General features: G+C 69.7%; 54 protein-coding genes and 1 tRNA gene (2 of these 55 running past the window's edge). 20 read left to right on the top strand and 35 right to left on the bottom strand.

The genetic code is table 11. From position 1 onward, the window contains the following. Together AC1DG4_RS03400 and AC1DG4_RS03395 are read left to right on the top strand one after the other, a co-directional pair. Window positions 1–665, top strand: partial view of a flavin monoamine oxidase family protein gene (locus tag AC1DG4_RS03400; protein ID WP_477380578.1) — the 3' portion only. The gene continues 655 nt to the left of window position 1, outside the view; the window shows 665 of its 1320 coding nt (coding positions 656–1320); the start codon falls outside the window, past its left edge; it ends in the stop codon at window positions 663–665. A gap of 33 nt (window positions 666–698) precedes the next feature. Next, on the top strand, window positions 699–2105 hold the full coding sequence (locus AC1DG4_RS03395) for an aldehyde dehydrogenase family protein (protein ID WP_477380580.1): 1407 nt from the start codon (window positions 699–701) through the stop codon (window positions 2103–2105). Between the two features lie 39 nt (window positions 2106–2144). Here the strand turns inward: AC1DG4_RS03395 and AC1DG4_RS03390 are convergent, their stop codons facing one another. Continuing rightward, a complete protein-coding gene (locus tag AC1DG4_RS03390; protein ID WP_477380582.1) occupies window positions 2145–3101 on the bottom strand; it encodes a LysR family transcriptional regulator in 957 nt (318 codons plus the stop codon). A gap of 147 nt (window positions 3102–3248) precedes the next feature. On the opposite strand from AC1DG4_RS03390, the gene AC1DG4_RS03385 reads away from it, so the two are divergent. From AC1DG4_RS03385 to AC1DG4_RS03360, 6 genes are all read left to right on the top strand, one after another. Beyond that, window positions 3249–4403, top strand: a complete 1155-nt coding sequence (locus tag AC1DG4_RS03385) for a tyramine oxidase subunit B (protein ID WP_477380584.1) — start codon at window positions 3249–3251, stop codon at window positions 4401–4403. Between the two features lie 19 nt (window positions 4404–4422). After that, entirely contained in the window at window positions 4423–5637 is a 1215-nt protein-coding gene (locus tag AC1DG4_RS03380; RefSeq protein ID WP_477380586.1) for an FAD-dependent oxidoreductase, read from the top strand. Continuing rightward, window positions 5634–6875 (top strand): allantoate amidohydrolase, encoded by a 1242-nt coding sequence (locus AC1DG4_RS03375; RefSeq protein WP_477380588.1) that lies wholly within the window; start codon window positions 5634–5636, stop codon window positions 6873–6875. Before AC1DG4_RS03380 ends, AC1DG4_RS03375 begins: the two co-directional genes overlap by 4 nt. A gap of 102 nt (window positions 6876–6977) precedes the next feature. Next, window positions 6978–8216 carry an ammonium transporter gene (locus AC1DG4_RS03370; RefSeq protein ID WP_477380590.1) on the top strand — a complete coding sequence of 413 codons (1239 nt, stop codon included), beginning with the start codon at window positions 6978–6980 and terminating at the stop codon, window positions 8214–8216. Between the two features lie 24 nt (window positions 8217–8240). Then, on the top strand, window positions 8241–8594 hold the full coding sequence (locus AC1DG4_RS03365) for a P-II family nitrogen regulator (RefSeq protein WP_477380592.1): 354 nt from the start codon (window positions 8241–8243) through the stop codon (window positions 8592–8594). Further along, the gene (locus tag AC1DG4_RS03360; RefSeq protein WP_477380594.1) at window positions 8591–9205 is read left to right on the top strand and encodes a HutD/Ves family protein; all 615 of its coding nucleotides are present in this window, start codon (window positions 8591–8593) and stop codon (window positions 9203–9205) included. Before AC1DG4_RS03365 ends, AC1DG4_RS03360 begins: the two co-directional genes overlap by 4 nt. 112 nt (window positions 9206–9317) lie before the next feature. On the opposite strand, the gene AC1DG4_RS03355 is transcribed toward AC1DG4_RS03360, so the two are convergent. Beyond that, window positions 9318–9389, bottom strand: a tRNA-Gln gene (locus AC1DG4_RS03355). 97 nt (window positions 9390–9486) lie between these two features. Then, a complete protein-coding gene (locus AC1DG4_RS03350; protein ID WP_477380596.1) occupies window positions 9487–9663 on the bottom strand; it encodes a CGNR zinc finger domain-containing protein in 177 nt (58 codons plus the stop codon). Window positions 9664–9717: 54 nt separating this feature from the next. Here AC1DG4_RS03350 and AC1DG4_RS03345 point away from each other — a divergent pair, with 54 nt between their 5' ends. Continuing rightward, the gene (locus AC1DG4_RS03345) at window positions 9718–9864 is read left to right on the top strand and encodes a hypothetical protein (protein ID WP_477380598.1); all 147 of its coding nucleotides are present in this window, start codon (window positions 9718–9720) and stop codon (window positions 9862–9864) included. Between the two features lie 155 nt (window positions 9865–10019). Here AC1DG4_RS03345 and gltX read toward each other — a convergent pair whose 3' ends face one another. The 9 genes from gltX to AC1DG4_RS03300 all read right to left on the bottom strand — a co-directional run bounded on the left by gltX (window position 10020) and on the right by AC1DG4_RS03300 (window position 21381). After that, window positions 10020–11525 (bottom strand): glutamate--tRNA ligase, encoded by a 1506-nt coding sequence (gene gltX / locus AC1DG4_RS03340; protein WP_477380600.1) that lies wholly within the window; start codon window positions 11523–11525, stop codon window positions 10020–10022. Window positions 11526–11614: 89 nt separating this feature from the next. Then, on the bottom strand, window positions 11615–13168 hold the full coding sequence (locus AC1DG4_RS03335; RefSeq protein ID WP_477380602.1) for a S53 family peptidase: 1554 nt from the start codon (window positions 13166–13168) through the stop codon (window positions 11615–11617). Window positions 13169–13274: 106 nt separating this feature from the next. Further along, window positions 13275–14060, bottom strand: a complete 786-nt coding sequence (locus AC1DG4_RS03330) for a class I SAM-dependent methyltransferase (protein WP_477421072.1) — start codon at window positions 14058–14060, stop codon at window positions 13275–13277. Beyond that, on the bottom strand, window positions 14057–15322 hold the full coding sequence (locus tag AC1DG4_RS03325; RefSeq protein ID WP_477380606.1) for an MFS transporter: 1266 nt from the start codon (window positions 15320–15322) through the stop codon (window positions 14057–14059). The genes AC1DG4_RS03330 and AC1DG4_RS03325 overlap by 4 nt, the downstream gene beginning before the upstream one ends. Then, window positions 15319–16098: a fumarylacetoacetate hydrolase family protein gene (locus AC1DG4_RS03320; protein WP_477380607.1), complete on the bottom strand. Its 780-nt coding sequence runs from the start codon at window positions 16096–16098 to the stop codon at window positions 15319–15321. Before AC1DG4_RS03320 ends, AC1DG4_RS03325 begins: the two co-directional genes overlap by 4 nt. Window positions 16099–16337: 239 nt before the next feature. Next, window positions 16338–17393 carry a phosphogluconate dehydrogenase (NAD(+)-dependent, decarboxylating) gene (gene gnd, locus AC1DG4_RS03315; protein ID WP_477380609.1) on the bottom strand — a complete coding sequence of 352 codons (1056 nt, stop codon included), beginning with the start codon at window positions 17391–17393 and terminating at the stop codon, window positions 16338–16340. Between the two features lie 74 nt (window positions 17394–17467). Beyond that, entirely contained in the window at window positions 17468–18580 is a 1113-nt protein-coding gene (locus AC1DG4_RS03310) for a branched-chain amino acid aminotransferase (protein ID WP_477380611.1), read from the bottom strand. A 50-nt stretch (window positions 18581–18630) separates the two neighbouring features. Further along, window positions 18631–19692 (bottom strand): 3-isopropylmalate dehydrogenase, encoded by a 1062-nt coding sequence (locus AC1DG4_RS03305; protein WP_477421071.1) that lies wholly within the window; start codon window positions 19690–19692, stop codon window positions 18631–18633. 150 nt (window positions 19693–19842) lie between these two features. Further along, a complete protein-coding gene (locus tag AC1DG4_RS03300) occupies window positions 19843–21381 on the bottom strand; it encodes an MFS transporter (protein WP_477380615.1) in 1539 nt (512 codons plus the stop codon). Window positions 21382–21448: 67 nt separating this feature from the next. Between AC1DG4_RS03300 and AC1DG4_RS03295 the strand changes: the two genes are divergently transcribed. Beyond that, window positions 21449–22006, top strand: coding sequence for a TetR/AcrR family transcriptional regulator (locus AC1DG4_RS03295; protein ID WP_477380617.1), 558 nt, complete (start codon window positions 21449–21451; stop codon window positions 22004–22006). A 72-nt stretch (window positions 22007–22078) separates the two neighbouring features. On the opposite strand, the gene serA is transcribed toward AC1DG4_RS03295, so the two are convergent. From serA to AC1DG4_RS03280, 3 genes are all read right to left on the bottom strand, one after another. Then, entirely contained in the window at window positions 22079–23710 is a 1632-nt protein-coding gene (gene serA / locus AC1DG4_RS03290; protein WP_477380619.1) for a phosphoglycerate dehydrogenase, read from the bottom strand. 123 nt (window positions 23711–23833) lie between these two features. Further along, complete coding sequence (locus AC1DG4_RS03285; protein ID WP_477380621.1) at window positions 23834–24172, bottom strand: hypothetical protein; 339 nt, start codon at window positions 24170–24172, stop codon at window positions 23834–23836. After that, entirely contained in the window at window positions 24169–24729 is a 561-nt protein-coding gene (locus tag AC1DG4_RS03280; RefSeq protein WP_477380623.1) for a hypothetical protein, read from the bottom strand. Before AC1DG4_RS03280 ends, AC1DG4_RS03285 begins: the two co-directional genes overlap by 4 nt. A gap of 84 nt (window positions 24730–24813) precedes the next feature. Between AC1DG4_RS03280 and AC1DG4_RS03275 the strand changes: the two genes are divergently transcribed. Further along, on the top strand, window positions 24814–25818 hold the full coding sequence (locus AC1DG4_RS03275) for a hypothetical protein (RefSeq protein ID WP_477380625.1): 1005 nt from the start codon (window positions 24814–24816) through the stop codon (window positions 25816–25818). Between the two features lie 103 nt (window positions 25819–25921). On the opposite strand, the gene AC1DG4_RS03270 is transcribed toward AC1DG4_RS03275, so the two are convergent. From AC1DG4_RS03270 to AC1DG4_RS03240, 7 genes are all read right to left on the bottom strand, one after another. Beyond that, window positions 25922–26653 carry a copper homeostasis protein CutC gene (locus tag AC1DG4_RS03270; RefSeq protein ID WP_477421070.1) on the bottom strand — a complete coding sequence of 244 codons (732 nt, stop codon included), beginning with the start codon at window positions 26651–26653 and terminating at the stop codon, window positions 25922–25924. Continuing rightward, a complete protein-coding gene (locus AC1DG4_RS03265; protein ID WP_477380629.1) occupies window positions 26650–27999 on the bottom strand; it encodes an alpha-L-fucosidase in 1350 nt (449 codons plus the stop codon). The genes AC1DG4_RS03270 and AC1DG4_RS03265 overlap by 4 nt, the downstream gene beginning before the upstream one ends. Continuing rightward, on the bottom strand, window positions 27996–29546 hold the full coding sequence (locus tag AC1DG4_RS03260; RefSeq protein ID WP_477421084.1) for a M81 family metallopeptidase: 1551 nt from the start codon (window positions 29544–29546) through the stop codon (window positions 27996–27998). Before AC1DG4_RS03260 ends, AC1DG4_RS03265 begins: the two co-directional genes overlap by 4 nt. Before the next feature lie 84 nt (window positions 29547–29630). Then, window positions 29631–30605: an ROK family protein gene (locus tag AC1DG4_RS03255; RefSeq protein WP_477380631.1), complete on the bottom strand. Its 975-nt coding sequence runs from the start codon at window positions 30603–30605 to the stop codon at window positions 29631–29633. Next, window positions 30602–31528, bottom strand: a complete 927-nt coding sequence (locus AC1DG4_RS03250) for a carbohydrate ABC transporter permease (protein WP_477380633.1) — start codon at window positions 31526–31528, stop codon at window positions 30602–30604. The genes AC1DG4_RS03255 and AC1DG4_RS03250 overlap by 4 nt, the downstream gene beginning before the upstream one ends. Next, window positions 31518–32462, bottom strand: a complete 945-nt coding sequence (locus tag AC1DG4_RS03245) for a carbohydrate ABC transporter permease (protein WP_477380635.1) — start codon at window positions 32460–32462, stop codon at window positions 31518–31520. Before AC1DG4_RS03245 ends, AC1DG4_RS03250 begins: the two co-directional genes overlap by 11 nt. A gap of 64 nt (window positions 32463–32526) precedes the next feature. Then, a complete protein-coding gene (locus AC1DG4_RS03240; RefSeq protein WP_477380637.1) occupies window positions 32527–33786 on the bottom strand; it encodes an ABC transporter substrate-binding protein in 1260 nt (419 codons plus the stop codon). Between the two features lie 211 nt (window positions 33787–33997). Between AC1DG4_RS03240 and AC1DG4_RS03235 the strand changes: the two genes are divergently transcribed. After that, on the top strand, window positions 33998–35161 hold the full coding sequence (locus tag AC1DG4_RS03235) for an ROK family protein (RefSeq protein ID WP_477380639.1): 1164 nt from the start codon (window positions 33998–34000) through the stop codon (window positions 35159–35161). Between the two features lie 18 nt (window positions 35162–35179). On the opposite strand, the gene AC1DG4_RS03230 is transcribed toward AC1DG4_RS03235, so the two are convergent. From AC1DG4_RS03230 to AC1DG4_RS03215, 4 genes are all read right to left on the bottom strand, one after another. Then, window positions 35180–36448 carry an alpha-L-fucosidase gene (locus AC1DG4_RS03230; RefSeq protein WP_477380641.1) on the bottom strand — a complete coding sequence of 423 codons (1269 nt, stop codon included), beginning with the start codon at window positions 36446–36448 and terminating at the stop codon, window positions 35180–35182. Between the two features lie 36 nt (window positions 36449–36484). Further along, a complete protein-coding gene (locus AC1DG4_RS03225) occupies window positions 36485–36904 on the bottom strand; it encodes an RbsD/FucU family protein (RefSeq protein WP_477380643.1) in 420 nt (139 codons plus the stop codon). Window positions 36905–37017: 113 nt separating this feature from the next. Beyond that, complete coding sequence (locus tag AC1DG4_RS03220; RefSeq protein ID WP_477380644.1) at window positions 37018–37998, bottom strand: aldo/keto reductase; 981 nt, start codon at window positions 37996–37998, stop codon at window positions 37018–37020. Then, window positions 37991–39298 carry an L-fuconate dehydratase gene (locus tag AC1DG4_RS03215; protein ID WP_477380646.1) on the bottom strand — a complete coding sequence of 436 codons (1308 nt, stop codon included), beginning with the start codon at window positions 39296–39298 and terminating at the stop codon, window positions 37991–37993. Before AC1DG4_RS03215 ends, AC1DG4_RS03220 begins: the two co-directional genes overlap by 8 nt. Before the next feature lie 168 nt (window positions 39299–39466). Here AC1DG4_RS03215 and AC1DG4_RS03210 point away from each other — a divergent pair, with 168 nt between their 5' ends. From AC1DG4_RS03210 to AC1DG4_RS03200, 3 genes are all read left to right on the top strand, one after another. Continuing rightward, window positions 39467–40327, top strand: coding sequence for a fumarylacetoacetate hydrolase family protein (locus AC1DG4_RS03210; protein ID WP_477421069.1), 861 nt, complete (start codon window positions 39467–39469; stop codon window positions 40325–40327). Next, on the top strand, window positions 40324–41094 hold the full coding sequence (locus AC1DG4_RS03205; RefSeq protein WP_477380650.1) for an SDR family NAD(P)-dependent oxidoreductase: 771 nt from the start codon (window positions 40324–40326) through the stop codon (window positions 41092–41094). The genes AC1DG4_RS03210 and AC1DG4_RS03205 overlap by 4 nt, the downstream gene beginning before the upstream one ends. Before the next feature lie 188 nt (window positions 41095–41282). After that, window positions 41283–42254, top strand: coding sequence for a hypothetical protein (locus tag AC1DG4_RS03200; protein WP_477380652.1), 972 nt, complete (start codon window positions 41283–41285; stop codon window positions 42252–42254). A gap of 168 nt (window positions 42255–42422) precedes the next feature. On the opposite strand, the gene AC1DG4_RS03195 is transcribed toward AC1DG4_RS03200, so the two are convergent. Continuing rightward, window positions 42423–43100 (bottom strand): FadR/GntR family transcriptional regulator, encoded by a 678-nt coding sequence (locus AC1DG4_RS03195; RefSeq protein ID WP_477421068.1) that lies wholly within the window; start codon window positions 43098–43100, stop codon window positions 42423–42425. A gap of 75 nt (window positions 43101–43175) precedes the next feature. Between AC1DG4_RS03195 and AC1DG4_RS03190 the strand changes: the two genes are divergently transcribed. The 4 genes from AC1DG4_RS03190 (at window position 43176) to AC1DG4_RS03175 (ending at window position 48010) form a co-directional block, all read left to right on the top strand. Continuing rightward, entirely contained in the window at window positions 43176–44045 is an 870-nt protein-coding gene (locus AC1DG4_RS03190) for an amidohydrolase family protein (RefSeq protein WP_477380656.1), read from the top strand. A 135-nt stretch (window positions 44046–44180) separates the two neighbouring features. After that, window positions 44181–45233, top strand: coding sequence for an iron ABC transporter substrate-binding protein (locus AC1DG4_RS03185; RefSeq protein WP_477380658.1), 1053 nt, complete (start codon window positions 44181–44183; stop codon window positions 45231–45233). A gap of 9 nt (window positions 45234–45242) precedes the next feature. After that, complete coding sequence (locus tag AC1DG4_RS03180; RefSeq protein WP_477380973.1) at window positions 45243–46889, top strand: ABC transporter permease; 1647 nt, start codon at window positions 45243–45245, stop codon at window positions 46887–46889. Then, a complete protein-coding gene (locus AC1DG4_RS03175) occupies window positions 46886–48010 on the top strand; it encodes an ABC transporter ATP-binding protein (protein WP_477380660.1) in 1125 nt (374 codons plus the stop codon). The genes AC1DG4_RS03180 and AC1DG4_RS03175 overlap by 4 nt, the downstream gene beginning before the upstream one ends. A 57-nt stretch (window positions 48011–48067) precedes the next feature. On the opposite strand, the gene ilvC is transcribed toward AC1DG4_RS03175, so the two are convergent. From ilvC to AC1DG4_RS03145, 6 genes are all read right to left on the bottom strand, one after another. Then, on the bottom strand, window positions 48068–49096 hold the full coding sequence (gene ilvC / locus AC1DG4_RS03170; RefSeq protein WP_477380662.1) for a ketol-acid reductoisomerase: 1029 nt from the start codon (window positions 49094–49096) through the stop codon (window positions 48068–48070). A gap of 78 nt (window positions 49097–49174) precedes the next feature. Then, on the bottom strand, window positions 49175–49684 hold the full coding sequence (gene ilvN / locus AC1DG4_RS03165; protein ID WP_292722118.1) for an acetolactate synthase small subunit: 510 nt from the start codon (window positions 49682–49684) through the stop codon (window positions 49175–49177). Window positions 49685–49687: 3 nt separating this feature from the next. Further along, window positions 49688–51490, bottom strand: coding sequence for an acetolactate synthase large subunit (locus tag AC1DG4_RS03160; RefSeq protein WP_477421066.1), 1803 nt, complete (start codon window positions 51488–51490; stop codon window positions 49688–49690). A 421-nt stretch (window positions 51491–51911) separates the two neighbouring features. Next, the gene (otsB, locus tag AC1DG4_RS03155) at window positions 51912–52703 is read right to left on the bottom strand and encodes a trehalose-phosphatase (RefSeq protein WP_477380666.1); all 792 of its coding nucleotides are present in this window, start codon (window positions 52701–52703) and stop codon (window positions 51912–51914) included. Next, the gene (locus AC1DG4_RS03150; protein ID WP_477380668.1) at window positions 52700–54118 is read right to left on the bottom strand and encodes an alpha,alpha-trehalose-phosphate synthase (UDP-forming); all 1419 of its coding nucleotides are present in this window, start codon (window positions 54116–54118) and stop codon (window positions 52700–52702) included. The genes otsB and AC1DG4_RS03150 overlap by 4 nt, the downstream gene beginning before the upstream one ends. 73 nt (window positions 54119–54191) lie before the next feature. Beyond that, window positions 54192–55436: an MFS transporter gene (locus tag AC1DG4_RS03145; RefSeq protein WP_477380670.1), complete on the bottom strand. Its 1245-nt coding sequence runs from the start codon at window positions 55434–55436 to the stop codon at window positions 54192–54194. Window positions 55437–55615: 179 nt separating this feature from the next. Between AC1DG4_RS03145 and AC1DG4_RS03140 the strand changes: the two genes are divergently transcribed. After that, window positions 55616–55900 (top strand): hypothetical protein, encoded by a 285-nt coding sequence (locus AC1DG4_RS03140; RefSeq protein ID WP_477380672.1) that lies wholly within the window; start codon window positions 55616–55618, stop codon window positions 55898–55900. Window positions 55901–55973: 73 nt separating this feature from the next. On the opposite strand, the gene AC1DG4_RS03135 is transcribed toward AC1DG4_RS03140, so the two are convergent. Both AC1DG4_RS03135 and AC1DG4_RS03130 read right to left on the bottom strand, forming a co-directional pair. Then, complete coding sequence (locus tag AC1DG4_RS03135) at window positions 55974–56420, bottom strand: N-acetyltransferase family protein (RefSeq protein ID WP_477380674.1); 447 nt, start codon at window positions 56418–56420, stop codon at window positions 55974–55976. Between the two features lie 124 nt (window positions 56421–56544). Then, on the bottom strand, window positions 56545–56962 hold the 3' portion of the coding sequence (locus tag AC1DG4_RS03130; RefSeq protein WP_477380676.1) for an acetyl-CoA C-acetyltransferase. 767 nt of this gene lie beyond the right edge of the window; 418 of the gene's 1185 nt are visible here — the last part of the coding sequence; the start codon falls outside the window, past its right edge — the gene reads right to left on this strand; the stop codon is at window positions 56545–56547.

Raw genomic sequence — 56962 nt, 5'->3', positions numbered from 1 at the left:
CGGACTTCTTCCTCGGCACGGATGTGCAGCGCATCGACTCCGATCCGCACGGGGCGACCGTGCGGACCGCCGACGGTGACACCTTCACGGCCGAGCACGTCGTCGTCACCGTCCCCCTGCACGCGATGCGCAGGATCGAGTTCGCTCCGCCGCTCAGCACGGAGGCGCAGACGGGGATCGACCGCGGGCAGCTGGGGCTCGGAACGAAGATCTGGCTGACCGTCGAGGGAGAGCACCCGGCGTTCGTCGCGCTCGGCGACGCGGAGTGGCCGATCAACTTCTTCCAGTCCGAGTACACGCAGGACGGCAAGACGTACGTCATCGGTTTCGGCGCTGATGCGGCCGCGATCGATGCGGAGGACACCGCCGCTGTTCAGGAGCTCCTCACCCGCCTGGTCCCCGACCTGCGTGTGCTCGAAAGCACGGGACAGAACTGGGTCGACGACCCGTTCGCGGGCGAGACGTGGCCGATGCATCGGACCGGCTATCTCTCCCATGTGCTGCCTGCGCTGCAGAAGCCCCACGGGCGGATCCGCTTCGCCGGGTCGGATGTGGCGGATGGCTGGGGCGGATTCATCGACGGCGCGATCGAGAGCGGCCTCACCGCCGCGCGACAGATCCTCTCCCAGGCTGCAGCGAACCGCGTCTTCAGCCGCACGACCTGAACACACATCCGCCCTTCACAGAGGAAGAAGATCATGAGTACCACCACCCTTCTCGAGACCGTGACGGTCTCCCCCGACCTCGGTCGGGCCATTCCGGACGCTGCGACACGCGAAACCATCGGTTACGCCCCCGTGCATACTGTCGACGACTTGGAAGCCGCGATCGCAGCCGCCCGCGCGGCGCAGCCCGAGTGGAACGCGCTCGGTCACGTTGAGCGCTCTCGGGTCCTCAACGCCATCGCGGACGACCTCGAGGCGAACGCCGAGGAACTCGCCACGATCCTGTCGCGGGAACAGGGCAAACCCCTCAACGGTCCGAACGCCCGGTTCGAGGTAGGCGCGTGCGCCGTCTGGACCCGCAGTGCCGCCGATACCCCGCTCGAGCCCGAGACGGTGTTCGAGGCCGGAGGCTCCAAGGCCGTCGTGCACTACGACGCGCTCGGCGTCGTCGGCGCGATCGGTCCATGGAACTGGCCGATGATGATCACGGTCTGGCAGATTGCGCCTTCCCTGCGTATGGGGAACACCGTCATCGCCAAGCCCAGCGGGTTCACCCCGCTTTCGGTGCTCGCACTGATCGAGATCTTCAACCGGCATCTTCCGGTCGGCGTGCTCACGGCGATCTCCGGCAATCGCGAGGTAGGTGCTGCGATCGCTGGGCATCCTGGTCTCGACAAGATCATGTTCACCGGATCGACCCCGACCGGTCGCAAGATCGTCGAATCCTCCGCACAGAACCTCGCCAGACTCACGCTCGAGCTCGGCGGCAACGACCCCGGGATCGTCCTCCCCGGCACTGATATCGGCGCGATCGCGGAGAACCTCTTCTGGGGTTGCTTCATCAACACCGGACAGACCTGTGCCGCATTGAAGCGCCTGTACGTCCACGACTCCCTCTACGACGAGGTGGTCGACACCCTCGCCACCATGGCGAACTCGATGCCGATGGGCCGCGGGCTCGAGGAGCAGAACGTGCTCGGCCCGCTGCAGAACCAGAACCAGTTCGACATCGTCCGGGATCTCGTCGACGACGCTCGCTCCCGCGGTGCACGCATCGTCGCCGGGGGCGAGCCGGCGACCGACCTCGGCCCGTTGTTCTATCGCGCCACCGTCGTGGCCGACATCGACGACGGAGCCGCACTCGTCGACGAGGAGCAATTCGGACCGGCTATCCCCGTCATCCGGTACACCGATATCGACGACGCGATCCGCCGGGCCAATGCCTCGGAGCAGGGACTGGGCGCCTCCGTCTGGTCGGCCGACATCGACGCCGCCGTCGAGGTCGCGTCCCGCATCCAGGCCGGCACCGTCTGGATCAACCAGCACGGCGCCCTCAACCCTGCTGTGCCGTTCGGCGGCACCAAGGCCTCCGGCTACGGGCAGGAATTCGGCAGCGCCGGGCTCAAAGCCGTCGCTGCGCCGAAGGTCATCAGCATCTGATCTCGGGGCGCCCTCGAAAGCCGACGAGGGCGCCTCTTCTCACGTTGCGGAAATATCATGCGAACGCTCGAGGGAGGCGGGCCGAGCCCCTCTGTTCTCCCTCACCGCCGCTGCAGCGTCACGCAGGCACTCCACGAATGCCCTGCGGATCGGCGCCCGATCGGGTCTGTTCCTCCACATCACGAGGAGCCGCGTCGTGGGCGAACCGGCGAGGGGGACGATCGCGATCGATGGCGGGACGAGCTGCCGGACCGACTCGGGCAGAATGCTCATGCCGACGCCGGCGGCCACGAAGCCCAGAGCCGTCTCTTGATGCACGACCTCTTCGGCGATGGGCGCAACCCCTCCCGCGGACGTCAGCACATCGGTCACTCGATCGACGTAGCCGCGCATGAGCGAACGCGGGTAGGAGATCATCGGAATGTCGAGGATTTCGCCGGCGGCCACCTGCGTGCGTGCGGCGAGGGGGTGGCCCACCGGCAGACACACGACCAGCCTCTCCTCGAACACCACCTCCGCGACGATGTCCTCTTCCTCGACGGTCGGGAGCTCATCGCGCACGATGCCGACATCGAGCGTCCCCGCTCTGAGCCGCTCCAGCTGCTCCCCGGACGTGAGGGGCAGCAGGTCGAGGGCCACACCCGGCCTGCGTCCCCGGAACAGCTGCACGACGCCAGGGAGCACGGTGTAGTTGGCGGAGCTGACGAACCCTGCGCTGAGCTGGCCGGCCAGTCCATCGGCGAACTCGCGCATCTCATCCCGGACAGCATCCGCTTCCTCGAGCAGCAGCCTGGCCCTGGCCTGGAGATGCCGGCCCGCCGGAGTGAGCGTCACGCGCCGCGTGCTGCGCTCGAAGAGCGGAACGCCGACCTCGCGCTCCAGGCGCCCCACCTGCACGCTCAGCGGCGGCTGCGACATGTGCAGGCGCTGCGCCGCACGACCGAAGTGCAACTCGTCGGCGACGGCGATGAAGTAGCGCAGCTGACGGAGGTCCATGTCGGCACGATACGGGTCTCGTATTACCTCGCTGTTACGGGGAGATTGCGAGCGATGCACTATCAATCGCCAACGAAAAGGGTATTTGACCTGGAGTTGTCTCAGTCTGTTTCCTGGACGGGAAGCAACGCTGATCTTGGAGGATCCATGACCGCCGACACCCCGCCCCGTACCCGCATCGACATGCTCTACCTGAGCGAGCCCGAGGTCATCGCCGCCGGGATGAAAGACATGGACCGCTGCATCGAAGTCATGGAGGAGGTGCTGGTGCTCGTCGCCAAGGGCGATTACAGGATGGCAGGGAACTCCGCCAACTCGCATGGCGCCCAGATCGGGTTCCCGGCGACGTCTCCGTTCCCGACCATGCCGCTCGACGCCGCCGACCGCCGGTTCATGGCGATGCCCGCGTACCTCGGCGGACGCTTCGACACGGCCGGGGTGAAGTGGTACGGCTCCAACATCGACAATCGCGAGCAGGGCCTCCCGCGTTCGATCCATCTGATCGTCCTGAACGACAAGGAGACCGGCGCTCCCTTCGCGATCATGTCCGGCAATCTGGAGAGCGCCTACCGCACCGCCGCGGTGCCCGGCGCCGCTGCGAAGAAGCTCGCCCCGGTGAACGCGAAGTCCCTCGGCATCATCGGCCCCGGCGCGATGAACAAGAGCGCGCTGCATGCGATGACCGTCGCGCGTCCGACACTCGACACGCTCCGGATCAACGGCCGGCGACGCTCGACGTCCGAGGCGTTCGCCGCCTACGCGAAGGAGCACTATCCGCAGTTCACCACGATCGAGATCGCCGATACGGTCGAGGCGGCCGTGCGCGACTCCGACATCGTGTCCGAAGCGGTCACCGGCCTCGTCGGATCGGAGAATTACCCGTACATCGACGGCGACTGGATCAAGCCGGGCGCGTTCCTGAGCCTGCCCGCGAACCTCCGCATGGACAAGGACTATACGGTCTCCGGCAGGGCACGGCTCATCGCCGACGCGAAGAAGATCTACGAGGCCTGGGCCGAGGAGTACCCCGCCCCATCCCACGAGACCGCGTTCGGGATGATCGGCCTGTACTGGCAGGACCTCATCGAGGCCGGCGAGCTCGACGAGACCCGCGTCGTCAACATCGGCGACGTGTTCGACGGCACCGCAGTCGGCCGCGAGTTCGACGAGCAGCCGGTCCTGTTCAGCGTCGGCGGTATGGGCGTGGAGGACGTGGCCTGGGCGAAGACCGTGTACGAGAATGCCGTGGCACGAGGGATCGGCACGACGCTGAACCTCTGGGACGCCCCGGATCTGGCCTGACCCGGACGGAGAAGCAGACATGCCCCCCACCTCTCTGCACGCTTCCGGCACCGAGTCCGCGACCTTCGCGATCATCGGCGCCGGCCTCACCGGTGCCGCCGCGGCGTGGCGGCTCGCACAATCCGGCGCGGAGGTCATCGTGCTCGAGCGCGATGTGCCCGCATCCCATCTGGGCAGCTCGCACGGCTCCGCGCGCATCTTCCGCTACGCATACGCCGACCCGTTCTACACGGACCTGGTGGTGCGGGCCCGTCGCAGCTGGGATGAGCTGGAGTCATCCAGCGGCACCCGACTGATCGCCCCGAGCGGCGCCCTCGACTTCGGGGCCGTACGCGATCCGCGCGGCCTCGCCGCGATCCTGGAGGCCTCCGAGGTCGACCACGAGCTGCTCGACGCCGGCGCGGCCGGCTCGCGCTGGCCGCAGCTCTCCTTCGACACCGAGGCCCTCTGGCATCCCGGGGCCGGCGTGATCGACGCAGAGCGGGCTGTGCACGAGATGCTCGCACTCGCCATGGCGGAAGGGGCCGAGGTCCGCCTCGGCTGGGAGGCCGTGAGAGTGCGACGCGCGTCCTCCGGCTACACGATCACCTCGATCGGTGGCGAAGAGGTGCACGCTTCGCAGGTGATCGTAGCTGCCGGAGGCTGGCTGCCAGCACTGCTCAGCGACCTCGCACTGCCGTCCGGTTTCGCCGCCGCGATGCCCGAGTTCGAGGTCCGTCAGGAGAACGCGTTCCATTTCCCCTATCTCGACCCGGCGGACAAGGGCGAACCGGCCCCTGATGAGGCGCTGTCCTGGCCCACGTTCATCTACAAGAGCGACGGTCTCCAGACCTACGGTCTGCCCGGCGGGAGAGACGCTCACTTCGTCGGCCAGAAGATCGCCGAGTACAACGGCGGGAGGGTGATCCGATCCGCCCGTGCTCAGGACGGTCGGATCGACCCGCGCAACAGAGAGCGCGTGGTCCGATTCGTCGAGAGATTCGGACCCGGCCTCATTCCCGTCCCCTACGCCGAGACCACCTGCCTGTTCACGAACGTGCCTCGCGACGACATGATCATCGACCGGGCCGAAGGCATCACGATCGTCTCGCCCTGTTCCGGGCAGGGGGCGAAGTTCGCGCCCCTGCTCGGCGAGTTCGTCGCAGACCTGGTGTCGGGAGCGACACCCGTGGAGCGGTTCCGAGCCACCGGGCAGCGCTTCGCACCGCTGAGCATGGAAGGGGCGTCGCTATGAGCGCGGCCATCGGAGGCGATGCCAACCTGCTGCTCGCCGAGATCGAGGCGATCGGAGCGGATCCGGACCGCGGCGGCTACTCCCGGCCGGTCTTCTCCCCCGCCGAGCTGCGGCTGCGCGAGTGGTTCGAGAGGCATGCGCGCGCTCGCGACCTGGACGTCGAGACCGACCGGAACGGCATCATCTGGGCCTGGTGGGATGTTCCTGCCGCACCCGGCAGCATCGGCCGCTCCGGAGCGATCGCCACCGGGTCGCACCTGGATTCAGTGCCCGGCGGAGGCAATTTCGACGGGCCGCTCGGCGTCGTGAGCGCTCTCGTCGCGATCGATCTGCTGCGCCGGCGCGGAGTTCGCCCCGCACGACCGCTCGCCATCGCAGTCTTCCCTGAGGAGGAGGGCTCCCGCTTCGGCGTGGCCTGCCTCGGCTCCCGGCTGATCACCGGAGCTGCAGAGCCTTCCCATGTGCGCGGCCTCGTGGACGAGGCGGGAAAGACCTTCGCCGACGTCGCCACCGAAGCAGGACTGGACCCCGCAGGGATCGGCCCGGATCCCGAGCGTCTGTCCCGCATCGCCGCATTCGTGGAGCTGCACGTGGAACAGGGGCGAGGTCTGGTCGATCTGGACAAGCCGGTCGCACTCGCGGGCTCGATCATCGCTCATGGGCGCTGGCACCTGCGCATCGACGGACACGGCGATCACGCCGGGGCGACTCGGATGACGGACCGTCAGGATCCTGTGGTCGTCGCCGCGGAGGCGATCCGCTCCCTCCGCGCCCAGACGCTCGCCGTGGACGACGCCCGCGGCACCGTCGGCCGGATCAAGGTCACCCCCGGCGGCACGAACGTGATCGCCTCCGCCGTCGACCTCTGGATCGACGTCCGGCACCGCTCGGCCGACGCCGCGCGCACCATCGTGGCCGCGGTGACCGCGGCGACGGAGAGAGCGGCAGACGCCGAGGGATGCACCGTCACCATGACCGAGCAGTCGTTCTCCCCGACCGTGTCGTTCGATGCGGAGCTGCGCGCCGCGCTGCAGACCGTGCTGCCGGATGCCCCGGTGCTGGACACCGGTGCCGGCCACGACGCCGGTGTGCTCGCCGCGGAGATCCCGACCGCGATGCTGTTCGTTCGCAACCCCACCGGTTCCTCGCACACTCCCGAGGAGACCGCGGAACCCGCTGATGTCGCCGCCGGGGCTGCCGCGCTCGCCGATGTCCTCGCCCACCTGCTCACCCGCTGACCCCGGCCCCCTGCCCCTCGCATCGCCGCGCGCTCGCACCCGACGAGCGCCCCTCGAAAGGAGATCGACATCGACATCACATCCCAGGTGAACACCGGCTGGATGCTCACCGCCACCGTCGCCGTTTCCCTGATGCTGCCAGGGCTCGCGCTCTACTACGGCGGCCTTTCGCGCACGAAGAACATCCTCAACACGATGATGATCGTGCTCGCCGGATTCGCCGTGACCGCCGTGCTCTGGGTGCTCTTCGGATACGGCCTCACGCTCGGCGACTCCGTCGGCGGAGCCGGAATCATCGGCAACCCTGCCGGCCTGTTAGGCCTCCAGTCCCTGCTGGGCGAGAAGACCCCGACGGGCGCGGTTCCCGCGATCCTGATCGCCGTGTTCCAGCTCATCTTCGCGGGACTCACCGTGGGGATCATCGGCGGCGCCGTCGAGGGCCGGATGAAGTTCTCGAGCTGGCTCATCTTCAGCGGCCTGTGGGCCACGCTCGTCTACTTCCCCGTCGCGCACTGGGTGTTCGCTTTCGACAGCGCGGACGGATCCACGGTCGGCGGCTGGATCGCCAACAAGCTGCACGCCATCGACTTCGCCGGGGGCACAGCCGTGCACATGAACGCCGGGATCGCGGCCCTCGTGCTCGCGATCTTCCTCGGCCGACGACGTGATTTCCCCCACGTCGGACGCCCCGGCAACCTTCCGATCGCGCTCGTCGGAGGCGGCCTGCTGCTGGTCGGCTGGTACGGCTTCAACGGCGGATCCTCCGGCGGCATCAACGTCAGCGCCGGGGTCGCCGTCACCAACACCCTGATCGCCGCATGCGCGGGACTACTGGGCTGGCTCGTGATCGAGCGGATCGTGCGGAAGGCAGCCACCTCGCTCGGAGCGATCTCCGGAGTACTGGCCGGACTCGTGGCCATCACCCCGGCCGCGAACTCGGTCTCGCCGGTCGGCTCCCTCATCATCGGCGCTCTGGCCGGCGTCGTCGCGTTCGCAACCCTCGGCCTCAAGGAGAAGCTCCGCTACGACGACGCGCTGGACGCCGTCGCGATCCATATGTTCCCCGGAATCTTCGGCACCCTTGCGATCGGGCTCCTCGCGGATCCGTCCTCCCCGGCCGGCGCACGCGGCCTGTTCTTCGGCGGCGGCTGGGGCCTGCTCGGCACCCAGACCATCGCCGTGCTCGCGGTCTTCGTCTACACCTTCGCCGTCACCGCACTGATCTCCTGGATCATGAAGGTCACCGTCGGCCTGCGCGTGACCGACCGGCTCGAGGTCACCGGTCTCGACACCGGCGTGCACGCCGAGACCGCCTACGACCTCGACGACCTGCGCTCCTGAGCGCCCCCTAGAGAGGACAACGACATGAAGCTCATCACCGCCGTCCTGCAGCCCCGCGCGCTGGAGCCCGTGAAGACCGCACTCGCCGAGATCGGCGTCACCGGAATGACCATCAGCGACGCGAAGGGCCACGGCATCCAGACCGGGAAGGTCGAGGTCTACCGCGCACAGAAGGTGAAGGTCGACTTCCTGCCCAAGATCCGGATCGAGACCCTCGTCACGGACGAGGTCCTCGCATCCGCACTCGAAGCGATCCAGGATGCGGCGCGCACCGGAGCGATCGGCGACGGCAAGATCTGGGTGACGGACGCGCTGCAGGTGATACGGGTGCGCACCGGTGAAACCGGGCCCGCCGCGATCCGCTCGGACAACGGGTGACCCGCATCCCGACGGCGCAGAGCGGGGCCGGCCCCGATGCCGGCCCCGCCCTGCTTCCCCCGCACGCGCCGGGGATCATCCGCCCGACCGACGTCCGCCCCGAACTCTGGGCCAACGGGCACGGAATGACGCGGGTCCTGTACGAGCGACCTGCATGGCGGTTGAGCCTGGCCGAGATCGAGGGCCAGGTACCGTTCTCCGCCTTCCCCGGACGGGATCGCATCCTCCTGCCGCTGGACGGGCGCCTTGTGCTGAACGCCCACGGCCGGCGCCGCACCGTGCACCCCGGGGAGGCCTTCGCGTTCCGCGGCGAGGATCCCGTCATCGCGGAGAGCAGGGAACAGCGGACGGTGGTCAACGTCATGGTCGCGCGCGACCATGCCAGGGTCGTCGTCGATATCCGCGGTCATGCGGGACCGCTTCCGACGGAACGGGCCCCCGATTCCGCCAACACCGCCGATGCCGCGGTGCTGCTCTCCGGCAGCATGATCGTCGACGGCGCGGTATTGCAGCCCGGAAGCGTTCTGCTGCCCGCTCATCGATCCCACGAGGTCGAATGCCCCTACGCGCTCCTGGCCTGGATCCGCGTGATTCCGGATCGGACGGCATAAGGGCGTCCACCGTCTGCCGGGCGACATCCGCCGACCGGCGCATCGCTTCCGGCGTCGGATCGGCAAACACGAAAACCCTCTGATCTCCTTAGAGACAGAGGGTTTCTCAATGCTGGGGTACCTGGACTCGAACCAAGAACAACGGTACCAGAAACCGCCGTGTTGCCAATTACACCATACCCCAAGGGCGAAACCTGAGCCTCGCACCGAGAGTCAAGCCTACCCGAGCGGGCACCCGAAGCGCAAAACGGCAGAATCACCGCCACTCCCGGGCGCGTCGCTCACTCATCCCCCTGCTCGTCGCCCTCGTGCTCCGCGCGGTGGCGCGCACGGAACTTGGACGCCTTCACGCGGTTTCCGCACGTCTTCATCGCACACCACTCCCGACGCCCGCCTCGCGACCGATCCAGGTACACCTGGGTACGCTCCGGGCGCGCGCACTCGCACCGCGACGGCACGCGCCGGCTCTGCAGAGCGCTGCGCGCCAGACGTTCGCATGGTTCGGCCTGTCGGTGCTCGCCACCGTCGTCGCCTACGGCATCGCGGTGAGCGTGGACGGCCTCAGCATGCCGGCTCCCGGTGCGGGCCCCGCGGCCGACCCCGCGATCATCTCCGCGCCCTCGGACGCCTGGGAGTACGGCCTCGGCCTCGATGAATGACGGAGGCGGTCCAGCTCCAACCCCGTTTCGGGGCGTGATCCCACGTTTTGGGGCCCGCCAAGCCCGAAAATCCGGGCATAGCGCGCCCCAAAACGATCACATGCGCCCCAAAACCAAGGGGGTGCAGCCGCAACGCGAGCCCCGAGCGTGTCGGATCAGCCGAGGAACTCCGCCAGCGCACGCAGGCGGCGCAGCGTCTCGTCCTTGCCCAGCAGCTCCATCGACTCGAACAGCGGCGGGGACACCCGGCGGCCGGTCAGGGCGACCCGCGGCGGACCGTAGGCAACACGGGGCTTGAGACCGAGTCCGTCGACCAGCGCGGCCGCGAGGGCATCCTGGATCGCCTCGGGCGTGAACGTCTCGAGCGGCTCGAGTGCGGCGGCGGACGCCGACAGCACCTGCGCGGCGTTCGCCGGGAGGCCCTTCAGCGCATCCTCGTCGTACGACACCTGGTCCGAGAAGAGGAAGCCGAGCAGACCAGGCACCTCGCCGAGCAGCTGCACACGCTCCTGCACGAGCGGCGCGGCGCGGAACGCGAGCACGAGCTGCTCGTGCGTCGGCTCCCCCTCGAACACGTCGGCGGCGGCGAGATACGGCAGGATCCGCTCGGCGAAGTCCTTCGCCTCGAGCATGCGGATGTGGTCGCCGTTGATCGACTCGGCCTTCTTCTGATCGAAGCGCGCCGGGTTCGGGTTCACGTTCACGATGTCGAACGCCGCGGTGAACTCCTCGAGCGAGAACACGTCGCGGTCCGGTCCGATGGACCAGCCCAGCAGTGCGAGGTAGTTCAGGAGCCCCTCGTGGATGAAGCCGCGGTCGCGGTGCAGGAACAGGTCGGCCTGCGGGTCGCGCTTGGAGAGCTTCTTGTTGCCGGTCTCCCCCAGCACGAGCGGCATGTGCGCGAAGCGCGGGACGAACGTCGTCACGCCGGCGTCGATGAGCGCGCCGTAGAGCGCCAGCTGGCGCGCGGTGGAGGGCATCAGGTCCTCGCCCCGCAGCACGTGGGTGATACCCATGAGTGCATCGTCGACCGGGTTCACGAGCGTGTACAGCGGAGCGCCGTTCGGGCGCACGACGACAAAGTCGGGGAAGGACCCGGCGGGGAACGTCACTTCGCCGCGGATGAGGTCGACGTAGGTGAGATCCTCGTCGGGCACGCGCAGACGCAGCGCCGGCTGCCGGCCCTCGGCGCGGAACGCGGCCCGCTGCTCCTCGGTGAGCTCGCGGTCGAAGTTGTCGTAGCCGAGCTGCTTCGCGCGGCCGTTCGCCTCGTTGCGGGCGTCGATCTCCTCCGCGCTCGAGTAGCTCTCGTACACGGCGCCGGACTCGACGAGCTTGGCGATCACGCCCTGGTAGAGGTCACCGCGCTGCGACTGGCGATACGGCTCGTGCGGGCCGCCGACCTCGACGCCCTCATCCCAGTCGATCTTGAGCCAGGTCAGCGCGTCGACGAGCTGGCGGAAGCTCTCCTCGCTGTCCCGCGCCGCATCGGTGTCCTCGATGCGGAAAATGAGCTTGCCGCCGGTGTGCCGGGCGTACGCCCAGTTGTATAGCGCGGTACGGACCATGCCGACGTGCGGCAGGCCGGTCGGCGAGGGACAGAACCGCACGCGGACGTCGGATCCGGAGGCGGTCGTGGTGCGGGGATCGGGAGTAGCCATAGCCCTTCGATTCTAGGTGCGGACGGCATAGCCTCCGAGCAGGGACCGAGGCCGGACGGAGGATCCCCGCCCGGCCCCGGATCGTGGACCTACTGTGCGACGAGTTGAGCGACGTATCCCGGCACCATGGGCGCGCCCCATCCGGTGGTCAGGTCGTATCCGTTCGTCGTGGCGTAGCCCGGAACCGTGTTGGGGGTGAGCGAGCCGTCGCTCGCGAGCGCCCACATCCGGTTGCTGTCGAGCACACCGCTCGGCGTCGTGCCGTACGTCCGCGGCACCAAGTCGTTGAACGCCGTGGAGTGGTCGAACGACGCACTGTAGAGCGCCTTGTTCAGATCGCCGATCGGGCCCTTGCCCGCGGCCGCTCTGGCCTGGTTCGCGATGGCGGTCGCTGCCGCCGCCTGCGGCGAGGCCGCCGACGTGCCRCCGTACACGCCCCAGGCCGCGGGGCCTTCGGTGCTCGGGAAGTACGTGTGGTAGACGAGCACGCCGCCGTTCACCGCCGCGTTCCACGCGATGTCCGGAACGCCGCGCGCGCCGCCGACCACGCCGGAGACGCCGTCCTGGAAGGCCGGGCGCGGATAGATCGTGGACAGGCCGCCGCCGGTTCCGATCTGGAAGCCGCCCTCGTTCCACACGGGCTCGGTGTTCCCGCCGGAGTTCCACGCCCAGTACGCCGGGTTGCGAGCGCCGCTCGCGAGATACGGCACGTCCTGGGTGGGATTCCACGTCCAGCCGTCCTGCACCTGGGTGCCTCCGACGGACGTCACGTACGGGGAGACGTTCGGGTAGCTGACCTCGGGCGTCGTGCCCACGGTCGTGGAGCGCTTCACGTTCGTGTACCCGGTGGATCCGTCGTCGCCCGAGGAGGCGAAGAACGTGTCCCCCTTCGCCTGGCCCCGCTGGAAGGTCTGGTCGAACTTCGTGAACTGCGACTTCGCGGCGTTGGCGGATCCGAACGTCTGCTCATCGGTGCCGAACGACATCGAGAACACGGTGCCGGACGGGTACTTCGCGATAGCCCAGTCGACCGCCTTCATCAAGTTCGGCAGGCCTTGCACGCCCTGCGTCTCCGCGGGCGGGGTGGCGAGCAGCACGATGTGCGCCTTCGGCGCCATCGCGTACGCCCACTGCACGTCGAGGTTGGCCTCCCCCGCCCAGCCTGCGGCGGAGTTCGGGCCGGATTGCCCGACACCCTTGCCGGTCGGGTTCTTGTAGTCGGGCATGCCGAGCGGCGCCACCGACTCGAAGTCGGGCGTCGGACCGCCGAAGGTCTGCGCGAAGAAGTTCAGGTCGTCCGCGGCGGTGGGGCTGCCGTAGGCGTCGACGAGCACGATCGTCTGGCCGGCGCCGTCGTTGCTGGACGCGAGCGGCCCGAGGCCGTAGTGCGCGCGCAGCTGATCCGGCGTGTAGCAGTGGATCGTGGTGGAGACCCGGTTGTCCGGTGCGGGCCGCTGACAGGCGATCGCCGCACCGTCGGCGTCGGCCTGGGAGGTGAACGCACTGTCCGGCGCCTGCGCCGCGAAAGGTGCGACGGCCGCTGCGGCCGGGGGTGGAGACGAGACCGGGGAGAGAGCGAGAGCGGTCGCCCCCGCCATCGCCGAGACGCCGAGTGCGGCGAAGAGGGTCTTGGTACGTGACATGCCAACCTCCTTGTTGACGGATCACCCGAGCCGCCGGGTCAGCGACGCGGGACCGCCCACGACGCTACACCCGCGTCAGCGCCCTGATACCGGATGTTCAGCGGTCTCATAAGGACGGATCCCGGCGCATCACGGCGACCGCGGCGACGTGCTCTAGCGCCAGCACGCCGTCCGGCGCGCGGTCGGCGATCAGGTCGTCGAAACCCCGGCGGAAGCGGGCGCGATCGGGTGCGTCGAGCCCGAGATAGTAAGCGCCCGCGCCCGCCACGCCGCCTTCGACCGACGCCCACAAGGCCGCCGCCGGCGCGTTCCAGGTCCACTGMTTCTCCACCACGTCGGGAGAGGTCCAGCCTCCGTCTTGCAGCATCCGCGCGAAGCCGTCGGTCGTGCGCTCGAAGTCCTTGTCCGCCGGGAGCCGTCCGCCCGCCGCTGCCTCCAACCCGGCACGCTCGCACACCTCCGCCCAGAGCCACGACGGTGACCGGACCCAGATCGTCGCCGCGGCCGCGTCCCTCGTGACACGGCACAGCTCGGCTGCCGCGGCACGAGGATCCGGCACGTGGTTCAGGACGAAGTTCGCCACGACGGCGTCGAACGCTCCCTCCACGTCCGGCAGCTCGGGCAGTGCGCCTTCGCTGATCCGGACCTCAGGGTGGCGCCGCCGCGCGACCGCCCTCATGCTCTCCTCCGGCTCCCGCGCGTGGACGATCCAGCCGTCCGCGGCGAACGACGCTGCGAGCTCTCCCGTACCTGCTCCGACGTCGAGCACGGTGCGACCGGCACCGGGTCCGAGAAGCGCGCGGAGGGTCGCGCCCGTACCGGCGCAGAGCTCCGCATAGGACGCGGCGTAGGCCTCGCCGACTCCGCTCCAGGACTTCGGGCGACCCCTCATCGCTTCCCGAAGGGCGAGAGCACGACGATCGCGGCGACCACGACGAGGGCCGCGATGGCGAGCCCGGCGTACGAGAACGACTGCAGGATCACCCCGGCCAGCACCGCACCGCCCGCCGCGCTCAGGCTCATGAGCGAGTCGCTGCGCCCCTGGCGGCGCGTGCGCAGCTCGGGCGCGGACGCCTCGGTCAGCAGCGCCGCGCCGGCGACCGTCGCGGCGCTCCAGCCGAGTCCGAGCAGGATGAGCGCGACCATCACGCCCCACGTCGTCTCCCCCGCGAACATCGCGAAGCAGAGGGACGTGACGAGCAGCGCCTGTCCGAGCAGCACCGTGCGCAGCCGGCCCCAGCGGTCGGCGAGGATGCCGAACACCGGCGACAATCCGTACATCCCCGCGACGTGCATCGCGATCGTCACGCCGACGAGCACGGTCACGTCGAGTTCCATCGACATGCCGTCGTGCATGCCCGGCATCGCGCCGGACATGGCCATGTGCGATAGATGCACCGGGGTCATCGCCATGACCGAGGCCATCGTCACATGCGAGCCCGCGACCGCGAAGATCGCGTAACGGGCGGCGATCGGACGGTCGACGCGCTCGACGCCCGCGGCCATGGATCCGGTCTCGGGCAGCGTACGCGAGGTGAGGAGCGGATCCGGCCTGAGTGCGATCAGGTACAGCGCGAACGCCGCGATCTGCGCCACGAGCGAGAACAGGTAGGACCCGGTGTGCGGAGGCATGCCGATCGCCCTGCCGAGCTGTTCGCCAGGGCCCAGCAGCAATGGCCCCGCGACTCCGCCGATCGTGGTCGCCCACACGACGATCGACAGATCCCGCCCTCGATGCTGCGGCTGGGCGAGGTCGGTCGCCGCGAACCGCGACTGCAGGTTCCCGGCGTTGCCCATGCCGATCATGATGATTCCGACCAGCAGCAACGGGAATACGCGGATCGCGGCCGCGCCGATCACCACGACGATGCCGACGAGGGCGAGCAGGTTGCCCGCCGTGAGTGCGAGACGGCGCCCGCGGAGACCGGCGAGGCGGGCGAGCGGGATCGCCGCGAGGGCGGCGCCGAGCGTCACCGAGGCGGTCGCGAGACCAGAGAGCGCATCGCTGCCGGAGATATCCGCCGCGAGCAGCGCCCCCAGCGAGACGGTGGCGCCGAACGCGATCCCCCCGAGGACCTGACCGAGCGAGAGGATTCCGACGGTGCGACGCTGGATCCTGCCGCGATCCAGTTCGGTCAGGGTCGCCGCGGTCACGAGGCGGGAAGGGCGTCGCGCACGGCGTTGCGCAGCGTGCCGATTCCGGAGATCTCGACCTCGACCGTGTCACCCGCCCCGAAGGCGCCCACACCGGCCGGAGTGCCGGTCATGATCACGTCGCCCGGGAGCAGGGTGAAGACGGCCGACGCGTACGCGATGATGTCGGCGACCGAGTGGATCATGTCGGTGAGCGGGGCGTGCTGGCGCACCTCGCCGTTCACGCGGGTGGTCAGCTCGGCCGCGTCGAGATCGAAGTCGGTCTCGATCCAGGGGCCGAGCGGGCAGAAGGTGTCGAAGCCCTTCGCGCGCGACCACTGGCCGTCTTTGCGCTGCAGGTCGCGGGCGGTCACGTCGTTGCCGACGGTGTATCCGAAGACGTACTTGTGCGCGTTCTCTGCGGCGACGTTCTTGGCGATGCGCCCGATCACGACGACCAGCTCGCCCTCGTGCTCGGTGCGCTCGGAGAGCGCGACGGGGCGCACGATCGTGTCGCCCGGACCGATCACCGCGGTGTTCGGCTTGAGGAACAACAGCGGCTCGGCCGGCGCTTCGCCACCCATCTCCGCGGCGTGGTCGTGGTAGTTCTTGCCGACGCAGACCACCTTGGAGCGCGGGATCACGGGGGCGAGCAGCGCGGCATCCGCGAGCGGCACCCGCTCCCCCGTCGTCTCATAGCCTGCGAACATCGGGTCGCCGGCCAGCACGACCAGCTCGCCCTCATCGAGGATCCCGTACTTGATGCCGTCATTGTGGCTGAACCGAGCGATCTTCACGGATTCAGCCTAGCCAGCGCCGCGCGTCGACGCGCGACAACGGCGTGCGGATCCCCGGGCTCACGCGCTGCATGTCCCACTTTCGGCGGTGAAACGGCGTCCAAACTCACGCATGTCCCACTTTCGGCGTCCAAACGCGGCCCAAGCTCGCCGAAATCGGGACACGGTGGCACCAAAAGTGGGACACGGTCCGTCAAGACGGGCCGTGTCCCACTTTTGGTTAATGCGGGATCCGGAGGTCAGGCGTGGTCGGCCTTGTTGCCGCCGGCCTCGAGCACGTCGCCCGCCGGGAGCTCCTTGTGCCCGCCGAACTGCAGGCGCATCGCGGAGAGCACCTGGTTGGCGAACAGATCCTCGTCGCGCGATGCGAAGCGCTCGAACAAGGAGGCGGCGAGCACCGGCACCGGCACACCCACGTCGACGGCGGCCTTGACCGTCCAGCGGCCCTCACCGGAATCCGAGACGCGCCCGGCCAACCCCTGAAGCGTGGGGTTGCCCTGCAGCGCCGCTGCGGTGAGGTCGAGCAGCCACGACGAGATGACGGATCCGCGACGCCACAGTTCGGCGACCTTCGGGGTGTCGATGTCGAACTGGTAGTACTCGGGCTCCTCGAGCGGGGCGACCTCGGCCGAGTGCTCCGCCTCGCGGATCCCCGCGTCCGCGTTCTCGAGGAGGTTCAGTCCCTCGGCGAGCGCGGCCATGACGCCGTATTCGATGCCGTTGTGCACCATCTTCACGAAGTGTCCGGCACCCGAAGGTCCGCAGTGCAGGAAGCCCAGCTCCTCGGGAGCCAGCTCGCCGGTGCGGCCGGGCGTGCGCTCGACATCGCCGACGCCCGGGGCGATCGTCTCCAGGATCGGCGTGATCCTGGCGAACGCCTCGTCCGGGCCCCCGACCATGAGGCAGTATCCGCGCTCCAGCCCGAACACCCCGCCGCTGGTGCCGACGTCGACGTAGTTCAGGCCCTTCTCGCGCAGCGCCTTGGCGCGGCGCACGTCATCGCGGTAGTTCGAGTTGCCGCCGTCGATGAGGATGTCCCCCGGCTCCAGCAACCCGCTGAGCTCCTCGACGACACGACCGGTGAGACCGGCCGGGATCATCAGCCAGATGACCCGCGGGCCGTCGAGCTTCGCCACGAGGTCGGCGTAGTCGGTCGCCCCGATCGCCCCCTCCGCCACGAGCGCGGCGACGGCATCCGGGTTGACGTCGTAGACGACGCACTCGTGCCCTCCGCGCATCAGGCGGCGCACGATGTTCGCGCCCATCCTTCCGAGTCCGACCATGGCCAGCTTCATAGCAGGGTCCTCTCCTGTCAGAGATCGCGATTGGTGCGCCGCCTCCGCGTCAGAGGCGGCGGGGTCGTCGGGGGTCAGCCGTCCAGACGGACGAGCCAGCCGCGCGTGTCCTCGCGACGGCCGTACTGGATGTCGGTGAGCTCCTCGCGCAGCGACATCGCGAGTTCGGTCGATGCCGGCCCGGAGTGCACGATCTCGAAGTCGTCGGCCATGAGGGATCCGATCGGCACCACGACCGCGGCCGTGCCGCACGCGAAGGCTCCCACGATCTCGCCCGATGCGGCGCCGTCGCGCCACTCCTGGATGGAGAGCCTACGCTGCTCGACCTCGAGCCCGCGGTCCTTCGCGAGCTGCAGGATCGAGGCGAGCGTGATGCCCTCGAGGATGGAATCGCTGGCAGGGGTGATCAGCTTGTTGTCGCGGGTGACGAGCACGAGGTTCATGCCGCCGAGTTCCTCGATGTACTCCCCGTCGAGGAACAGGACCTGCTGGCAGCCCTTCTTGTACGCCTCCTCCTGCGGAAGCAGGCTCGAGGCGTAGTTGCCGCCGGTCTTGGCGGCGCCCGTGCCGCCGTGGCCGGCGCGGGCGTAGTCACGGGACAGCCAGATGTTCACCGGCTGCACACCACCGGGGAAGTACGCCCCCGCCGGGCTCGCGATGAGGTAATAGGCCACCTTCTTCGCCGCGCGCACGCCGAGAAACGCCTCCTTGGCGAACATGAACGGGCGGAGGTAGAGGCTCTCCTCGGGGTTGCTGGGCACCCACGACGAGTCGACGGCGACGAGCTGCTTGAGCGACTCGACGAAGAGCTCGGTCGGCAGCTCGGGCAGCGCCAGGCGCCGCGCGGAGCGCTGCAGCCGGGCAGCGTTGCGGTCGGGACGGAACGTCCAGACAGATCCGTCCGCGTGACGGTAGGCCTTGAGGCCCTCGAAGATCTCCTGCGAGTAGTGCAGCACAGCGGCCGCCGGGTCGAGCTCGATGGGCCCGTAGGGCGAGACGCGCGGGCGGTGCCAGCCGCCCTTTTCCGACCAGCACAGATCGACCATGTGGTCGGTGAAGTACTGCCCGAAGCCGGGTGCAGCGAGGATCTCCTCGCGCTCAGCATCGGAGCGCACGTTCTCGTTGCGAGTGACGCGCCAGATGAGTCCGGCGGGTGACGGGGCCTGAAGGGGGAGTTCGATGGTCATGAGTGCGTCCTGACAGGTCGAAGGGTGCGGCGTCGTGCGCTGACTTCAGATTACGCCTGGAGTCGGGCGATGATCGCCGCGCCGGTCTGTTCGGTGGTGCGGGCGCCGTCCCGCGCGGCGATGTCCTCTTCGACCGCGCGGTGCACGCGCGCGGCMTCGTCGCTCAGCCCCAGGTGGTCCAGGAGCAACGCGACCGAGAGGATCGCTGCGGTCGGGTCGGCCTTCTGCTGACCCGCGATGTCGGGTGCCGAGCCGTGCACCGGCTCGAACATCGACGGGAACGCGCCGTCGGGGTTGATGTTGCCCGAGGCGGCGAGACCGATGCCACCGGTGACGGCGCCGGCCAGATCCGTGAGGATGTCCCCGAAGAGGTTGTCGGTGACGATGACGTCGAAGCGCGAAGGGTGGGTGACCAGGAAGATCGTGGCCGCATCGACGTGCAGGTAGTCTACGGCCACGTCCGGGTGCTCCAGCGCCACCTCGTCGACGATGCGCTTCCAGATCGCGCCGGCGTGCACGAGCACGTTGGTCTTGTGCACGAGAGTGAGCTTCTTGCGGCGCTTGTCGGCGAGCGCGAAGGCATAGCGCACGACCCGCTCGACACCGAACGCGGTGTTCACGCTGGTCTCGTTCGCGACCTCGTGCGGAGTGCCCTTGCGGATGGCGCCGCCGTTGCCGACGTAGGGCCCCTCAGTGCCCTCGCGGACGACGACGAAGTCGATCTCGCCCGGCTCGGCCAGCGGTCCCGATGCGCCGGGGTAGAGCCGGGAGGGGCGCAGATTCACGTAGTGATCGAGCTCGAAGCGGAGCTTGAGCAGCAGACCGCGCTCGATGTTGGCGTCCTTCAGGCGCGGATCCCCCGGCTGACCGCCGACGGCGCCCAGCAGGATCGCGTCGTGAGAGCGGATCGCATCCAGGTCCTCGTCGGTCAGGGTTTCGCCCGTCTCGAGGAATCGTGCGGCGCCGAGCGAGAACCGGGTCTTCTCGAACGTCACGGCGCTCGCGGCGGTGACGGCGTCGAGCACCTTCTCCGCCTCGGCGACGACCTCGGGACCGATGCCGTCACCCGGGATGACAGCCAGCTTCACGACACGGGACGACGATTCCGACACGGGCGCTCCTTGCGATTCGATGCGGGTGGAGGATCCCAGGCTATCGGGAGCGACGACCCCGAACCGCCCGAAGTCCCCCCTCCATTCCGAGTCGTCCCCGTCAGCGCACCCTCTGGGCTCCGCTGACGGGGACGACTCGGAATGCGGAGGTCAGTTGCCGAGGCGGCGGCCGAGGGTGAGTGCGGCGATCGTGGCCGCGCAGACGACCAGCGCGCCGCCGATGAGCGAGGTCACCATGACGCCGGTGCCGAATGCATCGGCCGCGGCCTGCTGCAGCGCCTGCCCGAGCGCACCCGGCAGCTGCTCGGCGGCGGAGAACGCTCCGGCGAGCGTCTCCCTGGCTCGGTCGGCCAGCGCTTCCGGCACACCCTCGGGGACGACCAGCGAGGTCCGGTAGAACGCCGTGATGATGCCACCCAGGATCGTGGTGCCGAGCACGGCGCCGAGCTCGTACGCCGTCTCGGACACCGCGCTGGCCGCGCCGGCCTTCTCCGGCGGAGCCGCGGCGAGGATGAGCTCGTTCGAGACCGTCTCCGCGGCGCCGATGCCGATGCCGAGCAGCACGAACGCGACGATCAGCGGGGCGACGCCGTGGGCGTGCGTCGTGAAGGCCACGACGAGATACCCGGCGAGCGAGAAGACCAGAGCGGACGGCACCAGGATCTCGGGACGCACACGACGCGCGATCGGCACGACGACGAGGCCGGAGACGATCATTACGGCCATGCCGGGGATGAGCGCGAGGCCGGCGTCGACGGGCTTGAGCCCGAGCACGAGCTGAAGATGCTGCGAGACGTAGTACAGGAAGCCGACGAGGGCGACGACGCTGAGCAGGTTCACCAGGATCGCGCCGCTGAACATCCCACGGCGGAAGAGCGCCATGTCGAGCATCGGGGTCTCGGCGCGCAGCTGCCKGCGCACGAACAGCACGCCCATGCCCACGCCGATCACGAACAGGATCACGACGAGCGGGGTGATGCCGTCGACCGCGAACTCCTTGATCGCGTAGACCACGGGCACCATGGTGGCCATCGACATGAGGATGCTGAGCAGGTCGATCCGGCCCGGGTGCGGGTCGCGGCTCTCCGGCACCAGGATCGGCGCGAGGATCAGCAGCGGGATCAGTACCGGCACCGCCACGAGGAACACGGATCCCCACGCGAAGTGCTCGAGCAGCACTCCCCCGACGATCGGCCCGAGGGCGGAGCCAGCGGAGAAAGCGGCCGCCCACACGGCGATCGCCAGCCGTCGCTGCTCGCGGTTCTGGAACACCGAGCGCAGCAGTGAGAGCGTCGACGGCATGAGCATGGCGCCGAAGAACCCGAGCAGCGCGCGGGCGGCGATCAGCAGCGTCGCGGTCGGGGCGAACGCGGCGAGCGCCGAGACGAGCGCGAAGCCGGTGGCGCCGATGAGCAGCATCTTCCGCCGGCCGAAACGGTCGCCGAGCGTGCCCATCGTCACCAGGAGGCCCGCGAGCACGAGCGGGTAGACGTCGATGATCCACAGCTGCTCGACGCCGCTGGGGCTCAGGGCCGTGGAGATCTCAGGCAGGGCGAAGGAGAGCACGGTGTTGTCGACCGAGACGAGGAGCACCGGCAGCATGAGCACGACCAGCGCCGCCCAGCCGCGTGCACCGACGCGGGGGCCGTCTTCGGTCCCCGGCAGGGAGATCGACGCTGTAGCGGACATGTTGCACCTCTCGGATCCATCGCGGAAGGACGAGTTACTTAACCGTCCGGATGGTATAGTAACAGATATGGCCAGACCTCCGCATGCCAGAGAGCGCGTCCTCGACGCCTTCGAGGCCCTCCTCCTCTCGGACGGCGAGCGCGCCGCGACGCTCGATGCCGTCGCCCGGGCAGCCGAAGTCTCGAAGGGCGGTCTGCTCTACCACTTCGGGTCGAAGGACGAGTTGGCGGCCGCGATGATCGCGCGTCTCGCCCGGCTCGCCGACGAGGACGTGGCGCAGATCCGCGCCGCTCCGGAGGGCCCCGTGGAGTACTACCTGCGCACCTCCGTAATGATGAACGACGCCCTCGACCGCGCGATCATCGCCGTCTCCCGGCTGGCGCAGGGCGGAAGCAGCACCGCCATCGAGGCCCTGCACCGCATGCGCGAGGAGTCGGCGGAGGCGATCCGCCCGCACGTGAGTGATCAGGCCGCGCTCGATCTCGTGATGCTGCTCAGCGACGGCCTCTTCTTCAACAACACCCTGGAATCGCACGGTCCTGTCGACGGCACAGACGGGGTCGTTCCCGTCGGGGCGGATCTGGACGCCTTGATCGCCCTGGTGCTCCGCCTCGTCGAGCGCTGACCCCGCCCCCACCGGACGAAGAAACCGCCGCCGCGGGATGACCCGGGGCGGCGGTTTGTTCGCGGAACGGTGTCAGGCCTCGATGAGCTCGATCTGACGGAACAGGTCGGCATCGATCGCCTCGCGCACCTCGTCGAGGAGCGTCTCGGGAATCGGCGAGTCGAGCGTGAGCACCGACAGGGCCTGGCCGCCGGCGGTCTCACGGGCGATCTGCATCCCGGCGATGTTGATGCCGGCGTCGCCGAAGCGCTGACCGTACACCGCGACGATGCCGGGGCGGTCGGTGTACAGCATCACGACGTGGTGCTTCTCGATCGGCAGCTCGACCGCGTGGCCGTTGATCGCGACGAGCTTCTCGATCTGCTTCGGGCCGGTCAGAGTGCCGGAGACGGAGACCTGGCTGCCGTCGGCGAGCGCGCCGCGGAGCGTGACGACGTTGCGGTACTCGTCGCTGACGTCGTCCTGCACGAGGCGTACGGCGACGCCGCGCTGCTCGGCGAGCAGCGGAGCGTTCACGTACGACACGGTCTCGCTCACGATCGGGGTGAACACGCCCTTGAGCGCAGCCAGGCGCAGCACGCCGACGTCGTAGCCGTTGAGCTCGCCGTGCACCTCGACGTCGAGGCTCGTGAGCGGCGAGTGCGCGAGGCCGGAGAGGATCTGACCGAGCTTCTCGGTGAGCGGGATGCCGGGGCGCACGTACGGGTCGATGACGCCGCCGGCCACGTTGACCGCGTCCGGGACCAGGTCACCGCCGAGCGCGAGGCGCACGGAGCGCGCGACCGAGACGCCGGCCTTCTCCTGCGCCTCGTCCGTCGACGCACCGAGGTGCGGGGTCACCACGACGTTCGGGAGCGAGATCAGAGCGTGCGCAGAGCCGCCCTCGACCGGCGGCTCTGAGGTGAAGACGTCGAGTCCCGCGCCGGCGATCTCGCCGTTCTGCAGCGCGACCAGCAGCGCCTCCTCGTCGATGAGACCGCCGCGCGCGACGTTGACGACGTAGGCCGTCGGCTTCATCGCGCGGAACTGCTCGGCGCCGATCATGCCGGTGGTCTCCGGGGTCTTCGGCATGTGGATCGTGAGGAAGTCGGACTCGGCGACGAGCTCTTCCAGGCTCACCAGCTGCACGCCGAGCTGCTGCGCGCGGGCGCTGGTCACGTAGGGGTCATAGGCGATGAGGCGCGTGTCGAATCCCGCCAGACGTGCGGCGACGAGCGCCCCGATCCGCCCCAGGCCGACGATGCCGATCGTCTTCTCGAAGAGCTCGACGCCGGTGTAGGAGCTGCGCTTCCACTGCCCTGCCGACAGCGAGCCGTGGGCCGCGGGGATGCGGCGGGCGAGGCTGAGGATGTGGCCGACCGTGAGCTCCGCGGCGGAGACGATGTTCGACGTGGGCGCGTTCACGACCATGACGCCCGCGGCCGTCGAGGCCTTGATGTCGACGTTGTCCAGGCCCACGCCGGCGCGGGCGACGACCTTCAGCACGGGCGCGTGCGAGAGCGCCTCTGCGTCGATCTTGGTGGCCGAGCGGATCAGCACGGCGTCGGCGTCGGCGAGAGCGGCGAACAGTGCCTCCCGGTCTGTGCCGTCCACCGAGCGGACGTCGAAATCGGGGCCCAGCGCGTCCACCGTGGCCGGAGACAGCGTCTCGGCGAGCAGGACGACGGGCTTGCGGGCGGACGTGTTCACGGCGTTCTCAGGCACAGAGATCCTTCGGGACAGGAGGGAGGGGGCCGATGCGCCGCACCGTTGGGGCGCGATAGTGCGAACACTCTACCCGAGGGCGCAGCGCCTCCCGGACCGTGTGACGGCCCGGGACAGGGGCGGTCAGTGCGCGCCGGAGAGCGTGTACCCGACCACGTCGAGCCAGAACACGGCCACCAGCCCCAGGCCGGCGAGCAGCACGAGCGCCACCGTGCCGAGCCGGCGTCGCCGGGTCACCGCGATCGCGACGACGTAGATGACGGCGGGGAGGATGATCGCCAGGATCAGCGCCACCCACGTCGTCGCCCCGACGGCGAGGCCGACGAGCGGGATCATGTATCCGATCGCGTTCCAGATCGCGTAGGCGTAGAGCAGGCCAAACACGCCCAGCAGCGTGTAGAAGAGCCAGCGGGGACGCCGCGGCTCCACCTGCGGTGCGGTCGTCATCGACTCGGCGCTCATGCTCCCACCGTCCCGAACATCACGAAGGGCCACGGCACCAGCAGCGCGGCGCCGGCGATCAGCGACACGATCCGGATCCAGGTCGCGCTGCCGCGGGTCAGCACCCAGGCGGCTGCGAACCACAGGATCGGCGCGAGGGCGGCGAGCCACATCCAGGGGAAGTACGTCCAGTCGCCGAGCAGGAGGGACGCGCGCGGACGCAGCCGGAAGCCTCCTATGATCCATCCCACAGCGAAGAGCAGGTACACCCCGCCGATGATCCCGTAGAAGACCAGCGCGGCGTTGCCGATCGCCGCGGGCTCGTCGTCGGCGTCCGCCTGGATCTCCGCGGCGGACGTCGCGCCAGTCGTCGCGCCGGTGGTCGCCGCGTGCTCCGCGGCAGGCGCCTCGGCCGCGCTCTGCGCAGCCCGCTCCGCCTCGGGAGCGGCGTCGGCGGGAGCGCCATCCGCGGAGGCCTGAGCCTCGGGAGCTGCGGGAGCCGGGTGGTTCGCGGGAGCGTCCGGCGCATCGGGCTCGTCGCCCTCCCAGCGCAGCGCGTCGTCCGGATCGGTCGTCATGCGTCCAGCGTAGCGACCGATATCCCCGGATCCGCGGGCCCCCGCCGCTAGGCTCAGGTCCAGCATCAGGCGGAAAGGACCACCGTGCCCGAGAACAGCAGCCACAAGCCCGCCAGAGCGGCGGCCAGCAAGCCCGCGTCGACCGCGTCGAAGGCCGCGGCCGGCGCCGACGGTCCGGCGGATCCTCCCGCCGACTGGACCCCGACCCCCGAGGCCAAGGCGACCGCGACCCGGTTCCGCTGGATCGCCGCCGTCCTCTGGGCCGTCGCGATCGCCGCAGAGGCGGTCGGCATCTTCTGGCTGCTGCGTCAGCGCCAGTACGTCGGCGAGGACGGCAAGCTCGTCCGCAACCCCGACACCGGCCTCCTCGAGCAGCAGGGGGCGACGGCGCAGTTCCCGCAGTGGGCGTTCATCACGCTCCTCTGCCTCTTCGTCGTGATCGCCGCGCTGTCGATCACCGGATCCTTCCTGTGGAAGAAGGCGAATCGCCTGGATCCGGCCCGTCGCTCCGAGACCGTTCGGTTCTTCGTGCAGAACCAGCTGGGCGCGATCATCGCGATCATCGCGTTCGTGCCGCTCATCATCATGGTGTTCCTGAACAAGGACATGAGCAAGGGGCAGAAGACCACCGCCGGCATCGTCGGCATCGTGCTGGCGGCCCTCGCGGTCGTGCTCGGCATCGACTTCAACCCCTCGTCCGTCGAGCAGTACACCGCCGATCAGTCGACGGTCATCCAGCTGCTCGGGCAGGACAAGGTGGTCTGGGTCGACGGCGGAACCGTCTACCACGTGTGCGAGCAGGTCTCGGCGATCCAGACCGGCAGCGACAAGCGCACCGGCACGACCGCCCAGGCCGTCGAGGCGGGGAAGACCCGTCTCACGCTCGAGTTCGCGTCCGAACTCCGCAAGTGCGGGCTCGCCGTTCCGGAGAACTCGCCCGCCATCGCCGACGCCCTGCGCGCCATCCGCGACGGCAAGACCGACACGACGCTGCCGGCGCCGGTGTGGGCGAACGCCTCCGACGCTCCGATCACAGTGCCGGATGCCCCGTCCTCGGGCTCGGAGCCCGCGCCGACGAGCACCCCGTGATCACCGTCCTCCGCTGAACTGCGGCGAACAGAAGAGCGCGACGTCCCCTTTCCGGGCGTCGCGCTCTTCTGTTCGAGCGCGGTTCGCGCAGGCTCGCCTCGGGTCAGCTCCGGCTGCGCACCGCGGCGGCCGCGCGGCGCACGATGTCGCCGTCGGTCACTTTGAAGCCGGTGCTGCCGCCGCCGGGCCCGCTGGGTGCGGCATCGCCCGAGGGGCGCCGGGCGGAGAGGTGGATCGCATCGGCGCCGCACCCGGTCAGTGCGGGGATGTCCTCGACCCGCACGCCGCCGCCGGCCATGAGCTGCAGTCGTCCCGCCGCCGCTTCGGCGAGGGCGCGCAGCGTCTCAACGCCGTCGATGCTGCGCGCGGCGCCTCCGCTCGTCAGCACGCGCCGCGCCCCGCACTCGACGAGGTCCTCGACGAGGGCCGCCGGGTCCAATACCGTATCGATCGCCCGATGGAACACGAGATCCACGCCGCCTGCAGCATTCCGCCAACGCTCGAGGGCACGGCGATCCACGGCGCCCTCCGCGGTCAGTGCGCCGACCACGACAGCTCCCGCCCCACGCCGGACGATGTCGGAGATGTCGTCGGTCACCAGGTCGATCTCCTCCGCACTGTAGACGAACCCGCCGACACGTGGCCGGACGAGCACGGCGACCCGCGCCGGATCACCCGCGACGGCGAGCACGGCGTCGATCGTCGCTCCCGAGGGCGTGAGGCCCCCGGTCGCCGCCAGCGCCTGGCAGAGCTCGACACGATCCGCCCCGCCCTCGAACGCGGTCCGCGCCCCGGCCGGCCCGTCGACCGCGATCTCCAGTGCGATGCGCGTCATGGCACGACCGTGAGGGTCGCGACGGGCTCGGCGCGCAGCGCCGCGGGGATGCCCACGATCCGCGTGCCCTCGGCCGCGGTCACCGACTCCACGGCGGAGCCGTCCGCCCACCACGCCTCGCCGTCGGCCAGTTCCGCCGGGAGCCGGAGCTCGCCACTGCTCGGATCAAGAGCGTGCACGTGCACCCCGCCCGCCGACCGCGTGTAGCGACGCGGCTCGCCCGTCTCCTCGCCGAAGCGCACCCAGGGACGCGTCCCATGGATCGCGTCTCCGTTCGCGCGCATCCACGCGCCGAGCTCGCGCATCGTCCGCCGCTGCAGTTCGGGGATCCGCCCGGCAGCATCGGGACCGACGTTGATGAGCAGGTTCCCGTTCTTGGAGACGACGTCGACGAGCATCCGGATCAGATCCGGCCCGGACAGCGTCTGACGCTCGTCCTCGGCCTGGTTGTACCCGAACGAGTATCCGAGTCCGCGCGTGGACTCCCACGGCGCGTCGAGGATCCCGGGGATGTGGGTGTACTCCCGGGTGAGGAAGCCGTGGTAGGGCACTCCCCAGCGGTCGTTCACGACGCCTTCCGGCACGTGCTCGAAGTAGCGGCGCAGCAGCGCGGCGACGGCGAAGTCGTCGTCGCCCTTGCCGCCGTCTGGCCACTCGATATCGTTCCAGAGCACGTCCGGCGAGAACCGTTCGACGAGCTCATCCAGCTGCGCAGCCGCATAGCGCGAGAAGTACTCGTCGTTGCGGCGGTAGCGGAACAGGTCGGTGTCCGACTCGATCGCGGGGAAGTCGCTCGCGTGCCAGTCCAGCGCTCCGGAGAAGTACACGCCGAACCGCGCGCCGGCACGTCGCGTCGCGTCGTGGAGCTCCGCGATCAGGTCCCGCCGGGGCCCGCGGGCCACCGCATTGAAGCCGGTCGTGCCCGTGCCCCACAGGCAGAAGCCCTCGTGGTGCTTGGTCGTCGGGATGACGTAGCGGGCCCCGGCGTCCACGAGCTCGCCGACGAAGGCGTCGGCGTCGAAGGACGACGCGTCCCAGAGGTCGGCGAGGTCCTCGTACGAGGTGCCGGGTCCGTAGAGCTCCTGGTGCCGCTGCCAGGTGGGACTGCCGGCGATCCGCACGGTGTTGCCGTACCACTCCGCGTACTGATGCCAGGCGTAGGCATCCTCGGTCGGGATGTTCACGCCCTCGCCGTGCTGCACGGCCCAGGCCGGCACCGAGTACAGACCCCAGTGCACGAAGAAGCCGAGCTTGGCGTCGCGGTACCAGTCCGGCACGCCGGCGGCCGGGTAGGCGGGGGCGGCGGATCCGAAGTCGGGTCCGGTGCGCTTCTCGAAGTTCATCATGCGGACGGCTCCTCTCCGCGACGGCTCACATGCGCGGTGAGCGCGGGGACGCCGTCCGCGTGGAACGGGAAGACGCCCGGTGCGAGCCGGTGGTGGCCCAGGCGCAGCAGATCCTGATCCACGCCGCCCGGGGTGAGCGCGAGCGTCCAGTCGGCGGCGAGATCGTACAACTCCGGCTCGAGGTAGCCGATTTTGACGATCACGATGTCGGCGGCCTCGGGATCCAGTCCCAGCATGCGGAAGTCGTCGAGGTGGTGGAAGGGCTTGCGCCGCTCGGTGACGATCGCGTGCACGCTGCCGGAGYGGATCACGACCTGGGTGCCGGCCTCGGGGTCGCCCTCGGTGATCGAGAACACCTCGCCCGTGAGAGCAACGGGGCCACGCGGTCCTGGATCCACCCGTCCGCCGACCTCGACGGCCACGGTCGCGCCGACACCGGCGGCCACCGCCTGCGCCACGGCGGCGGGGTCGAACACGGAGGCATGCACCACGACGTGTCCCTCCTCGACGAACTCCGGGCGCGCGAGCAGCTCGCCGAGAGCCCAGGAGACGTCGCCCGCCCCGCCGGCGGTCGGGTTGTCGCCCGAGTCGGAGATGACGTACGGGCGTGCCGCGTCCGGCGCGAGCGCCCGCTCGAGCGCCTCGCCGAAGGTCGCGGTCGGTCCCACGAAGACGAAGTCGGCGCGCGCGTCCCAGTACTGCCGGGCCAGACGCTCGGCCTCCCGCGCGATGACCGCGCGGTCATCGCCGGTCACCATCACGATCGCCATGTTGCGGGGCTCATCGGCCCAGGCGTAGCCCACCCAGATCGCCGCGTCCACGACGCCGTCGAGCGCTTCGATCTCCGGCACCTGCGCGTAGATGCCCCGCGCCGGCTCCAGCCGGGTGCTGGTCTTCTCCCCCGGCAGCAGCACGGGCACGGGCACCCACGCCTTGTAGGGGCGCCGGCGCCGCGGATCGGATCCGTGCGGACCACGCAGGCGCGCGAGCAGGTTCCAGACCGCGCGCTCCTTCGTGTTCATCCAGTCCTCGTGCGGCGCCATCCGGTAGCAGGTCAGCAGATCCAGCGCGTCGCGCAGCACCTCCGACACGTTTCCGTGCAGGTCCATCGAAGTCGACACGAGCACGTCATCGCCGAGTTCGGCGCGCACGGCCGCCGCGAGATCGCCCTCGGCGTCCTGCATGCCCACGACGCTCATCGCACCGTGGATGTCGAAGAAGAATCCGTCGAACGGGCCGCCGGCGGCGATCTCCGCACGGATGCCGCGCACGATCGCCTCCTTCATCCGCAGATAGGTGGCCGGCGCCACCGCTCCGCCCGGCAGCGAACGGCCGTGGTGGATCGGCACCCACTCCGCCGCCTCGCGCAGTTCACGGCCGGCGTCGAGGAACGGGTAGTAGCCCACGAGGTCGGCGCCTTCGCGGATCGTGAAGGCCTCGTCGCCGGAGATGTGCGGCGAGAACGTGCTGGACTCGATCGAGATCCCGGCGATGCCGATCCGCGGGCGGATGAGCCCTCCGTCCTCGACGGCAGGGAGCGGCCCCATCCAGACCGTGTCGGCCTCGGGGCGGATGTTCGGGGTGGGCGCTGTCATGACGGCTTTCGTTCCTTCTCAGGCAGTGCGGACGGTTCAGACGGTGGCGGGGACGATATCGGCGAGTCGCGCGGAGGCGAGCGCGGCGGCCCCGCGGGCGACGGCGTCGGCGGAGATCTCGGCGGGCACGATGCGCAACGGGAACCCCGAGACCGGGGCGTCGGTGCGCAGCGTATCCAGGATGCCGGGCTCGAGCAGATCCCACGCCTCGCGCACCCCTCCGCCGATCACGACCATGCCGAGATCGAGCAGGGAGGATGCGACCGAGGCGGCGAGAGCCGTCGCACGCGCCGCGTCCGTGAAGACGGCCACCGCTGCGGTCTCCCCCGCCCTCGCTCGATCGGCGATCTCCGGGGCGGTGGCGGCGGATCCGGTGGCCGCGCGGTAGCGACGCGCGATCGAGGTGCCGGAGGCGAGAGTCTCCAGATGTCCGGTCTGCCCGCAGGTGCACACCAGGTCGCTGAAGCCCGGCGTGTGCCCGATCTCCCCCGCCGCGCCGTGGACGCCGTGGTGCACCGCTCCGTCGAGGGCGATCGCGCCGCCGACGCCGGTGCCGAGCATGATGCCGAGCACGTCGCGCTCCCCTCGGGCCGCACCCCAGCGCAGCTCGCCGAGCAGGAAGGCGTTGACGTCGTTCTCGACCCACACCGGCGCGCCGAGGCGGCCCTCGAGCTCGGCGGCGAGAGGGAATCCGGTCCAGTCGGTGAACGTGGCCGAGGCGGCGACGACGATGCCGCGATCCTGGTCGATCACACCGGCGGCGCCGACGCCCGCGCCGGCCAGGGACACGTCCAGTGCACGGCACAGCCGGAGGACGAGATCCGCGGCGGCATCCGCCATCGCGGTGCCGCCCTCCGCGGCGGGCGCTGGCACGACGCCCTTCGCGAGGACCGCGCCGGTCTCGTCGGTCAGCACGGCGGAGATCTTCGTTCCGCCGATGTCGATGCCCGCGATCACGGGCGCGCTCGTCTCCCGGTGCGGCCCGGCACCGGATCCTTCGTCGTGCGTCATCGTCCGCCGAGCCCCGCCATCGCGATGCCCTTGACCAGGTGCTTCTGCAGCACGATCACGAGCACCGTCGTCGGCACCATGGAGATGATCGCGGCCGCCATCTGCAGATCCCAGCGCGTGCCGGTGAGACCCGAGAAGGTCGCGAGACCCACGGGGAGCGTGCCGTGCGCGTTGTAGTCGACCGTCACGATCAGCGGCCATAGGTAGCTGTTCCAGAAGGAGAGGAAGGTGAAGACGGAGAGTACCGCGACCGCCGACTTGGCGAGCGGCAGGATGATCTGCAGGAAGGAACGCAGGGGGCCTGCGCCGTCGACGCGGGCGGCCTCTTCGAGCTCGTACGGGATCCCGCGGAAGAACTGGCGCATGAGGAACGTGCCGAACGCGGTGAACGCGAACGGGAAGATCAGCGCCTGGTACGTGTCTACCCAGTTCAGCCACTGCATGACCTGGAACATCGGGATGACCAGCACCTCGGCGGGGACCATGAGGGTCGCGAGGAACAGCACGAACACCGCATCCCGGCCCCTCCAGCGCAGCCGGCCGAAGGCGTAGCCCGCGGTCGTCGAGACGATCAGCACGACCAGCGTTCCGGCGATCGCCACGAAGAACGAGTTGCCGATGTAGGTGAGGAACGGGCCGTACGCGAACACGTCGGCGAAGTTCGACCAGCGCACCTCGGAGCCGACCAGCTTCGGCGGCATCGAGAACATCTCGTTGTTCGGCTTGAGGGCCGAGAAGAACGAGTAGATGAGCGGCGAGACGAAGACGAGCGCCGCGAGGTAGACGAAGACGTGGGCGATGATGAGGCGGGTACGCTCGGCGGCGGACAGCGGCGCCTTCGAGCGCTTGCCGCGGTCCTCAGCCGCGACCTCGACCGTCTCGGCGGACTCGACGAGGGCCGCCTGCTGCAGATCAGTGCTCATAGTGCACCCACTTCTTCTGCGCCCCGAACTGCAGCGCGGTGATGATGATGATGAGCGCGAACAGGATCCACGCGCCGGCGGCGGCGATGCCGAGGTCCTGGAACTTGAAACCCTGGTTGTAGATGAACTGGACCAGGGGTTGTGTCGCGTTGCCCGGCCCGCCCCCGGTGAGCAGCTGCGGCTGCGCGAACACCTGCAGGGAGGTGATCATGGTCATGATCGTCGCGAAGAAGATCGACGGCGAGATCATCGGCACTACGACGCTCCACTGCATCCGCAAGCCCGAGGCCCCGTCGATCCGAGCCGCCTCGATGACCGACTCGGGCAGCTGCTCGAGGGCGGCGGAGAAGATGAGCATGTTGTAGCCGAGGCCCTGCCAGACGCTCATGATGATGACCATCGCCATGGCCCAGAACGGGTCGGCGAGGAAGTTCGGCAGCTTCATGCCGAACCAGCCCTGGGCGATGCCGTTGAAGAGACCCTGCGGCTGCAGCATCATCTTCCAGACCAGGACGCTTGCGACCATCGGCGTGACGACCGGGATGAAGAACAGCACGCGCAGAGCCCCGCGTCCGCGGATCCGCGGCCCGAGGGACATCGCCAGGATCAGGGAGCAGACGATGCTGAGCGGCACGTAGACGATCGTGAAGACGGCGGTGTTGCGCATCGCCGGCCAGAAGTCCGGGCTCGAGGTGAAGAGCTTGATGTAGTTCTCGACGCCGTTGAACGTCTTGTCGCCGAACGTGGGCCAGTTGTAGAAGCTCATCACGATGGAGAGCACGACCGGCACGACGGTGAACACGGCGAGGCCGATCAGGGCGGGGCTCGCGAAGCCGAGCGCCTGACGGCCCTCCGCACGCATGAGGGATCCGCGTCGGGGCGGAGCACCGCGTCGGCTCTGCGACGCGCGGCGGCGGGATGCGGCGATGGTCACCGTTCCTCCTTCTTCCAGAATGGTGTCCCGGTCCGGCGGACGGATCCGCCGGACCGGGAGAGGATCACTTGCCGAACTGCTGCTGGGCGCTCTTGAGCACGTCGGCCATGGGGGTCTGGCCGTTGTAGACGCTCACCAGCTGCGGCTGCACATAGGTGCCGACCTTGGACCAGTTGTCGGTGACGTACTGACCCTGCACGTTCGCGAAGGCGGCCTTGAAGACCTCCTCGACCTGCGCGCGGTACTTCTCATCGATCGACTCGAAGTAGAGCGGCTGGCTCTCCGTGCGCGCCGGGTAGCTGCGGCCCGAGGAGGCGATGTAGTCCTGCGAGTCCTTGCTGAGCAGGGATCCGAGCACCTTGAGCGCGGCGTCCTTGTTCTTGCAGGTCTTGGAGATGCCGTAGCCGGAGCCGAGGATGAGGCTCAGCGAGTCCTTGCCCTCACCCGGCAGCGGCGCCATACCGGCGGTGAAGCCGGCCTCGTTCTTCAGGTAGCTGACGGCGTTCCAGGTTCCGTCGACCGCCATCGCGGCGTTGCCGTTGGAGTACTGGTCCTCGCCCCAGCCGCCGTCGGAGGCGCTGGCGACGGGCAGGGCGACCTTCTGGTCGGTGACGAGACCGGCGTACCAGGTCGCCGCGTCCTGGAACTTCTTGTCCGTGAGCTGCAGCTTGCCGTCCTGCGTGGCCGGCTGCACGCCCGCCTTCGCGATCGGCAGCGCCTGCCACTGGAAGTCGCCCATGCCGACGGCGAAGCCCTGCTTGCCGTCGCGGGTGGCCGCCTTGGCGGTCTTCTCGAAGTCGTCGAACGTCCAGCCCGGCTTCGGGTCGGCGGCGCCGGCGGCCTTGAGCTGGTCGGCGTTGTAGTAGACGAGCATCGTGGCGGTGTCGAAGGGCAGACCGTACAGGTCGCCCTTGTTCTTCAGGATCTCGGTGGTGCCGGAGGCGAAGTCGCCCTCCTTGAGGCCCGCGGTCTTCAGATCGTCCGCGGCGAGCTTCTGGAAGCCGGAGGTGTAGCCGGACAGCATGCCGCTGTTCATGCCCGTGACGCACGCCATGTTGCCCGACGCCATGTTGGTGGTCAGCTTCGTGAAGAAGTCGTTCCACGGAGCGGTGCGCAGCTCGATCTTCAGATCGGGGTTCTGCTTCTTGGCGACGTCGATCTGCGCCTGCAGCGCCTTGGTGTCGTCGGCGGATCCCGCCCACATGTCCACCACGACGGTCTTGTCGTCGGCGCCCGCGCTGCTGCTCGAGCCTCCGCAGCCGGTCAGCACGAGCGCGGCGCCCACCGTGAACGCCGCCACGGGGACGAGGTGAGTCTTCTTCATTGAAATGCCTCCTCAGGCACGAACAGATCCTTGCTTCGTTTGAATTCGAACGAAGTAATTCGGGGTTATGCCCTCATCTTGTCAGAGGCACGCATCAAACTCCAGCCGAACATCGGATGTCTGTCCCAGATCGTGAGAATTCCGTGATGAATCCGGATCGCTGACGACTTCACCATTAGAGTGATCTTCATTCGACCTCGAAGGAAGTGTCATGGCACGTTCGGTAGACCGGTCCACGGACCGCCGCGAACCCCCCGCATCGGGTGACCATGCCCGGCAGATCGTCGAGCTGGTGACCCGCGGCGAAGCGCTGTCCCGCTCGGATCTCGCCCGCCTGCTCGGCATCGCACCATCCACCGCTTCCCTGCGCGTGCAAGAGCTCGTCGACGCCGGAATCCTGCGGGAGAACGGTCAGGCGCAGTCCTCCGGCGGACGGCGAGCCCGGCGCCTGTCCCTCGGCGGCACGCCGCACCGCGTGCTCGCGGCAGAACTCGGCGGCGAGCACGCCCGACTGGGGCTGCTCGATCTCGGCGGCCACCTCGACCGGACGACGACGATCCCGATCACGATCGCGGACGGCCCGGAGGCGACACTCGCACTCGTCGAAGCGGGTCTGCGCGAGCTCGCCGCGGGCGCAGACATCCGAGCTGTGGGCATCGCGCTTCCCGGGCCCGTCAACTTCGAGGCCGGGAGCGTGGATCAGCCCTCGCGGATGCCCGGCTGGCCCGGTTTCCGCGTCGGCGAGGCGCTGACCGACCGCTTCGGGGTGCCGGCCGTCGTAGACAACGACGCGAACCTCATGGCCCTGGGCGAGCACCACCGCAGTCTCACGCGGGACCAGCACAGCATCACGGTCAAAGCGGGAACCGCCATCGGCAGCGGCATCATCGTGGCGGGCTCCGTGCACCGCGGAGCGACGGCAGCGGCCGGGGACATCACGCACACGCGCGTCGCGGAGGCGGCGGACATCCCGTGCTCCTGCGGCAATCACGGCTGTCTGGAGACCATCGCGAGCGGCGCGGGACTCGTCCGCCAGATGCGCGAGCGCGGCATTCCGGTCACGGGCGCCGCCGAGGTCCTGGAGCTCGCGCGCAACGGCGATCCGATCGCGACAACGCTGGTGCGCACGGCCGGCACGCATCTCGGTCAGGTGCTCTCCGGCGTCGTCAACTTCTTTAACCCGCACGCCGTGTTCCTCACGGGGAGCATGAGCGCCAGCGAGCCCTTCCTCGCCGCGGTGCGCAGCCGCGTGTACGAGGCGTGTCATCCGCTCGCCACGCAGACGCTGCGGATCGAGTCCGCGCGGACCGGGCCTGACGCGGCGCTGTACGGCGCCGCGCGCCTGGCGATGGAGCTGGTCGACCCCATCGCCTGACGTGGACGCCGGAGCCCGTCAGAGGCCGGGGTTGAGCGTCAGCTCGATGACCGGGATCAGTACGTCGGGGCGCCGCACGGGCAGGTGCACCGTGAGCGTGCCCTCGGACTCCCCCGCCGGCGTCATCAGCGTCGCCTCCTGATCCGGATCCGTCACGGACGTCTTCAGCCAGGATCCATCGTTCAGCAGGCGCGCGTAGGTCACCCGGTCCGCGAGCCCCTCGAGATGCACGTAGCCCAGCGGCCACGAGAACAGGTGCAGGTACAGGCGGTCGCCGCGCCGGGTGTAGACGCCCTCACGGGGCGCCTCGAAGGGCGCATGACCGGCGCCGACGATCGCGTCGCGGTGCAGCCGCATCCACTCGCCCAGGTCCGCGAGCACGGCTTCGTCGCGCGGCGCGATGCTGCCCCGTCCGTCCGGTCCGATGTTGAGCAGCATGTTGCCGTCCATCGATACGGAGTCGGCGAGCATCTGAGCGAGCAGCACGGCCGACTTCTGATCGTGGTTGTCGCGGTGGTAGCCCCAGGATCCATTGATCGTCTGGCACGCCTCCCACACCTGCGGCACGCCGTCCACGACGATCGGCGCGGTCGGCTGATACTGCTCCGGCGTCACGAAGTCGGCGGGGATGCCGAGACGGTCGTTCACGAGCATCTCCGGCTGCAGCTCGCGACAGAGAGCGAGGAGCGCGTCCGCGTCCCAGTCCTGCGGGCCCTTGCCCGCCCAGCCGTCCTTCTCCTCGGGGTAGGTGAAGTCGAAGAACAGGTAATCGATGTCGCCGTACTGCGTGAGCAGTTCGCGCACCTGTCCGTGCAGATACGCGCGGTAGCGATCCATGTCGCGGTCGCGGTTGCGCTCGTGCTCGACGGCGTCGCCCCGACGCGGGTGGTTCGCGTCGACCGTGAAGTCCGGGTGATGCCAGTCGATCAGGGAGTGGTAGAGCCCGACGCGCAGGCCCTCCGCACGCAGGGCGTCGACGTACTCGCGGACCAGATCCCGCCCGCAGGCGGTGACGGAGGTGTAGTCGGTGAGCGCCGAGTCCCACAGGCAGAACCCGTCGTGGTGCTTGGTCGTGAGCACGACATAGCCCATCCCGGTCGCCTTCGCGCGGCGCGCCAGTGCCGCCGCATCGAACAGGTCGGGATCGAAGTGGTCGAAGTAGGCGCGGTACTCCTCTGCCGTGAGGCGCTCATAGTTCTGCACCCATTCGTGCCGGGCGGCGCCGCTGTACAGGCCGAAGTGCACGAACATCCCGAACCGGGCCTCGTCGAACCACTGCTGTCGCATCTCTGCCTCTTCTTCTCGATCCTGGGTGGGCGCGGCTCAGGCGGAAGGGGGCCCGACGACGCCCTTGCGCAGCAGCGCGTTGCCGTACTTGCGCGTCTCCCCCGTGCGCACCATGAGGTACGCGCCCTTCGCGACGTCGTAGTAGGCGAAGCGCTCTACGAAACGCGTGGTCTCCTCGTCGGTGCCGGCCGCGGCCATGAGTTCGCGCTGCACGTCGAGCACGGTCGCGTCGGCGGAGTCCATGAGGTCCATGCCGGGGGCGTCGTCGAGGGGCAGGACCGAGCGGATCGCCGCGACCACTGCCGGCGTCGTCGTGCCGGGCAGATCGACGACGCGCGCGCCGAGCGCCCAGGCCGGGAAGTGCGCATCGGCCACGACGACCGCATCCGAGTGCCCCATCCGATCGAGGTGCAGCAGCAGCTCGCCCGTCAGCAGAGGGTCGATTCCTTCGAGCATGTCGTTCCCTTCGTCTCGCCTGTTGTTAATGCTCCCGTCGCGATACCTGCCGCTTTCCCGGCTCTTTTCCGGCATCTTTTGAGACGGGAGCGGAACAGGACGGGGCGGCGGAGTCAGCCGGGGATCAAGCCCTCGGAGGCCAGCTCGCTCCAGAGATCCGCCGGGATGTCGAACGCGGCGAACTGCGCGTTCTGACGGAGCTGCTCAGGACGACTCCCGCCGACCACGACCGAGGTCACGACCGGGGACTGCAGCGGGTACTGTATCGCGGCCGCCGGCAGCGGCACGTCGTGCGCGCGGCAGATGTCGGCGATCCGGATCAGCCGCTGCCAGAGCGCCTCCGGCAGCGCGCCGTACTCGTAGCGTCCGTCGCGGCGCGGCTCGCTCTGCGCGAGCAGACCGGAGTTGAACACCGAGGCCGCGACGATGTCCGTGCCGCGGTCGGCGCAGGCCGGGATCACGTCGGCCGCTGCGGGCTGCTCGAGAAGGGTGTAGCGCCCCGCCACCATGATCGTGTCGAGGTCGGCCGAGCGCACGGCCGCGGTGAGGGCATCGGCGGTCATGGATCCGATGCCGATCCGTCCCACCTGCCCTTCCGCGCGCAGCGACTCGAGTGCAGGGAACGCTTCGGCGAGCGCGAGATCCAGGTCGTGCCGTTCCGGGTCGTGCAGATAGAGGATGTCGATGCGCTCGATGCCGAGGCGTTCGCGCGATTCGTCGAGGCTGGCGCGGATCCCCGCCTCCGAGAAGTCCCACACCCGCTGCAGGTCATCCGGGACAAAGAAGTCGTTCGCGGCGTCGAGCCCGCCTGCGACGTGGTCGGGGTTCGGGCGCAGCAGCCGTCCCACCTTGGTGGACAGCACGTACTCGTCCCGCGGCTTGGTCCGCAGGAATGCACCTAGCCGACGCTCCGAAAGTCCGAGCCCGTAGTGCGGGGCCGTGTCGTAGAAGCGGATCCCGCTCTCCCACGCGGCGTCCAGCACGGCCAGCGCCTCGTCGTCGGTGAGCCCACGGAACAGGTTGCCGACGTTCGCGGCGCCGTAGCCGAGGGCAGGGATCGCGGGCCGGGCGGCGGTGTCGACGAACTCAGACATGCGCACCTGCCTCGCGGTGCTCGCCGGTCCAGATGAACTCGGCGCGGCTGGCCGCCTTCATCTCCATGCCGTTGCCGGGTGCGGTCGGCGCGGTGTACGAGCCGCCGCGGATGTCGGTCGGCACCACGAAGTGCTCGTGCAGGTGATCCACGTACTCGATCATGCGCCCCTCGCGGCTGCCCGAGACGGCGACGAAGTCGAACATGGAGAGGTGTTGCACGGCCTCGCACAGGCCGACGCCGCCGGCGTGCGGGCACACCGGCACGCCGAACTTCGCGGCGAGCAGCAGGTTCGCGATGTTCTCGTTCACGCCCGCCACGCGCACCGCGTCGATCTGCATGACCTGGATCGCCTCGGCCTGCAGCAACTGCTTGAAGATCACCCGGTTCTGCGCGTGCTCGCCGGTCGCGACACGGATCGGCGCCACGCCACGGGCGATCTCTGCATGCCCGAGCACGTCGTCGGGACTGGTCGGCTCCTCGATCCATGCGGGGTGGAACTCGGCGAGCGCATTCACCCAGGCGATCGCCTCTGACACCTCCCAGCGCTGGTTCGCGTCAATCGCGATCGGGAAGTCGGGGCCGCACACCTCGCGGGCCTTGCGGAACCGGCGGATGTCGTCGTCGAGATCGGCGCCGACCTTCAGCTTGATCTGCGTGAACCCGTCGGCCATCGCCTCCCGGGCGAGGCGCTCGAGCTTCTCGTCCGAGTAGCCCAGCCAGCCGGGGCTCGTGGTGTAGCCCGGGTAGCCGGTCGCTAGCAGCTGCTGCTCCCGCTCGGCGCGGCCTGCCTCGGCGTCGCGCAGAATCGCCAGCGCGTCCTGGCGGGTGAGAGCGTTCGTGAGATAGCGGAAGTCGACGAGGTCGACGATCTCCTCCGGCGTCATCCGGGCGAGCAGCCGCCAGAGCGGAAGGCCGGCACGCTTGGCCTTGATGTCCCACAGGGCGTTGATCACGGCGCCGATCGCCATGTGCATGACGCCCTTCTCCGGGCCGAGCCAGCGCAGCTGCGAGTCGCCGATGATCTCCCGGAACGTGCCGCCCATGTCGTCCAGCAGCGGTTCCAGCTCACGGCCGACGAGGTGCCCGGCGAGCGCGTCGATGCCCGCGACCTGCACGTCGTTGCCGCGGCCGATCGTGAACACGAACGCGTGCCCGTCGATGCCGTCCTCAGCGTCGGTGCGCACGATCACGTACGCCGCGGAGTAGTCGGGATCGGGGTTCATCGCATCGGAGCCGTCGAGGCTGAGCGAGGTGGGGAATCGGATGTCGCTGGTCTCCAGCGCGACGATGCGGCTCACGGTTCTCCTGTTCTGGGCCTGATGTCGAGAGCTGCGGCGCAGACGGCCGTGACGCTCCTCGACAGTTGGAGTGTAAACATCGGATGTCTATACTGTCAACGCGGGATGCATCCGCGCACGTCGTTCCGGCGGCGGATCCACCCATCCCCGTGAGAAGGCAGGAGAATCATGAAGTTCGCGCGTCTGGGCGACCCCGGATCCGAGATCCCCGTCGTCATCGCCGAGGACCGTACGTACGATCTTCGGTCCGTGACCTCCGATGTGAACGGCGATTTCCTCGCAACAGACCCCGTGGGGCGCACGCGTGCCGCTCTCGAAGCCGGGAGTCTTGCGGAGCTTGCCGACGCCGAGTCGCGGCGCATCGGCCCGCCGATCGCACGCCCCAGCGCGGTGATCTGCGTGGGGCAGAACTACGCCGCGCACGCCCGTGAGTCGGGGGCGGAACCGCCGACGGTCCCGATCCTGTTCCTGAAGACGCCGAACACGGTCGTCGGCCCCGACGATGCGGTGACCATCCCGCGCGGCAGCGAGAAGACCGACTGGGAGGTGGAGCTCGGCATCGTGATCGGATCCCGCGCCGCCTACCTCGACTCCCCCGCCGACTCCGCCGCGCACATCGCCGGCTACGTCGTCTGCAACGACGTCTCGGAGCGGGCCTTCCAGATGGAGGTCTCCGGCGGACAGTGGTCGAAGGGCAAGGCGGCCTTCGGGTTCAACCCGACCGGCCCGTGGCTGGTCACGCCCGACGAGGTCGACGTGCAGAACCTGCGCCTGCGCAGCTTCGTGAACGGCGAGCCGCGCCAGGACTCGAACACGAACGACATGATCTTCTCGGTCGCCGAGATCGTGCATCACATCTCGCAGTACATGACCCTCGAGCCCGGGGACCTGGTCCTCACGGGCACCCCGCAGGGCGTCGCGTTCGGCGGGAAGTTCCCGTATCTGCGCGCCGGGGACGTCGTGGAGATCGACATCGAGGGGCTGGGCGGCYAGCGTCAGGAGTTCACGGCATGGGAGGCACAGGCATGACCCTTCGACAGGCTCAGGGACCGCAGCTCGAGGGACTCGTCGCGATCGTCACGGGCGGCGCATCCGGGATCGGCGCGGCGATCGCCGCGCAGCTGCACGAGCAGGGCGCGCAGGTCGCCGTGCTCGACCGCGACGTGGCCGGCGCGGATCCGCGCTTCGCCGCGTTCACCGCCGATGTGTCGGACCGGGCGAGCGTGGACGCCGCGGTCGCCGCGATCGGCGAGCGCTTCGGCCGCATCGACATCGTGGTGAACAATGCCGGGATCGGCGCGCAGGGCGACGTCGCGGCGAACGACGACGACGAGTGGGCCCGCGTGCTCTCGATCAACGTGACGGGCATCGCCCGCGTCTCCGCCGCGGCGCTGCCGTGGCTGCGTGAGTCGCCCGCCGCGGCGATCTGCAACACCGCCTCGATCGCGTCGACCACGGGCCTGCCGCAGCGTGCGCTCTACTCCGCGTCGAAGGGCGCAGTCTCGGCGCTCACCAGGGCGATGGCCGCGGATCACCTCCGCGAGGGCATCCGGGTGAACGCCGTCAACCCCGGCACCGCCGACACCCCGTGGGTCGGCCGTCTGCTCGACTCCGCCGCCGACCCCGCCGCAGAGCGTGCGGCGCTCAACGCGCGCCAGCCGCACGGTCGCCTGGTCTCGCCGGACGAGGTCGCCGGCGCCGTGCTGTACCTCGTGAGCCCCGCCTCCGGATCCACCACCGGCACCTTCATCGAGGTTGATGGCGGCATGGCCCAGCTGCGCCTCCGGGCGGAGTAACCCCGTTCCAGGCCGGTCCCGCCCGCCTCGCCACCCCGCTCCCGTCGCAAAACAAGCCGCTATTTCGCATTCAGAACGGCCTCTTCTGCGACGGGAGCGGCACTTTCCGCAGGGCCCTCGGAACGGCGCGCGACGGGGGCCTGTGGATAACCCGCTCGCCGGCGCGCGCACGATGCCAGAGTGCCGGGATGAGAACTCCGCAGAGTCTGCCCGAAGGGCTCGGCCGCGCCTTCCACGTGCGAGACGCCGTCGCGGTCGGCGTCGGACACGGGCGGTTGCGACGGTCCGACCTCGCACGCCCGTTCCACGGCATCCGCACCCAGCCGGGCGACGACGAGGAGGAGCAGGACGAGGATCCCTATGCCCGGCAGGCCCGCGAGCGGCTGAACCGAATCCGCGCGTGCGCGCCTCGATTGCGAGACGGGCAGTTCCTCTGCAAAGAATCCGCGGCGGCCCTCTGGCAGGCACCTCTGCCGCTCGCGACGAAGGACGGGACCCCGGTCCGCGGCGATCGACTTCCCGTGCACATCGGTGTCTTCGGCACCGCGCCGCTCGTGCGGGCGTCGGGAATCATCGGACATCGCGCCCGTGCCGAGACGACCTCGACCCGCATCGTCGACGGGATCCCCGTCGCGTCTCCCGCAAGCACGTGGGCGTCGCTCGGCTCCTTGCCGCTCGTGGATCTCGTCGCCCTAGGCGACTACCTCTGCCGCGCCTGGCGCGACGGCCCGGGACGCCCCGACGCCGGTCGTCCCCCGTTGGCGACACTCGATCAGTTCCGTCTCGCGATCGGATCCGGGCGGCGCGTGGGAATCGTTCGGCTCCGCGAAGCCGTCGAACTCGTCCGCGAGGATTCCTGGTCGCCCCGGGAGTCCGCGCTGCGCTGCCTCATCGTCCTCGCCGGGCTGCCCGAGCCCGCGCTCAATCATGACGTCTACGACTCCCGCGGCCGGTTCCTGGCGTGTGTCGACCTCGCGTATCCGGACCGGAAGATCGCGATCGAGTACCACGGGATCCTGCATCACTCACGGTATGCGCGGGACGTGGAGCGGATCGCCGCCCTCCGCGCCGCGGGGTGGACGGTGATCGAGGTCACCGCTGCCCTCTACGCCGACCAGGTCGAACTGCTGCGCCGGATCCGTCGCGCTCTCCTCGGCTGACCCGGCACCGCTCCGCCCGCTCCCGTCGCGAAAGCCACCGCTCCAACACCGCTCCCGTCGCGAAAGAAGCCGCTATCGCGCGCTCAGAGCGGCACTAAACGCGACGGGAGCGCATCCAGCCCACCAGCGGGAGCAGAGGATCCAGCCCACCCGCGGGAGCAGACGAGCTCAGGACTGGGCGGCCTGGCGCAGCCAGCGCTCCACGCCCGCGATGTGCGCGGTGGCGAGCGAGGTCGCGAGCGACGGGTCGTGCTGCGCGATCGCCTCTGCGATGGCGCGGTGCTCCGAGAGCGTGCGTTCCACAGCGCCCTGCTCGGTGAGGCCCCGCCACACCCGCGCGCGGATGGTCTGGCTCGACAGGCTGTCGATGAGGCCGGCCAGATACCCGTTGCCGGTCATCTGCACGATCTCCTGATGGAAGCGGATGTCATGCGCGACGAGGTCGTCGATCGAGACACCCGCGTCGACTCCGTCGATCTCCGCCTGCAAAGCGGCGATCGCCTCATCGTCGCCCTGCGTGGCGGCAAGGCCTGTGGCCTGGGATTCGAGCATGCGGCGCACGGCGAACAACTCGAGCAGCGAATCGTCATCGTGCATGTCGATGACGAAGCTGATCGCCTCGAGCAGCAGGTGCGGTTCGRGGCTCGTCACGTAGGTGCCATCGCCACGGCGCACGTCGAGGACGCGGATCACCTCGAGGGCCTTGACCGCCTCCCGCATCGAGTTGCGGCTCAAGCCGAGCCGCTCCGCGAGCTCCTTCTCCGGCGGCAACCTGTCGCCGGGGCCGAGCTCGCCCGACACGATCATCGCCTTGATCTTCTCGATCGCCTCGTCGGTGACTGCCATGGCGTCATCCTAGAGGTTTCCATGAACATCGGATGTTTGCGGCGCTCGCACTCCGATCTGCGAAAGGATGTCACCATGCGCCTCCTCGACTCCCATCTGCACCTGTGGGATCCGTCCCGCCTCGACTACGAGTGGCTCGCGGGCCCACTGGCCCCGCGGTTCGCGGCCGAGGAGCTCGAGCGCGCGGGCGTCGAAGGCGCCGAGCGCACGGCCGCGATCTTCGTGCAGGCGGAGTGCGTCGAGCCGCAGTTCCTCGACGAGGTGCGCTGGGTCTCCGAGACGAGCGCCCGCACCGGCGTCGTCGGCATCGTCGCGGGCGCACGTCTCGATCGCGGGGAGCAGACGAGTGCGCACCTCGCAGCGCTCGCCGATCTCGGTGGTGTCGTGGGCGTGCGGCACAACCTGCAGGATGAGCCCGACGGCACCGCGCGCAGCGACGCGTTCCGCGCCGGCGCCACCTTGCTGGCCGCGCACGGGCTCCGCTTCGACGCGTGCGTGCGCGCCCACCAGCTGTCCGACGTCTCCGACCTCGCCGCGGCGGTGCCCGCGCTGCCGATCGTGCTCGACCATCTCGGGAAGCCCGCGATCGGCACGGCTGCGGATCCGCTCCGCCCTGCGGCGGCGTGGCTGAGCGACCTGCGGGATCTCGCGGCGCATCCGCAGGTGTCCGTCAAGCTCTCGGGGCTGCCGGCGGAGGCCGGCGGATCCTGGAGCCCGACGCAGGCGATCCCCTTCCTCGACGCCGCCGCCGAGGCGTTCGGATCCGAGCGCCTGCTGTGGGGCAGCGACTGGCCCGTCTCCGCCGTCTCTGGCGCCCCGCAGGAGTATCACCCCGAGAGCCGCAGCGACTGGGCTCGGACCGTGGCGGACTGGGCGGGACAGCGCGGTCTCGACGCCGACGCGATCCTCTGGGACAACGCCGCCCGGTTCTACGGCGTGGCATGAGCCGGGCCGGGCCGCACCCTTCCGCGACGAGCCCGGTCCCGCTCACAGCAGGGTCATCAAGTTGTTGAGTGAGGCTTGCCTTACCTATTATGTGATTCGCGACTTCCGCGCCTCTCCCTCCACGAAGGACTCTCCGTGAACCGTTCCCTCCGACTGCTCTCCGCTGCCGCGGCGGCGTCCGCCGTCGCCCTCGCGCTCACCGCCTGCAGCGGCTCCTCGACGCCGACGTCGAGCACGGCCGGCGGCGACGACCTCGCCGGCCAGACCATCACGATCTACAACGCGCAGCACGAAGAGCTCACGAAGTCGTGGACCGACGCGTTCACGAAGGCGACCGGCATCAAGGTGCAGGTCCGCAACGGCGACGACACCGAGATGTCGCAGCAGCTCATCCAGGAGGGCGACCGCTCCCCCGCGGATGTGTTCCTCACCGAGAACTCGCCCTCGATGTCCGCCGTCGAGAAGGCCGGACTGTTCGCCTCGCCGGGCGATGAGGCGCTGAAGAACGTCCCGGCCGAATACCGCCCGTCCTCCGGCAAGTGGGTCGGCATCGCCGCCCGCTCCACCGTGTTCGCCTACAACACGGCGAAGCTCACCGAGGCGCAGCTGCCGAAGTCCCTCATGGATCTCGCCGACGCGTCGTGGAAGGGCCGCTGGGCCGCCTCCCCGTCCGGCGCCGACTTCCAGGCCATCGTCTCCGCCCTCGTGCAGCTCAAGGGCGCCGGCGCCGCCGAGGACTGGCTCAAGGCGATGAAGACGAACTCGGTCGCCTACAAGGGCAACTCCACCGCGATGAAGGCCGTGAACGCCGGCGAGATCGACGGCGCCGTGATCTACCACTACTACTGGTTCGGCGACCAGGCGCAGACGGGTGAGAACTCGAAGAACGTGCAGCTGCACTACTTCAAGAACCAGGATCCCGGCGCATTCGTGTCCGTGTCCGGCGGCGGCGTGCTGACGTCGAGCAAGCACCAGGCCGCGGCGCAGAAGTTCCTCGCGTTCGTCACGGGGGCCGAGGGCCAGAAGATCCTGCAGACCGGCACATCGTTCGAGTACCCCGTCGGATCCGGCGTGGCCGCCAACCCGAAGCTCGTGCCCCTCAAGGATCTGCAGGCGCCGACCATCGACCCGGCTACGCTGAACTCCAAGCAGGTCACCGATCTGATGACCCAGGCGGGCCTGCTCTAAGGCGCAGACATCACCACGACGACCACGTCCCGACGGGCGGCCGGAGCGCGACAGCTCCGGCCGCCACGCGGCGTCTCCCGGGGAGCCAGGCCGTGGGTCGTCATCGGCGCCGGCGTCGTGGTCGCGGCGCTCTCGCTGCTGCCGCTGCTGTTCGTCGTCACGACCGCCACGCAGATCGGCTGGGATGAATCGGCGGCGCTGATCTTCCGGCCCCGCGTCGGCGAACTGCTCACGAACACCGTGCTGCTGGTCGCGATCACCGTGCCGCTGTGCGCCGTGATCGGGGTCGGCGGTGCCTGGCTCGTCGAACGCACCTCGCTCGCGGGCGCCGGCGCGTGGGGCGCGGTGCTCGCGATGCCGCTGGCGATCCCCGCGTTCGTGAATTCCTATGCATGGGTCTCGGCGGTACCCTCGCTCGCGGGACTCGGCTCCGGCGTGCTGCTGGCGACGCTGTCGTACTTCCCCCTCGTGTATCTGCCGGTGCGTGCGGCACTCGCCCGGCTGGATCCCGCCCTCGAGCAGGCCGCCGCGAGCCTGGGCCGCGGTCCTGTGCGCGTGTTCTTCGGGACGGTGCTGCCGCAGCTGCGCCTCGCTCTGCTCGGCGGCGCGCTGCTCGTGGGACTTCATCTGCTGAGCGAGTACGGCGCCTTCGCGCTGATCCGGTTCGACACCTTCACGACCGCGATCATGGACCAGTACCGGTCCACGTTCAACGGCTCCGCGGGCAGCATGCTCTCCGGCGTGCTGATGCTGCTGTGTTTCGCCCTGCTCCTCTTGGAGAGCCGCGCCCGCGGTCGCGCACGCTACGCACGGATCGGATCCGGCACCGCGGCACCGCCCCGGCGGATCCGGCTGCGCGGATGGCAGCTCCCCGCGCAGGTCGCCCTGCTCGCTCTCGGCGTCGCCGCTCTCGGAGTGCCCGCCGTCGTGATCGGCGGCTGGCTGGCCTACGGCGGCGCAACGGTCTGGATGGCGCCCGATCTCGTCCCGACGCTGCTGCAGACCCTCGGCCTCGCGCTCGGCGGCGGCCTCGTCACCGTGATCGCGGCGTTCCCGCTCTCGTGGCTCGCGGTCCGGCACCCTGGGCCGTTCAGCCGCCTGCTGGAGCGGACGAACTACATCACCAGCTCGATGCCGGGCATCGTGCTCGCTCTCGCGCTCGTGACCGTCTCGCTGTTCTTCGCTCCGGCGCTGTACCAGACCACCGCGCTGCTGCTCCTCGCCTACGCACTGCTGTTCCTCCCCCGCGCCCTGGTCCCGCTGCAGGCGGGCATCGCCCAGGCTCCGCAGAGTCTCGAGGAGGCGGCTCAGGCTCTCGGGCGTCGCCCGCTGCGGGCCTTCTTCGGGGTCACCCTGCGCCTGGTGGCTCCCGCCACGGCCGCCGCCCTGGCGATGGTGTTCCTCGCCGTGGCCGGCGAGCTCACGGCGACGCTGCTGCTCTCGCCGATCGGCGTGCAGACCCTCGCCACGCGGTTCTGGAGCCTGTCGAGCGAGATCGACTTCGCGGGCGCGGCGCCCTACGCGACGCTGCTGATCCTGCTCTCCGCGCCCATGACCTACCTCCTGTTCCGGCAGTCCGCAGTGCTCTCCCGCGCGGACGCCTCCGCAGGCCCCGCCACGGCGACATCCGCCCCCACGACCGCGGAGACCGCATGACCGCACACAACCTCGGATCCCTCGGCGCCGTGCCCTCCCCCGGTACCGGCCCGCTGCCGACCGCGCACCTGCAGGTCGCCGGCGTCACCGCCTCGTACGGCGGGCACAGGGTGCTGCACGGGGTGGACCTCGCCGTGCAGACCGGCGGCATCACCGCGGTCGTCGGCGCGTCGGGGTCGGGCAAGACCACACTGCTGCGGATCATCGCCGGCTTCGAGCGTCCCGATGAGGGCGAGGTCGTGCTCGGCTCCGCCACGGTCGCAGGGCCGGGAACCTGGGTGCCCGTGCATCGCCGCGACATCGGGTACGTCACCCAGGACGGCGGGCTGTTCCCGCACCTGACCGTCGCGCGCAACATCTCCTTCGGCCTGGACGACCTCGACCGCGCGGCACGCGTCCGGCGCGTGGCCGAGCTGCTCGATCTCGTCTCGCTGCCGCAGGACGTCGCGGAGCGCCGCCCCGATCAGCTCTCCGGCGGGCAGCAGCAGCGCGTCGCGATCGCGCGAGCGCTCGCGCGCGAACCTGAACTGATGCTGCTGGACGAGCCGTTCTCCGCCCTCGACACGGGTCTGCGCGCCGCGACCCGCGAGGCCGTCGCGCGCATCCTCACCGATGCCGGAACCACGACCATCTTGGTCACGCACGACCAGTCCGAGGCGCTGAGCTTCGCGGATCAGGTCGCCGTGATGCGCGACGGCCGCCTGGTGCAGACGGGGCATCCGTTCGTCGTCTACACGCGGCCCGCGGATCGCGGCGTGGCGGAGTTCCTGGGCGAGGCGATCGTCCTGGACGCGTGGCTGGACGGATCCCTCGCGTCGTGCGCGCTCGGCTACGTGCCGGTGCGCAACCCGCCGGCGCGGGGCCACGTGCAGCTCATGCTCCGGCCGGAGCAGGTGCAGATCGTCGCCGACTCCCCCATCCGCGCGACCGTGGAGAAGGGCGTGTACTTCGGATCCGAGACATCGGCGCGGATCAGGCTCGAGCCGCGCGCCGATGCCGATCCTCGCCTCGACCCCGAGCCGCCCGTGATCACGATCCGCCACCCCAATCCGGCGCTCACGCGTCCCGGTCAGCGCATCGCCCTGCGCGTGGTCGGCGAGGGCGTGGTCTTCCCGGCCTGAGCCGGACACGAAGAACGGGCGCCCCTCGAAAGGACGCCCGTTCTCGTGAACCGTGGGTCAGCGCGCAGCGCTGCCCTCGACGTAGTCCTCGTCCTGCGACTTCCAGGCGAAGAGCGCACGCAGCTCCTTGCCGGTGGCCTCGATCGGGTGCCCCTGCTCCTTCTCGCGAAGGGCGAGGAACTCGGTCGCGCCGTTGTCCTGGTCCTCGATGAACCGGGTGGCGAAGGCGCCGGACTGGATGTCCGCGAGGACGTCCTTCATGCGCTGCTTGACACCGGCGTCGATGATGCGCGGGCCCGAGACGTAGTCGCCGAACTCGGCGGTGTCGGAGATCGACCAGCGCTGCTTGGCGATGCCGCCCTCCCACATCAGGTCGACGATGAGCTTGAGCTCGTGCAGCACCTCGAAGTAGGCGATCTGCGGCTGGTAGCCCGCCTCGGTGAGGGTCTCGAAGCCGGCCTGCACGAGGTGGCTCATGCCACCGCAGAGCACGGCCTGCTCGCCGAACAGATCGGTCTCGGTCTCCTCGGTGAAGGTGGTCTTGATCACGCCGGCACGGGTGCCGCCGATCGCCTTCGCGTACGACAGCGCGGTCGCCCAGGCGGTGCCGGTGGCGTCGCGCTCGACGGCGATGATGTCGGGGATGCCGCGGCCCGCGACGAACTCGCGACGCACGGTGTGGCCAGGGGCCTTCGGCGCGATGAGGATCACGTCGACGCCCTCTGGCGCGTCGATGTAGCCGAAGCGGATGTTGAAACCGTGAGCGAAGGCGAGGGTCTTGCCCGCGGTCAGGTTCGGGGCGATCGACTCGCTGTAGATGCCGCGCTGGTGCTGGTCCGGCGCGAGGATCATGATCAGGTCGGCCCACTGGGTAGCCTCGGCGACGGTCTTGACCGCGAAGCCCGCCTCGGACGCCTTGGCGATCGAGGCCGAGCCCTCCTTGAGGGCGATCGTGACCTCGACACCGCTGTCGCGGAGGTTCATCGCGTGGGCGTGGCCCTGCGAGCCGTAGCCGACGATCGCGACCTTCTTGTTCTGGATGATCGACAGGTCAGCGTCTGCGTCGTAGAAGATCTCGGTGCTCACTGTGTGTTTCTCCTTGTTGTACTTCGTCTCGCTTCGCTCGCTCAGCAACCGGGCGAAGAAGCAGGGGGTTTTTGTGGGTCAGCCGCGCAGCACGCGCTCGGTGATGCTCTTGCCGCCACGGCCGATCGCGAGCAGGCCGGACTGGGCGAGCTCCTTGATGCCGAACGGTTCGAGCGCTCGCAGCAGGGCGTCGACCTTGCCCTTGTCGCCGGTGACCTCGATCACCAGCGCCTCGGGGGCGTAGTCCACGACGGACGCGCGGAAGAGGTTCACGACCTCCAGCACGTTCGAACGGGAGTTGTTGTCGGTGCGGACCTTGATGAGCATGTGCTCACGCTGCACGGACGCGTTCTGCTCGAGCTCGACGATCTTGATGACGTTGATCAGCTTGTTCAGCTGCTTGGTCACCTGCTCGAGCGGGAACTCCTCGACGTCGACGACGACCGTGATCCGGGAGATCCCCGGAACCTCGGTCACGCCCACGGCGAGCGACTCGATGTTGAAGCCGCGGCGCGCGAACAGACCGGCGACACGGGTCAGGAGTCCAGGGGTGTCCTCCACCAGGAGGCTCAGCACATGCGTGGACATGGATCAGTCCTCCTCGTCGAAGGCGGGCGCGTGGTCGCGCGCGTACTGGATGTAGCTGTTGCTCACGCCCTGCGGCACCATCGGCCAGACCATGGCATCGGCGCTGACGACGAAGTCGATCACGACGGGGCGATCGTTCGTCTCGAGCGCGAGCGTGATGGCGGCGTCGATCTCCTCCTCCTTCTCCACCCGGATCGCGAGGCAGCCATAGGCCTCGGCGAGCTTGACGAAGTCCGGGATCCGGATCGTGCCGTGACCGGTGTTCAGGTCGGTGTTCGAGTGCCGGCCCTCGTAGAACAGGGTCTGCCACTGGCGGACCATGCCGAGGGAGGAGTTGTTGATGATCGCGACCTTGATCGGGATGTCGTTGATGACGCAGGTCGCAAGCTCCTGATTGGTCATCTGGAAGCAGCCGTCGCCGTCGATCGCCCAGACCACGCGCTCGGGCTCCGCGACCTTGGCGCCCATGGCCGCAGGCACGGCGTATCCCATGGTGCCGGCGCCGCCGGAGTTCAGCCAGGAGTTGGGGCGCTCGTACTTGATGAACTGCGCCGCCCACATCTGGTGCTGGCCGACGCCCGCCGCGTAGACCGCCTCGGGCCCGGTGAGCTCGCCGATCCGCTGGATCACGTGCTGCGGGGACAGGAGGCCGTCCTCGGGCGCCGCGTAGCCGAGCGGGAACTCGGCGCGCAGCCCGTCCAGGTACGCCCACCACTCTTCGATGTCGCCCTTGGCGCCGCCGGTGAGACCGCGGAAGGCCGTCTCCAGATCGATGAGGACCTCGCGCACGCCGCCCACGATCGGCACGTCGGCGTTACGGATCTTGGAGATCTCGGCCGGGTCGATGTCGACGTGCACGACCTTGGCGTCCGGCGCGAACAGCTCCGCCTTGCCGGTCACGCGGTCGTCGAAGCGGGTGCCGAGGGCGATCAGCAGATCGGCCTCCTGCAGCGCGAGGACCGCGGGCACCGTGCCGTGCATGCCTGGCATGCCGACGTGCTGCGGGTGCGAGTCGGGGAACGCCCCGCGGGCCATCAGCGTGGTCACCACGGGGACGCCGGTGAGCTCGGCGAACGCGAGCAGCTCGGCCGAGGCCCGGCCGCGGATCACGCCGCCGCCGACGTACAGCACCGGCTTCTTCGCCTCCGCCAGCAGGGACGCCGCCGCCTGGATCTGCTTGCCGTGCGCCTTGGTCACCGGGCGGTAGCCGGGCAGATCGTACTTCGGCGGCCAGATGAACGGGGCGGTCGCCTGCTGCGCGTCCTTGGTGATGTCGACGAGCACCGGGCCGGGGCGACCGGTGCCGGCGATCTCGAAGGYCGCCGCGAGCGCGCCGGGGATCTCTGCGGGGTCCTTGACCAGGATCGAGTGCTTGGTGACCGGCATCGTGATGCCGATGATGTCCGCCTCCTGGAACGCGTCCGTACCCATCAGCCGGGAGAACACCTGGCCCGTGATCGCGACGATCGGGATCGAGTCCATGTAGGCGTCGGCGATCGCGGTGACGAGGTTCGTCGCGCCAGGGCCGGACGTCGCGATCGTCACGCCGATCTTGCCGGAGGCGGTGGCATAGCCCTCGGCCGCGTGTCCGCCGCCCTGCTCGTGACGCACCAGGATGTGGCGCAGCTCGGTGGACGCCATCAGGGGGTCGTACACCTCCATGATCGCGCCGCCGGGAATGCCGAAGACGTCGGTGACGCCGAGGAGCTCGAGGGACCGGACGACGGCTTGGGCGCCGGTGAGGACGGGCGCCGACGCCGGACGGGCGGGCGGGCGCGGGACGGCTGGAGCGGTATCAGCGGTCATGAAGGTTCCTTGCGATGGTGAACGATCGGCGGAAGCGGCGGGACGATGCCCCGTCGCGGACGACTCTCCGACCCGGTCCGCGAGGGGCGGAGCGCAGGGGTCGGGAATGCTGGGCTGGAACGCCTCGGGTGCAGCGCGGAGAAGTCGGCTCTGATCCGCGACGGACGCCGTCGCGGCATGAGCCCGGCTCAGGCGTCTCGACGAGTGCATCGAGAGCACGAGCCGCGATATCGACCCGATTCAGATCACCATCGCGCCCGGCGGCCTGCGAGACCACCGGAGCTCTGCGTTCGATCCGGGATCCGGTTGTGCCTGCCTCGGTTCGAACGTGCATCAAGCCTAACCCATGATCGATGACGCGCCCGCCCGCGCGCACGAAGGACCCACGATCGGATCCGTGCTGCGCGCGCATGGAAGCAGTCTATTGCGCGGCTGCTCTGGCGTCCGCCAGGGCGTCGAGCAGCACGGCGAAGGCCGCCGGATCCGCGACGCGCAAAGTCGCCGCGGTCTCGCCCGCGCCGATCCTCACGCCCAGATCCGCGCCGCCGAGCGTGCGCATGCCGTCCTCGTCGGTGACGTCGTCGCCCGCGAACAGCACCGCCGTCGCGCCGACGTGCTCGCGCAGCCGCGAGAGCGCCGCGTCCTTGCCCTCGTCCCGCCAGGAGTACTCGCGGAGGTGATGACCCGTGCGGCGCCGCCATGAGGGGATCCGCTCGGCGGCCCACTTCTCGACGCGCACGAAGGCCAGCTCCTCCTGCCCGGGACCGGCGGTGCGGGTGTGCACGCCGAACCCGAACGTCTTCGGCTCGTGCACGACGCCGTCGAGATCAGCGATCAGCGCACGGAGCTCGTCGATGACCTCGGCACGGTCGACCGGCTCGGTGGAGAGGTCGGTCTCCTCCCCCGTGTCGGGGAACCAGAACTGCGCGCCGTGGGATCCGGCGAGCAGGATCCGGGATCCGTCCTCGTGCTCGGTGATCTCGCGCAGGTCGTGCAGGCTCCGCCCCGACGCATACGCCACGAACGTCTCCGGCAACGCCGCCAGGCGGTTCACCGCGGCCGCGGCCGCGGGCAGCGCCCTCGCGGACATCGGGTCGGCCACATGCGGGGAGACCGTGCCGTCGAAGTCGAGCGCCACCAGCAGGCGCGGAGTGGCCGCGATCGCGGCGAGGGCGGGGTCGGTCTCTGCGGCGACGGTCCAGTCGCGGGTCATCGTGCGCTCCGTACGTTCTCAAGGGCCGAGAGGAAGTCCCGCGACCAGGCGTTCACATCGTTCTCCAGCACGCGCTTGCGCAGGGCCCGCATGCGCCGGGACTGCTCCCGCGGCGGCATCTCCACGGCCTGCATGATCGCGTCCTTGAGCCCCTCGATGTCGTGCGGGTTCACGAGCACCGCCTGACGCATCTCGTCGGCGGCGCCGGTGAACTCACTCAGCACGAGCACGCCGCGCTGATCGACCCGAGCGGCTGCATACTCCTTGGCCACGAGGTTCATGCCGTCCCGCAGCGCCGTCACGAGCATCGCGTCGGCGGCGAGGTACAGGGCGACCATCTCCTCACGAGGGAATCCCTGGTGCAGATACCGGATCGCAGTGTGATCCATGGTGTCGTGATCGCCGTTGATGCGTGCGACGGCCAGCTCGATCTCGTCTCGCAGCTGCACGTAGGCGTCCACCCGCTCGCGGCTGGGGCTGGCGACCTGCACGAGCGTGACGTCCTCGACGGAGATCCTGCCCTCGTCCAAAAGCTCGCCGAACGCCTTGATGCGGTGCCGGATCCCCTTGGTGTAGTCGAGGCGGTCCACCCCGAGCAGGATCTTCTTCGGGCTGCCGAGTCCCTCTCGGATCTCCGCGGCGCGGGCGCGCACGTCCGGGCGGGCGGCGAGCTCGGTGTAGGGCGTGGTGTCGATCGAGATCGGGAAGGCCCGCGCGACCACCGTGCGCGGGCCCCCGTACGGCACCGAGACCGTGGAGCCCTTGACATCCAGCCGCAGCCGTCGGCGCACCGCGGTGAGGAAGTTCGTCGCGTCCTGAGCGCGCTGGAAGCCGACGACATCGGCGCCGAGCAGGCCCTGCAGCACCTGATCCCGCCAGGGCAGCTGGGCATAGAGCCCGTGCGCGGGGAACGGGATGTGGTGGAAGTAGCCGATGGTGACGTCGGGCCGACGTTCGCGCAGCAGCGCCGGCACGAGCTGCAGCTGGTAGTCGTGCACCCAGACCGTGCCACCCTCGGCGACCGCGCTCGCGGCGCGCTCCGCGAAGCGGCGGTTCACCCGCACGTACGCGTCCCACCACTCGCGGTGGTACTGCGGGGAGGAGATCACGTCGTGGTAGAGCGGCCAGATCGTGTCGTTCGAGAACCCCTCGTAGTACTCCTCGACGTCCTGCGCCGAGAGAGTCACCGGCAGGAGCCGGATGCCGTCCTCGGTGAACGGCTTGAGATCGAGGTCCGGCTGTCCTGCCCAGCCCACCCAGGCTCCGTCGACCGAGCGCATCACCGGTTCGAGAGCGGCCACGAGCCCGCCTGGTGAGCGACGCCAGATCACCTCGCCATCGGGGCCCGGCACGCGGTCGACCGGCAGCCGGTTCGCGATGATCACGAATGAGGCGGTGGGTGTGGACGAAGTCATGGGAACGCTCCTCACGGCAGCGGGGATGCCTCCTCCAGGCTAGTCACCCGACGAGCGTCGGCGTCGTCCCGCGTCAGGACGCGGTGCGCCCGCCTCTCGCCAGCACGGCGTTCACGACTCCGGCGAGCAGCACCAGGGCCGCCGCGAACACGGGCAGCAGCAGGGAGGCCTGCGCGCCCGCCCCATCGGCGACCTGTCCCGTCGCCACCGCGCCGATCGCCTGCCCGACCACCATCGCGGATCCGAGCATCGTCATGACCGTGGCCGAACGATCGGTGGGTCCGAACGCGGCGCCGAGGCTGAACTGGGTCACCAGCGTCGGGCCGATCCCGCAGCCCATCACCGCGAGCGCGATCAGCATCCCGAGGGGCTCGCGCACCCAGAGCAGCCCGAGGCTGCCGACGAAGAGGATGCCCGCGAACAGCAGCCAGCGGGCGGCCAGGGGAAAGCGCGCCGGCAGGAATGCGACGCCGAGGGCGAGGATCGCGGACCCGACGCCCAGTGCGCCGTACAGCAGTCCGGCCTCTTCCGGGCGCCCGTGCTCGGTCATGAACGCGGTGAGCGAGGTGAGCATGGCGCCGAAGAACACGCCCACGCCGAGCATGCCCATCACGACGACGAGGAGACGCGGCCGGAACAGCTCCGAGACCTGCGAGGTGGCGCGGCCGTCAGCGCCGCGCTGGGTGGAGACGTGCGCAGCGGTGGGGTGCAGAGCGAAGGCGCCCACGAACACCAGGATCAGGACCGCGGCGATCACCAGCGGCATCCACGGAGCGATCGCGGTGGCCAGCACGCCGACGAGGAACGGGCCGAAGACGAATACGGTCTCGTCAGCCGCGGACTCGTACGACATCGTCGACGATGTGGTGCGCGCGCGGCGCTCGGCGGGCACCCGCTCCGCGATGATCGTGACCAGCCGCGATCGCGACATCGGCGAGACCTGCGGAGCGGTGGCTCCGATCGCGAACGCGCTCAGCAGCACGAACGGTTCGGCGGCCGAGGAGTACACGACGAGGGTGAACCCCACGAGGGCCAGGGCGTTGGCGACCGCGACGATGGCGAGGACGATCCGCTGGCCTCGGTGATCGGCTGCGGCGCCCAGCAGCGGGCCGAAACACGCGGTGCCGATACCGACGGCGGCGGACGTGAGCCCGCCGAGAGCCACCGACTCGCGCGCGGCGACGACCACGGTGAGCACGCCGACGACCATCATCGCGAACGGCAGGCGGGCAACGAAGGCGATGACGAAATAAGGAAGCCCGACCCGGCGGAAGAGGCTGGGGGCGGCGGGGATGGACGAGGTGTGCGAAGTGGTCATTGCGGAACAGGTCTCTGGCGTCACCGCACGAGGGGGACGCAGTCAGGTGCCGCCGCTTTCCGCCGGAAGAGCCGGCGGCCGGTAATGCACAACGATGATCGGCCCAGTGTACCGAGCCGGACGATCTTCCGGGCGGCGGATCCCGCAGGTCCGGATCCGCGCTGGTTAGACTCGATCCCATGCGCAACTACCTCTTCGCGAGCGGTCTGTTCGGCGCGATCACCAGCGGGATCGCACTGCTGCGCGGCACGCGCGATGCACCGATCACCTGGCGCGCGGTGCTGGCGTGGCTGAGCTGGGGCATGACGATCGCCCTCGCCGTCGGCGCGATCGTCGACTACCGCAGGGACGAGCGCGGCGAGTCCGTCTCCTACGACTCCCCCGTCGCACCCGTGCAGTACAAGCGTGCGAAGAAGGAGTTGAAGGCCGAACTCAAGGCGCAGCGCAAGGCCGATAAGGCCTGACACGGCGCGCGCCCCGGGCGTCGGGCCCTTCGACAGGTTCAGAGAGCGACAGGCTCAGGGACCGTGGCGGCCGTCAGCCGAGGTCGATCTGGTAGTGGATGAAGCCGCTGCGCTCTGCGACCCGGTCGTAGAGCGCACGCGCGGTGGTGTTGCTCTCGGCCGTGAGCCAGTAGACCTTGTCGCTGCCGGCGGCGCGCGCGGCGTCCGTCACGTGCGCGATCAGGGCGCGTCCGACACCGCCGCCGCGGACGGACGGATCCACGAAGAGGTCCTCGAGGTACGTGTAACCGGTCTTGGACCACGTGGCCGGATGCGCGAACCAGTGCACGATCCCGACCGCACGGCCCTCGTCATCGCGGGCGATCGCGCCCTGGATGTCTCCCGCCGGATCCACGATCCTCGCGAAGGTCGATGCAGTGACGTCATCAGCGAGGACCGACTCGTAGAACGTCAGGTACGCCTGCCAGAGCGGCAGCCACTCGTCGCGGTCGGCCGCGGTCAGAGCCTGGATGGTGGTCATCCGCCGATCCTACGGGGCCCCCGAAACCGCTCCCGTACCAAAAGATGCCGCTCTGAGAACGTCTGAGCGGCATCTTCTGCGACGGGAGCCATGGTCGAAGGGGCAGCCTCCCGCGCGTTCCGGGTCAGCGCGTGAGGATGAGCGCTTCGCCCTGACCACCGCCGCCGCACAGCGCGACCACCGCGGTGCCGGACCCTCGACGCACCAGCTCGTGCGCCATGTGCACCGCGAGCCGGTTGCCGCTCGCGCCGATCGGGTGCCCGATCGCGATGCCGCCTCCGTGCACATTGACGATCTCCGGATCCAGACCGAGCACGGCCTCTGAGCGCGCGACCACGGCTCCGAACGCCTCGTTGATCTCGACCAGATCCAGGTCCGCCGCGGTGATCCCCTGCTTGTCCAGCGCCCGCCGGATCGCGTTCGCCGGCTGCTCCTGCAAGGAGTTGTCGGGGCCGGCCGTCTGACCGCTGGCACCGACCGTCACGAGCACGGGCCAGCCCTTCGCCCCGGCGTTGGCGCGCGTGGTCACGACGACCGCCGAA

It is taken from the genome of Microbacterium sp. 05N427 (assembly GCF_056397105.1).
This window is presented reverse-complemented; position numbering and strand designations above follow the sequence as displayed.

Coding starts and splice junctions, on each gene's coding strand:
- AC1DG4_RS03200 (WP_477380652.1), top strand. CDS start 41,283: ATGAGAACTCCGCAGAGTCTGCCCGAAGGGCTCGGCCGCGCCTTCCAC.
- AC1DG4_RS03135 (WP_477380674.1), bottom strand. CDS start 56,420: ATGACCACCATCCAGGCTCTGACCGCGGCCGACCGCGACGAGTGGCTG.
- AC1DG4_RS03380 (WP_477380586.1), top strand. CDS start 4,423: ATGCCCCCCACCTCTCTGCACGCTTCCGGCACCGAGTCCGCGACCTTC.
- AC1DG4_RS03145 (WP_477380670.1), bottom strand. CDS start 55,436: ATGACCACTTCGCACACCTCGTCCATCCCCGCCGCCCCCAGCCTCTTC.
- AC1DG4_RS03385 (WP_477380584.1), top strand. CDS start 3,249: ATGACCGCCGACACCCCGCCCCGTACCCGCATCGACATGCTCTACCTG.
- AC1DG4_RS03365 (WP_477380592.1), top strand. CDS start 8,241: ATGAAGCTCATCACCGCCGTCCTGCAGCCCCGCGCGCTGGAGCCCGTG.
- AC1DG4_RS03235 (WP_477380639.1), top strand. CDS start 33,998: ATGGCACGTTCGGTAGACCGGTCCACGGACCGCCGCGAACCCCCCGCA.
- AC1DG4_RS03310 (WP_477380611.1), bottom strand. CDS start 18,580: ATGACCATCGAACTCCCCCTTCAGGCCCCGTCACCCGCCGGACTCATC.
- AC1DG4_RS03280 (WP_477380623.1), bottom strand. CDS start 24,729: ATGACGACCGATCCGGACGACGCGCTGCGCTGGGAGGGCGACGAGCCC.
- AC1DG4_RS03230 (WP_477380641.1), bottom strand. CDS start 36,448: ATGCGACAGCAGTGGTTCGACGAGGCCCGGTTCGGGATGTTCGTGCAC.
- AC1DG4_RS03175 (WP_477380660.1), top strand. CDS start 46,886: ATGACCGCACACAACCTCGGATCCCTCGGCGCCGTGCCCTCCCCCGGT.
- AC1DG4_RS03190 (WP_477380656.1), top strand. CDS start 43,176: ATGCGCCTCCTCGACTCCCATCTGCACCTGTGGGATCCGTCCCGCCTC.
- AC1DG4_RS03270 (WP_477421070.1), bottom strand. CDS start 26,653: ATGACGCGCATCGCACTGGAGATCGCGGTCGACGGGCCGGCCGGGGCG.
- gnd (WP_477380609.1), bottom strand. CDS start 17,393: ATGAAGCTGGCCATGGTCGGACTCGGAAGGATGGGCGCGAACATCGTG.
- AC1DG4_RS03225 (WP_477380643.1), bottom strand. CDS start 36,904: ATGCTCGAAGGAATCGACCCTCTGCTGACGGGCGAGCTGCTGCTGCAC.
- AC1DG4_RS03205 (WP_477380650.1), top strand. CDS start 40,324: ATGACCCTTCGACAGGCTCAGGGACCGCAGCTCGAGGGACTCGTCGCG.
- AC1DG4_RS03250 (WP_477380633.1), bottom strand. CDS start 31,528: ATGAGCACTGATCTGCAGCAGGCGGCCCTCGTCGAGTCCGCCGAGACG.
- AC1DG4_RS03140 (WP_477380672.1), top strand. CDS start 55,616: ATGCGCAACTACCTCTTCGCGAGCGGTCTGTTCGGCGCGATCACCAGC.
- otsB (WP_477380666.1), bottom strand. CDS start 52,703: ATGACCCGCGACTGGACCGTCGCCGCAGAGACCGACCCCGCCCTCGCC.
- gltX (WP_477380600.1), bottom strand. CDS start 11,525: ATGGCTACTCCCGATCCCCGCACCACGACCGCCTCCGGATCCGACGTC.
- AC1DG4_RS03390 (WP_477380582.1), bottom strand. CDS start 3,101: ATGGACCTCCGTCAGCTGCGCTACTTCATCGCCGTCGCCGACGAGTTG.
- AC1DG4_RS03295 (WP_477380617.1), top strand. CDS start 21,449: ATGGCCAGACCTCCGCATGCCAGAGAGCGCGTCCTCGACGCCTTCGAG.
- AC1DG4_RS03150 (WP_477380668.1), bottom strand. CDS start 54,118: ATGACTTCGTCCACACCCACCGCCTCATTCGTGATCATCGCGAACCGG.
- AC1DG4_RS03375 (WP_477380588.1), top strand. CDS start 5,634: ATGAGCGCGGCCATCGGAGGCGATGCCAACCTGCTGCTCGCCGAGATC.
- AC1DG4_RS03285 (WP_477380621.1), bottom strand. CDS start 24,172: ATGAGCGCCGAGTCGATGACGACCGCACCGCAGGTGGAGCCGCGGCGT.
- AC1DG4_RS03395 (WP_477380580.1), top strand. CDS start 699: ATGAGTACCACCACCCTTCTCGAGACCGTGACGGTCTCCCCCGACCTC.
- AC1DG4_RS03240 (WP_477380637.1), bottom strand. CDS start 33,786: ATGAAGAAGACTCACCTCGTCCCCGTGGCGGCGTTCACGGTGGGCGCC.
- AC1DG4_RS03220 (WP_477380644.1), bottom strand. CDS start 37,998: ATGTCTGAGTTCGTCGACACCGCCGCCCGGCCCGCGATCCCTGCCCTC.
- AC1DG4_RS03265 (WP_477380629.1), bottom strand. CDS start 27,999: ATGATGAACTTCGAGAAGCGCACCGGACCCGACTTCGGATCCGCCGCC.
- AC1DG4_RS03370 (WP_477380590.1), top strand. CDS start 6,978: ATGCTCACCGCCACCGTCGCCGTTTCCCTGATGCTGCCAGGGCTCGCG.
- ilvN (WP_292722118.1), bottom strand. CDS start 49,684: ATGTCCACGCATGTGCTGAGCCTCCTGGTGGAGGACACCCCTGGACTC.
- AC1DG4_RS03255 (WP_477380631.1), bottom strand. CDS start 30,605: ATGACGCACGACGAAGGATCCGGTGCCGGGCCGCACCGGGAGACGAGC.